The sequence below is a fragment of the Sphingomonas canadensis genome, assembly GCF_026013525.1.
GTDB lineage: Bacteria > Pseudomonadota > Alphaproteobacteria > Sphingomonadales > Sphingomonadaceae > Sphingomonas > Sphingomonas canadensis.
This window is the reverse complement of record NZ_JAPDRA010000002.1, coordinates 109,838-165,824: the sequence shown is the minus strand read 5'-3', so window position 1 is coordinate 165,824 and position 55,987 is coordinate 109,838. Positions and strand designations below refer to the sequence as shown.

The following is a 55,987-nucleotide window of genomic DNA, read 5'->3' as shown; positions in this document are numbered from 1 at the left end:
CAGGAACAACAGGATCAGCACGCCGAACGAGAGCATCGCCAGCACGCCCTGCGCCACCGAAACGCGGCGCGTGGCCGCCAGCAGCTCGGCCGACCCCGATCGCGCCGCGCCCCAGCCCAGCGCGAGCTGGACGAGCGCCAGCCCCGCGGCGAGCCACAGCGCGGCCAGGCCCGCTTCGGCGATCATTGCTTCAGGCTGTCCGTCTTGTACATCTTTCCGGCCATCTGCGGCGGCATATAGCGTTCGTCGTGCTTGGCCAGCAGGTTGTCGGCGGTGAAGCTGCCGTCGGGGTTGAACTTGCCTTCGGCCACCACGCCCGATCCTTCCTTGAACAGGTCCGGGGTCACGCCGCGGAAGCTTACCGGCACGGTCGCCTTGCCGTCGGTCACGGTGAAATGGACGGTCACGCCGTCGGCGGCGCGCTGGATCGATCCGCCCGCCACCATCCCGCCCAGCCGCACGGCGCGGCCCAGCGGCAGCTCCTGCCCCTTCACGTCCGCCGGGGCATAGAAGAACGCCGCCTGGTCCTGCAGCGCGGAAAGCGCGAGCAGCCCCGCCCCCACCACCGCGGCGACGCCGAGCAGCGCGAGTACGAGCCGCTGGTGTTTCGGCTTCACCATCATTGCCGCCGCCCCAGCGCCTCTGCCGCCGCCTCGGCCGCGCGCATCGCCAGCCAGCTCTGCACCGCCAGCCCCACGGCGCCGGCCAGCGTCACGGCATAGGCCGCGGTGATGAATGCCCAATGGTTCATCGCGCGGCCATCCGCTTCATCCTTGCTTCCACCTTCTGCTGGGCCAGCAGCGCGCGCATCCGCATCAGCACTACGCCCGCGAAGAACAGCGTGAAGCCGATGCCGGTAAAGCCCAGCGGCCACAGCATCGATCCGTCGATCTTCGATCCGGTCAGCCCGATGCTCTGCCCCTGGTGCAGCGTGTTCCACCACACCACCGAATAGCGGATTACGGGCAGCAGCACGCTGCCCGCCACGCCGAACAGCGCCGGCACGCGCCCGTCGCCGCCGCGATCGGCATCGGCGCGGGCCAGCGCGATATAGGCAAGATAGACGAAGAACAGCAGCAGCATGCTGGTCAGCCGCCCATCCCATTCCCACCAGGTTCCCCAGGTCGGCCGCCCCCAGATCGAACCGGTGATCAGGCAGATCGCCGCGAACACCGCCCCCGCCGGGGCACAGGCCCGCGCCGCTATCGCCGCCAGCGGATGCCGCCATACCAGATAGACCAGGCTGGAAAGCGCGATCCCGCTCCATCCCGCCATCCCCAGCCATGCCGCGGGAACATGGATGTAGAGGATGCGCACGCTCTCCTTCTGCAAATAGTCGGGCGGGGTCAGCGTCAGCCCGGCAAAGGCCCCGAACGCGGCCAGCACCACACCCGCCCAGAACAGGACCGGCGTCAGCGGCCGCGCGATCTTCAGGAAACGCGCAGGGTTGGCGAAGGCGTGGAGCGCAGGCACGGGCGGGGGGATAGCGGGGTTCGCGCGCGGAATCTACGTCCGGGATTGTCTCAATGGACGCCCCCGCGGCCCTTCCCGCGCCACTGCCCCGCGCGGACGCGGCAGGCCCTTCGCGATTTGCCGCCCGCCGCGGACGTGGAATAACCGCCACGGCGCCACGGGCGTCGATTCGGGGGAGAGACGGGGCCATGTCGCGACCAATCGGGCTGCTGATCGCCGCGGCCGGCGTTGCCGCCGGCTTCATCGTGCTGATCCAGCTCGGCTTCATATGGCATGGCGATGCCGCCCCGCCCGCGATCGCCGCCGCCTTCCCGTTCGCCGCCGCCCTGTTCGCGGTGCTGGCGCTATGGGGCGCCGCCGCGCTGTTCCGCAACGCCGGGCAGGCGGGAACGCGCCGCCGCGCCGCACGCGCGCTGCGCCGGGACGCCGATGGCTGGCGCCGCGAACGCGAGGCGCTGATCGCCCGCCTGGAGGCCGATCCGCAACTGAACGCCTATGCCGCCCGGATGCGCGCCGGCGAAAGCTGGAACGAAGACCAGATCGCCTATGATCGCGATCCCGATGCCGTCACGACCTGCAGCCATCTCGCCCCGATCGAACGGGCGATGCGCCGCCAGGGGATCGCGGTGAAGCTCCAGCAGCCCGGCATCCTGCACGCCCAATGCGTGGTGGACGAAGCGGCGCTCGATCAGCGCTTCGCGCTCGCGCGGCCGGGCTGGTACGGCCTGGTCCCTGCCTGGGACCGTTCCGCCGAAGACCCGCCCGCCGCCGTCTTTCGCTGCGACGAGCACCCGGCGACGATCTTCGTGGTGGAACGCGGCCAGGCGCAACCCGGCGTCCCGGCGTTCCCGGCCCAGGAGCGGGCTGGTGCCGCCTGAACAGGACGGACTCTAACCGAAATCAACGCCAGCGATCGCGCCGCGCAAGCGCCGGGGCCGTTCAGCCCCGGCCGATCAGCCGCTGGGCGATCCGGTCGGCGACCAGGCTGGCGGGGTCGCCGCTCGCTTCGCTCTCGTCCCAAACCTGGTTCAGCCGCGCGGGGATGGCTTCCACCTTGCGGTCCACCTCGGCGCGGTCCTCGACGCCCAGATACTCGAGCCCGACGTTGATGATGCCGCCCGCGTTGATCACGTAATCGGGGGCATAGAGGATGCCGCGCTCGTGCAGCCGGCGCCCGTCCTGGGCGGTGGCGAGCTGGTTGTTCGCGCCGCCGGCCACCACCTGGCAGCGCAGCCCCGCGATCGCGGATTCGGTCAGGATCGCGCCCAGCGCGTTGGGGCTGACGATGTCGGTTTCCAGCGACAGAATCTCCGCCGTATCCGCCGTATCCGCGCCCAGCTCCGCCGCCAGCGCGGCTGCGCGCGCGGTGTCCACATCGGCCAGCATCAGCCGGGCGCCGTCGGCCGCCAGCTTGCGTGCCACGCCGCCGCCCACGCTGCCCACGCCCTGGATCGCCACGCGCACACCCGCCATCGTATCGGCGCCCAGCCCGCGCTTCGCAGCCGCCTTGATACCCAGGTAGACGCCCGTCGCGGTGGTCGGCCCCGGATCGCCGCCCGGCTTGCCCGCCTCGGCCGGAAGGCCGGAGACATAGCGCGTGTCCGAAGCGATCGCCGCGATGTCCGCCGCGCTCATCCCAACGTCCTGCGCGGTGACATAGCGGCCGCCGAGCGTGTTGATCGCGCGGGCAAAGGCGCGGAGCATCTCCGGCGTCTTGGTGCGCGCGGCGTCGGCCAGGATCACGCCCTTGCCCCCGCCCAGCGCCAGCCCGGCCATCGCGTTCTTGTAGCTCATGCCCCGCGACAGGCGCAGCGCATCGGTGAAGGCGCCGCGCGAATCTGCATAGTGCCAGAAGCGCACGCCGCCCGCGGCCGGCCCCAGCGCGGTGGAATGCACCGCGACGACCGCGCTCAGCCCCGATTCGCGATCGGTAAACAGGTGAACGCCCTCATGGGCATCGAAATCGGGGAAGCCCCAGTCGGTGATCACGATCCATTCCTGCGGATGCGGCCGCGCCGCATGGTCAGCCAACGCTGATTCGGAAGATAATGGGGCGATCGACGGGACTTGAACCCGCGACCCCCGGTACCACAAACCGGTGCTCTAACCAACTGAGCTACGATCGCCGCGAAGGATGCGCGCTTAGCCGCAGGCGCAGCCGAGCGCAAGATAATGTCATGCCCTGCGAACGCTGTTTCGCGGGGCCGGGAAACAGGCCCTAGCCGCGCGACACGCGCACCGCTTCCTCGGGCGTGGTGACGCCTTCGCGCGCCAGCGCGCGGGCGGCCGACCCCAGGTTCGGCGCGTTCAGGAATGCGTGGCGGGCGATGATCGCCTCATCGCCGCCGTCATTGATCAGGCGGCGCAGCGCCGAATCGGCCACAATCCCTTCGAACACCCCGGTCATGCCGTCATAGCCGGTGCCGCCGCACGCATCGCAGCCGGCCGGCGCATAGACCACCACGCCCGGATCGAAGCCGAGCAGCGACGATACCGATCCCTGCGCCTGCACCGGCTGGCGGCATTCACGGCACAGCCGCTTCACCAGCCGTTGCGCGATCACCGCGCGCAGCGTGGAGGCCAGCAGGAAGGGCTCGATGCGCAGCTCGCGCATCAGCCGGATCGCGCCCACCGCGTTCGGCGCAGGCACGCCGGCAAGGACGAGCCGGCCGCTCTGCGCCGCCTGCAGGGCCGCCGCGGCGGTCTCGCGATCGGCGACGCGGCTTACCAGCACGGCATCCGGATCCTGCCGCAGCAGCGCGTGCAATCCCTCCGCCACGCGGCATCCGCGCGCGGGATCGGCGATCACCCGGCCGACGCCCGGCATCGGCGGCCCATCGAAATCCTCGACCGCCAGCAGGTTGCGCGCGCCATTGTCCAGCCGGTGCAACAGCGCGCGCAGCGTGGTGCGCTTGCCCGATTTGGGAGGCCCCGCCACCAGCACCAGCCCCTCCGGCCGCTCGAACAGCGGCTCCAGCGACTGGATCAGCGGCGCGCGCATGCCCAGCGCCTCGAGCGCGCCGTTGCCCTGCGCCAGGGCGCCCAGGTGAAGCACGATGCGATCGGCCTCGGGCGTGGCCAGCGTCGCCACGCTCACCTCGCGGCCCGCGACGCGCAACCCGCCAAGGTCCAGCCTGCGCAGCGCATCCGCGGCTTCGGCGCCGCCCGCCACCGGCATCGGCTCGGTCAGCCGCCCCGCCACGCGCATGCGCACGCGCGCCGCCTCCGCGCCCAGCTCCAGATGAACATGGGTCGCCTCGCGCGCGACCGCTTCCGCCAGGATCGTGCCGACCAGCCCGGACACGGCGCCGCCGCCCGGGCGCGCGCCTGCGGGGCGCGCCTCCGGTTCCAGCACCAGCGCTTGGGTTTCCAGCTCCATGCCGCAGCTTTGCCGTGATTACCTTTGGAGCGTTCCGCGTAGGGCGGTTTTGTGACGTGCCGCTTGCGCTTTTGTTACGTCGCGATGGCAGTTGCGGGCGGCACTGGAAACGGCTCCGGCGATTTGGCAAGAAGCCCGCGATGGCCGAGATTCCCGCCGCTACGCCCGCCGCCACGCCAGCCGACATGGGCGCGAACTTCGGTTCGGGGCACCCTTCGGAGCCGGTGGTGGCGCGCATCGCCGCCCACCCCGGGGTTCAGCGCGTGCCCAGCCCCAAGGTTTCGCTGTTCGTCGTCCGCGACTTCCTGACGCCGGAGGCCTGTGCCGCGCTGGTCGAGCGGATCGAGGCGGACCGGCGCCCGTCCACCATCTCCGATCACAATGGCGACTATGCCTTCCGCACCAGCGAGACGTGCGACCTGGACCCGGCCGACCCGCTTGTCGCCGGGGTGGAGGCGCGGATCGCGGACTTCCTGGGCCTCGATCCCGCGCACGGCGAGCCGCTCCAGGGCCAGCGCTATGAGATCGGGCAGGAGTTCAAGGCGCACACCGACTATTTCGAGCCCTCGGGCGCCGATTTCGCCAAATTCTGCACGATCGCGGGCCAGCGGACCTGGACGGCGATGGTCTATCTCAACGATGTCGAGGCCGGCGGCGCGACCCGGTTCAAGGCGCTCGACAAGATCATCCAGCCGGAAACCGGCAAGCTGGTCACCTGGAACAACCTGCGTCCCAACGGCACGCCGAACCCTTCGACGCTGCATCATGCGATGAAGGTCCGCGCCGGGCGGAAATATGTGATCACCAAATGGTATCGCGAGCGCCCCTGGGGCTGGTGAGCCGCCGGTAACCGTCCCCGCCCGCCAGTATTCGGAACGAAAACGATGGTCCCGCAACGGAAAAGGCCCGGGCCCGCCGTTGCGGAGCCCGGGCCTGATCCCCCTTTTGGCCTGGTCAAAAGGTCGCGCTAAGCCCGATCGAGAAGTTCCGGCCCAGCGCGTAGCTATTGATGTCACGCCGCACACCGTTCGGGAAGACCTGATATTCCTCATACTTCCGCCGCGTGATGTTCCGCGCCTCGAACTTGATCTCAAGATCGGTGCCCAGCACGCGAAATCCCTGACGCGCGACGATGTCGAAACGCCAGCCCGGCAGCTCGACAATGTTCGGCTCCGGAACGCCGGTGCCGCTCGGCGGCACGGGGCCGCGGGTGGTCACGCGCTCGCTGGCGTAGGTCGCCAGGAAGGTGAGCTGCGAGGTGGTTTCCTTGTCCTCGATGCCGAACTGGAAGTTGGCGATGTGGTTCGACTGGCCGACCAGCGGATCGCCGTCGACGAACAGGTTGTTCGCCGGGACATAGGTCGCCACCGCGCCCTGCAGCGGGCTCGGCACCAGCTCGGTGCCGACCTGCAGCTCCGACTTGGTGTAGGTATAGTTCGCCGCCAGCAGCAGGCGCCGCGTCTCGAAGCCCGAACCGAGGAAGTCGAGCGGGAAATACTTCTGCACATCGACCTCGCCGCCCCACAGGATCGCGCCGGGGGCATAGGAGAAGCCGACCTGCGGCGAGTTGGCGCCGCCGGGGAAGAAGGCCACCGTCTCGATCGGGTTCTTGATCTTCTTGTAGAAGCCCGCCGCGGTCACCCGCTGGTCGCGCCCGAAGAACCATTCGAGCCGCGCCTCATAGTTGTAGAGCTGCGAGTCGTTGAGCAGCGGGTTGCCGAAGAACTGACGGCCCGTGTCGTAATCGGTGTAGAGCTGGGGCGCGAGCTCGCGGAACTGCGGGCGCGCGATCGTCTTCGACGCATGCAGGCGAAGCTGCCAGTTCTCGCGGAAACCCCAGGTCAGCGTCGCCGCCGGCAGCCAGTAGCCGTTGGCGAGGCGCGTGTTGAGCAGGCCGCTGGTGTCGACGCTCTCCACCGCATCCTCGTAACGCACGCCCACGGTGGCGCGCAGATCGGCGATCGGCTCGATCTCCACCTGGCCATAGCCGGCGTTGATCGTCAGCGCGCCCTCATATTCCGCCGCGCCCGAGGCCGCGGTGGTGTTGTGCAGCTCGATGCAGCTCGTTCCGGTGAAACCCGGGATCCAGCGCGAGCAGCCGTTGAGGATGGTATCGTCCGACAGCAGGTAATCGGGCCGGAGCTGGCCGAGCACCAGCGGCAGCGAGCTGCCGTTCGGGCCGTAATATTGGAACTGGTAACGGCTCGAGAAGCGGTCGGTGTCGCTGTAATAATAGCCCGCCGAGACCGAGAAGGGGAAATCGGTGGGGATGCGGTAGGCGAGGTCCAACTGGCCGCCCCACAGCGTCTCGTCCAGATCGCTGAACGCCACCGTCGCCGGGGTCAGCGTGCCCAGCGTGTTGACGTAGTCGTTCACCGGGGTCGAGAAGATCGATTCGATGAACTGGTAGCGGAAATAGCGCTCATACGGCGACTTGCGCTTGGTGTTGGCATAGGAGCCGCGCGCATCGACCGAGAGATCGCCGAAGCGGAATTCGCCCGCGATCTGCGAGTTGATGAGCTGGCGCTCGAACCAGTTGGTCGACTGGTCGATGAACGGCTGGTTGCCGTTGATCACGTCGAAGTTGTTGCCTTCGCCGCCCGCACCCAGGCTGGTCTGCTTGATCGTGTCGTGGATGTAGACGTTGGTCAGGCGGATCTTGTGCTCGCCGAACTCCGCGCCCAGGCCCAGCAGGCCGTTCACCAGCACGCGGTTGTCGGTGGTTACGGTGCGGAAATCCTTGGTCAGGCCGCCGTCGTTGTCGCCGGCGAACTGCTGGATCGCATCGCGCGTGCGCCACGAGTTGCTGAAGCCGCCTGCCGCGATCGCGCCCAGGCGCACGGTGCCGACGTCGATCGATCCGCCCGCGCTCAGGTCCCACGAAAGATTGGGCGGGATGTGGTAGTTGGTCTGGACCAGCGTCGTCTCGGCGTTGGTCAGGCCGGTGATCTGGTTCGACGTCAGGATCGCGGTGCGGTTGCGCCCCGCGTCCAGGATCACCGACGGAACGTCGCGCTCGCCCGAGTCATAGCCGAAGAAATCGGCTTCGCCGCCGTCATAGACATAGCCCAGCTCGCTGGTGGTGGACGTGTCGAAACCCACCGACGCGCCGGCGGTGATGAACGCCTCACGCGGCACGGCGCGGGTCGTGAGGTTGATCACGCCGCCGCCGAACTCGGCCGGATAGTTCACCGAATAGCTCTTCTGCACCAGCGCCGATGCGACGACGTTGGTCGGGAAGATGTCGAGCGGCACGACGCGCTTCAGCGGCTCCGGGCTGGGCAGCGGCGATCCGTTGAGCATCGACGAGGAATAGCGGTCGCCAAGGCCGCGGACATAGACGAAGCCGTTGCCGACGACGCTGAGGCCGGTCACGCGGGTCAGCGCGCCCGCGATGTCACCTTCGCCGGTACGTGCGATCTCCTCGGTGGAAAGCACCGATACGACCTGCGGCGTGGCGCGCACCACATTGGGGATGTTGCGGCCGACGACGACGATCTCGTCGGTTCCCTGCATGTCCATGCCGGGCGCGGAGATATCGACACCCTCGTCGGCGGGTGCTTCCTGCGGCGCCTCTTCCGTGGCGGGGGCATCCTCCGTGGCGGGAGCGGTCGCGTCCTGGACCTGCTGGGCGAGCGCTGCGGGCGCCACCAACTGCGTGGTTGCGAGGAGAAGGCTCCCCAAGGCGAGCGGCTTTTTCATCGGCGTATCCCGGCTGTGGTCATTTGGAAACGAGGCGCGGAGCGGCGCCATGGCCGCCCCGCGCCCCGCGATGCGCGTCAGCTCAGAGCGGCAGCGCGGTGCAGTTGCCGCTCGCCGAGCCGAAGTTCGCCCGGTTGGAGTTGCAGGTCCACTTCTGGAACCAGGTCGCGTTCGGATCGCCCGCCGTCGGCGAGATCGCGCCGAGATAGGCGGCGTTGACGAAGAACGCGGCCAGGCCGGACGCGGGCTGCGGGTTGAAGTTCGCAGCGTTCACCGCGGTGATGCCCGCGGCGCCCGTGCCGGGCAGGAAGCCGCTGGTCAGCGCGTTCGCCGCGGTGCCGTTGATCTCCACATTGTTGCCCGGGATTTCGGTAAAGGCCTGCTGCTCCGCCGCGGTGACGCTGACGCCGTTCACCGTGGTGGTGGCATATTTGGTCGCGCCGCAGGCGAAGTACATCGACTGGAGCTTCGGCGGGCCGAAGTCGGCCAGCGCGCCCAGGCTCTCGGCGGCGCTCGGCGAGGTGCTCGAGGGCGTCGAGTCCGCCGGGCGAATCGTCGTCTTGTCGGCACCCACGACCGCGCTGGCCGCGGTGACCATGCAGGCGTTCGGCGTCACGACGATGCCGTTCACCAGGCGGACATCGGCCGCACCGCGGATGCGAAGCGCCGGCTGGTTGGCGTTCGAGTTGGTGTGGACGAACGTGAAATTGGCGATCTGGCCCCAGGTGCGCGGCAGCGCGTCGTCGTTGTTGTTGGAGTCGATCTCCATCATGTAGTTGTCCGACTGGGTGTTCGTCGGCTTCTGCACCGCCAGCAGGAACTGCACCTGGCCGCGCCAACCCACATCGAAGTCGAAGCTGTCGTCATCGGCGCCGGTGATCGCCACATACTTCATGTTCGCGCGACCGCCGAAGATCTCGATGCCGTCGTCCGAGCTGTTGTGCGAATGGACGTGATCGATCGTGGTGCCATAGCCCACGCCGCCCAGCGTCAGGCTCTGCAGCTCGACGTCGGGCGCCAGCGTGGTGCCCGAGAAGCGGAACTGGACGTAGCGCAGCGTGCCGCTGTTGTCGGCCGGCGCGTTGCCGCCGTACAGCGCGGTGCCGGTGCCTTCGACCACGTTCTCGCAGTTCGCGGCGCCGCCGGTGGTGCCGCCCAGGTTGCAGTTCGAGACAGGCGCGCGGCCGGCCAGGATCAGGCCGCCCCACTGGCCCTGCGACTCCTCGGTCGCGGTGCCGGCCAGGTTCTGCTGCGAGGTGAAGATGATCGGCAGCGTCTCGGTGCCCTCGGCCAGGATGCGCGAACCACGGTTGATGACCATGAAGTCATTGTCGGCGTTCGAGGCGTTGGCATAGAGGATCACGCCGGGCTGCACGGTCAGGATCGCGCTCGACCCGCCCGGAGCGGTGCCGGCGCCGCCCATGTCGATGCCCACGTCGACGCGGCTGTTGATCTCATAGGCGACGCCCGGGAGCTTCGCGAGCGTGGTCGTGCCGGTGATCAGCGACGGCAGGCGGCAGCCGCGGAACGAGCCGACGACGCCCACGTCGGTGGTGCCCGACGGGCAGGACGCGGCCGGAGTACCCGGGGTCGGCGTCGGGGTCGGGGTCGGCGTCGGGGTCGGCGCGGGAGCCGGCGCGGGAACGACGATCACGCCCTCACCGGGCGAACCGACGCTCACGGCGCCATCGCAGGCGCTCAGCGCTACGCCGGCGCAGCTTGTCATGAGGATGAGGCCAAGACGGCGGTGCATGCTTGCCATAAAATCTCCGTTCCGGCGGAAGGCCGGGTTGAGCGGGTGCGGGTCGTGCGGGATCGACTCGGTTCCCCCTGCCGATCGCAAGGGCCGCGCTACGGACGGAGCATGACTCGGGCGTGCGAGTTCGAAGACTCTAGCGGGTCAGTAAAATGACGGGATTATGACGATGCTGCGGGGCAACATGCGCCGGATGCGGCCCGGCGGGCGGCGCCGCCGCGCCATCGCCACAAGCAAAAGGCCCGCCGGTCTGGGGGGACCGGCGGGCCTTTCTATATGGTGGGCGCGGCAAGGATTGAACTTGCGACCCCTGCGGTGTGAACACAGTGCTCTACCACTGAGCTACGCGCCCATTGCCCATTCGGGCGAAGCGGGAAGCGGGCCTTTAGGCGGCGCGCAGCCGCCTGTCCAGCCCCCCGTTCGCCATATCAGTTGACCGCGTCCTTCAGGCCCTTGCCCGCCTTGAACTTGGGCTGCGAGGTGGCCGGGATCGGCATCGGCTCGCGCGTGCGCGGGTTGCGGCCCATCGAGGCCTTGCGCTTGCTGACCGAGAAGGTGCCGAAACCGACGAGACGCACCTCGTCGCCTTTCTTCAGGGCGGTCTGGATCGCTTCGAACACAGCCTCGACGGCGCGGGTGGCGTCGCCCTTTCCGAGCCCAGAGGTCTCCGCGACCTGGCTGATAAGCTCCTGCTTGTTCATCTTCCGGGGATCCCCTTTTTGGCGGCGGCGCCGTGACTCCATGCTCGCGGCGGATACGCCAGCAAGCACGGCGGCGCCGCCGCCGTCAACGCAATTCCGCCTTGTTTCCGCCCGGAACGGCGAAAAGCCCAACCGTTTCAGTGGCGATGCGCAGGCCCGGAGATGCCCGGCATGCCGGCCGGCGGCTGCGCCGCCAGCTCGTCCGCATCGGTCCAGTCGATGGCGCTCAGCGGCTCGGTCAGCGCCAGGCGCAGCACCTCGTCGACATGCTTCACCGGGATGATCTCCAGCCCGGCACGGATGTTGGCCGGAATCTCCGCCAGGTCCTTCTCGTTCTCGGTCGGGATCAGCACGGTCTTGATGCCGCCGCGCAGCGCCGCGAGCAGCTTTTCCTTCAGCCCGCCGATCGGCAGCACGCGGCCGCGCAGCGTCACCTCGCCGGTCATCGCCACGTCGCGGCGGACCGCGATGCCGGTCAGGGTCGACACCAGCGACGTCACCAGGCCGATGCCCGCGCTCGGCCCGTCCTTGGGCACCGCGCCTTCGGGCAGGTGGACGTGGACGTCCTTGCGCCCGAACACGCTGGGCTTGATCCCATAGGCCGGACTGCGCGCCTTGACGAAGCTGAAGGCGGTCTCGACCGATTCCTTCATCACGTCGCCCAGCTTGCCGGTGGTCTTGATCGCGCCCTTGCCGGGCACGGTCACGCTCTCGATGGTCAGCAGCTCGCCGCCCACCTCGGTCCAGGCCAGGCCGGTGACGGCGCCGATCTGATGCTCTTCCTCCGACAGGCCGTGGCGGTATTTCTGCACGCCGGCGAACTCGGAGAGGTTGCCGGGCGTGATTGTCACGCTCTCCGCCTTGCCCTCCAGGATCTTGCGCAGCGCCTTGCGGGCCAGCTTGGCGATCTCGCGCTCCAGCGTGCGGACGCCCGCCTCGCGCGTATATTGCTGGATCAGCGCGCGCAGGCCCTCCTGCGTCAGCGTGAACTCGCCGTCCTTCAGGCCATGCGCCTCGATCTGCTTGGCGATCAGGTGGCGCTCGGCGATCTCGACCTTCTCGTCCTCGGTATAGCCCTCCAGCCGGATGATCTCCATCCGGTCGAGCAGCGGCTGCGGCAGGTTCAGCGTGTTCGCGGTGGTGACGAACATCACGTCCGAAAGATCGATGTCGATCTCCAGATAATGGTCGTTGAACTTGCTGTTCTGCTCCGGGTCCAGCACCTCGAGCAGCGCGCTCGCGGGATCGCCGCGGAAATCCTGGCCCAGCTTGTCGATCTCGTCGAGCAGGAACAGCGGGTTGCTGGTCCCCGCCTTGCGGAGATTGGTGACGATCTTGCCCGGCAGCGAGCCGATATAGGTGCGGCGGTGGCCGCGGATCTCGGCCTCGTCGCGCACGCCGCCCAGCGACTGGCGGATGAACTCGCGCCCCGTCGCCTTGGCGATCGACTTGCCCAGGCTGGTCTTGCCCACGCCCGGCGGGCCGACCAGGCACAGGATCGGCCCCTTCAGCTTGTTGGTGCGCGCCTGGACCGCGAGATATTCGACGATCCGGTCCTTGACCTTCTCAAGCCCATAGTGATCGGCGTCGAGGACATTCTCCGCCTCCACCAGATCCTTCTTCAGCTTCGACTTCTTGCCCCAGGGCAGGCCCAGCAGCACGTCCATGTAATTGCGCACCACCGTGGCCTCGGCGCTCATCGGCGCCATGGTCTTCAGCTTCTTCAGCTCGGCCTGCGCCTTGGTGCGCGCTTCCTTGGAAAGCTTCAGCGTGGCGATCTTCTGGGTCAGCTCGGCGATCTCGTCGCCCTCGCCTTCCTCGCCCTCGTTGCCCAGCTCGCGCTGGATCGCCTTGAGCTGCTCGTTCAGGTAATATTCGCGCTGGGTCTTCTCCATCTGCCGCTTCACGCGGCTGCGGATCTTCTTCTCGACCTGGAGCACGCCCAGCTCGCCTTCCATGAAGGCGAACACCATCTCCAGCCGCTTCTGCGGGTCCTGCTCGACGAGCAGCGCCTGCTTGTCGGCAACCTTCACGGCGATGTTGGAGGCGACCGAATCGGCCAGGCGGCTGGGATCGTCGAGCTCGGCGAGCTGCACCGCGGTCTCCGCCGGCAGCTTGCGGTTGAGCTTGGCGTAATTCTCGAACTGCTCGATCACGGAGCGCATCAGCGCCTTCAGCTCGGCGCTGGCGTTCTCGCCGGTCACCTCGCTCGCGGGAACGGGGCTGACCTTGCCGGTCAGGAAGCCGCCGGCCTCCTCTATCGCATCGAGCTGGCCACGCTCCTTGCCCGCCACCAGCACGCGCACCGTGCCGTCGGGCAGCTTCAGGAGCTGGAGCACCTCGGCCGAGACGCCGGTATCGTAGAGGTCCTCGCGCTGGGGATCGTCCTCGCTGGGATCGAGCTGGGCGACGAGGAAGATCTCCTTGTCGTCGGCCATCGCGGCCTCGAGCGCGGCGACCGACTTGTCGCGGCCGACGAACAGCGGCACGATCATGTGCGGGAACACGACGATGTCGCGAAGCGGAAGAACGGGATAGGATTGCTTCATGGGTACTCCGGCGGCCCGATTCCGGGCCTCACTTGACCACTATATGGGTAGTGCCGCCGCGGCATCAATCATGGAAGGAAGGAAAGCTTGACCGCACGGCCGCTCGCCCCGCTGCTGCTCGCCGTCGCGGCGCTGCCGCTTGCCGCCGCCGCGCCCGATCCGGGGCCGCTGCCGCTGACCGAGGTGACCATGCGATCCGGCGGCGTGCTGGTGCCCGAGCGCGCGGCGCTGCGGCTGGACCATGTCGATCTGGCGGTGGAGATACTGCCCGGCGAAGAGGCGCTGAAGGGCGTCGCGACGCTGACCATCACCACCTCCGCGCCGCAGACGCGGCTGCTGATCGACCTGGACCGCAACCTGCCGGTGAGCGCGGTTAGCATCGACGGGAAGGCGCTGGCCCCCGGCGCATGGACGAACCCGGACGGCCAGCTCGTCATCACGCTGCCCCGCCCCGCGGCGGCGGGCGCGAAGCTGGTCGCGCGCATCGCCTATGGCGGGCGCCCGCATGTGGCGGTGAACCCGCCCTGGGACGACGGGCTGGTATGGGCGCGCACCGCCGACGGCAAGCCATGGGTGGCCACCACCGCGCAGGGCTATGGCTGCGACCTGTTCTGGCCCTGCCTGGATTTCCCGCAGGGCGAGCCGGGCGGCGCGACGATCCACGTCACCGTGCCCGCCGGCCTTTCCGCGCCCTCCAACGGCGTGCTGACCGGGGTGGACCGTCTGCCCGACGGCCGCTCCACCTGGCATTGGAAGAGCGGGCCGATCAATCCGTACAATATCACGCTGGCCGCCGGCCCCTACAGCGAGCTGAGCGCGCGCTATCGCAGCCGCTTCGGCAATTTCATCCCGCTCAGCTTCTGGCACATCGGCCGCGACGCGCAGGCGCGCGAGCTGTTCGCCGAATTCCGGCCGACGCTGGATTTCTTCGAGAAGTTCGTCGGCCCCTATCCTTGGGGCAAGGAGAAGCTGGCGATCGTCGAGACGCCGCACCTGGGCATGGAGCACCAGACGCTCAACGCCTATGGCAACAACTACGCGAACGACGGCAACGGCTTCGACTGGCTGTTCCAGCACGAGCTGGCGCACGAATGGTTCGGCAACCAGATGACGGTGGCCAACTGGGACGATTTCTGGCTGCACGAGGGCTATGCCCAGTACATGCAGCCGCTGTACGGCCGCACCATCGGCGGCGAGGCACAGTACAAGCGGATGATGGCCGAGTTCCGCGCGATGATCGTCAACAACGCCCCGCTCGTTTCCGGCCGCGTCCGGATCGAGGAAGAGGTCTATGAAGAGGCGCTGGGCGGCCCGGCCGGCGACATCTATTACAAGGGCGCGTGGATGCTCCACACGCTGCGCAACACGATCGGCGACAAGGCCTTCTGGGAGGTGACGCGCCGCATCGTCTATGGCCGCCCCGATCCCAGGCCCGGCAATTTCAAGCCGCGCTTCGCCTCCACCGCCGAGTTCGTCGCCATCGTGAACCAGGTCACCGGGCGCGACTATGGCTGGTTCTTCGACGTCTATCTGCGCCAGGCCGCGCTGCCGCGGCTGGAGGCGGTGCATACGGGCGACGTGCTGAAGCTGGCGTGGAAGGCGCCGGGCGGAAAGCCCTTCCCGCTGCCGGTGGAGGTCGCGGTGCGCGGCAGCATCATCAAGGTGGGGATGCAGGGCGGCACGGGCGTGGTGAAGGTGCCGGCCGGGGTGATCCCGGTGGTGGACCCGGAGGCGAAGCTGCTCAAGCGATGATCCGGCGCCGCGGGCTGGCGCCCCGGCAGGCCGAAGGGGGGAAACGGCATGAACGACACGACGGATTCGAGCCTGTGGAACCCCGATCTGGCCCCTACCGGGCCGGATCAGCGGACCTGGATCTGGTATCATTACGCCGCGCTGTGGATCGGCATGATCATAGCCGTTTCGGGCTGGATGCTCGCGGCGGGGCTGGTCGAACAGGGCATGTCGGCCGGGCAGGCAACGTTCACGGTGCTGCTGGGCAACGTCATCGTGCTGATCCCGATGCTGCTGATCGGCCATGCGGGCGCGCGATACGGCATCCCCTATGCCGTGCTGGTGCGCGCATCCTTCGGCACCACGGGCGCACGGCTGCCCGCGCTGGCCCGCGCGCTGGTGGCGTGCGGATGGTATGGCATCCAGACCTGGATCGGCGGATCGGCGCTGCTGACGCTGCTGGGCGTGCTGCTGGGGCAGGACCTGCGCGGCACGCCGATGCCGCTGCTGGGCATCAGCTTCCCCCAGTTCGCCGCCTTCATCGCCTTCTGGGGCATCCAGCTCTTCTTCGTGCGCAAGGGGCTGCTGACGATCCGGCGGCTGGAGACCTGGACCGCGCCGGCCAAGATCCTGATCTGCGCGGCGCTGGTGTGGTGGGCGGTGAGCGCGGCGGGAGGTTTCGGCCCGATCTTCCACACGCCCTCTGCCTTCGGCCCCGGCGGGGCGAAGGAGGGGCAGTTCTGGAGCGTGTTCTGGCCCGCGCTCACCGCGATGGTGGGCTATTGGGCCACGCTGGCGCTGAACATCCCCGATTTCACCCGCTTCGCGCGCAGCCAGCGCGATCAGGCGCTGGGCCAGGCGATCGGCCTCCCGCCGATGATGGGGTTGATCGCGCTGGCCAGCGTGATCACCACCAGCGCGACCGTGGTGATCTATGGCACGGCGATCTGGGACCCGGTGGCGCTGGCGGGCACGCTGGCGGGGCCGTTCGTGCTGCTGGGGCTGATCGTGATCACGGTGGACACCGTTTCGTGCAACATCGCCGCGAACCTGGTCTCCTCCGCCTACGACTTCTCGTCGCTGTGGCCGGCGCGGATCAGCTACCGGACCGGGGGGATGATCACCGCGGCGCTGGGCATCCTGATCATGCCGTGGAAACTGCTGGAATCGACCGGCGGCTACATCTTCGTCTGGCTGATCGGATACAGCGCGCTGCTCGGCCCGATCGCCGGGATATTGATCGCCGATTACTGGATCGTGCGGCGCACCCGGATCGACGTGGAAGCGCTCTATCGGGCCGACGGCGCCTATGCCTATCGCGGCGGATGGAACCCGGCGGCACTGGTCGCCTTTGCGGCGGGCGTGCTGCCGAACCTGCCCGGCTTCCTGGCGACGGTGGCGCCGGACGCTTTCGGCTGGATCGGCGGCTTCTGGACGGCGGCCTATCCCTATGCCTGGTTCATCGGGCTGGCGATCGCGCTGCTGGTCTACACGGGGCTGATGAAGCTTCGCCGCTGATCCGCGCCGTCACGCCAGCAGCCACACCGCCAGCATCCCCGCCAGCGAGGCAAGCACCGCCGCGAACAGCGGGGCGGAGGCGCGCACGCCCTGCCTGCCCCCGGCGATGGTCAGCGCCATCAGCCCCTTGATCGCGGTGTTCACCAGGATCGGGATCGAAAGCACCACCCCTGCCGTCCAGCCGTCGATCGTGCCCGGCGGGAATCCCGCCAGCGTCAGCACCGCGGCGTCCACGTCCACCATGCCGGTGATGCCCAGCAGCGCCGCAACGCCATGGCTGCCCCAGCGTTCCAGCGCCCAGCGGCCGACCACCGCCAGCACCGCCACCAGCCCCGCCAGCAGCAGCGCCGGCCCGAAATCGAGCGGGTTGCCCAGCTTGACCTCGCCCGTCTCGCCGCCCTCCCCCTTGCGGCGCAGCGCCAGCGCGGCGAGCGCCAGCGCCACCACCAGCGCCGGCATCATCGTCAGCGCCAGCGACAGGCTGGCATAGGGCGCGAGCATGAAGGTGAGCACCTGCACGCGCACCAGCATCACCGTGGAGGCGAGCGCGATCCCGGCGACCAGCGCATGTTCCGCCCCGCTCTTCTCGCGCAGCCGCCGCGCATAGGTGGCGGTGACCGCGGTGGAGGAGACCAGCGCCCCGGTGAGCGCGGTCACCAGCAGCCCCCGCTCCGGGCCGAAGCGGCGCGCGGCGACGTAACCGGCGAAGGACAGGCCCAGCACGATCACCACCACCAGCCAGATCCGGTGCGGGTTCCATGCGTCATAGGGGCCGAAATCGGTGTCGGGCAGCAGCGGCAGCACCACCAGCGCCACCAGCGCGAAGCGGACCGCGGACTCGATCTCCTTTTCCGACAGCCCCTTGAGCAGGCCGTGGAGCCGCGTGCGCGCCGCCAGCACGGCGATCACAACCGCCGCCGCCGCCAGCGCCTGCACCGCCATTCCGCGCGCGGAGAGATAGCCCAGGCCGAAGGTGATCAGCCCGACGACGGTGGTGGTGGCCGACAGGCTCTCGTCGCGCCGCAGCGCCGCGGCATAGCCCGCCACCAGCGCCGCGCCCGTGCCCGCCGCGATCATCGCCGCGACCAGATCGGGCAGCATCGCCGCGATGCCGCCGCCCAGCCCGATCAGGCCGAAGGTGCGGAAACCGGCGACGCGGCCGCCGTCGGGCTCGCCGCGCTGATGCCAACCGCGCTCCAGCCCCACCAGCAGTCCCACCGCCAGCGCCGCGGCCAGCGCGCGCATCGGCTCATCGATCCAGGCAAGCATCGCGAATTGCTACGCGATCCGGCGCGGATGCGAAAGCGAGGAGCTGTGCGAAGCGGGGCGGCCTCAGCCGTCGAGCGCGGGGCGCGGCGGGCGCGGCTCGCGCGGCCTGCGCATCAGCCAGGCGAGCCACAGCGCAAACAGCGCCTGCCAGGGCAGATGCACCGCCTCATACCACAGGATCGCGCGGCCGGGATCGTCCAGGCGGCGCAGCGCGTCGGTCCATTGCAGCCCGCGCGCCATCGCCTCCGCCCCCAGCGCGCCCAGCGCGGCGATGCCGATCAGGATCGCGACCAGGTGGCGCCTGCCCGGCGTGGTGAGCTGCACCAGCCGCAGGAGACCCAGGCTCAGCGCCGCACCGGTCGTCCCGCCGATCGCACCCGCGATCCGGTCTCGCTGCGGGTCGAGGCCCGGATTGGCGAGATCGAAGCTGCTCGATGCGTAATACCAGGCGGCATAGTTGGCCGCGACGTGCGCCAGGGGCAGCAGGACCAGGAAATAGCCGATCCGCCGCGTGCGCCCCGGCCGGTTGAGCGTGCCCAGCACGAACGGCAGGCCGAACACCGGCGTCAGGTACAGGCTGGGGCCGATCAGCGGATAGGTCGCGATATCCGGCCTCCCCGCCATCGCGACCAGCAGCAGCACCGCATAGAGCAAGGTGCCCGCGAGCAGCCAGCGCAGGCTGAGCCCGAATTCGATCCCGCCATAGGGCGAATACCATCTCTCACGCGGATCGTGGACCGTCCCGGCTGGATCTGTCGGTTCGTGGCTCACGGATAGGCAGCATAATTGCCCCAGGCGCGATTCGCAGCCGCCAAATACGCGGAAGCGAAACGTCCGCGTGCCACAAGGAAGCACCCCGCGACTTGTTGACCGCTGGGTCATCAATGGTTAGTGACCAGCTGTTCAGCAAGGAGTTCCCGTGAACGCCGAACCCAGATGGCGCCGCCGCAAGGCGGACCGGCCCGGCGAGATCGTCGCGGCGGCGATCGCGGTGTTCACCGAACGCGGCTTCGCGGCGGCACGGATTGACGAGATCGCCGCGCGCGCCGGGCTCTCGAAGGGCGCGATCTACCGCTATTTCGACACCAAGGAGGCGCTGTTCCGCGCGGTCGTCACCGATGCCGTGCGCCCCAATGTGCGCAAGGTGCTGGACACCGCCGCCGCATGGCAGGGGGGCGTGCCCGATCTGGTGCGCATGCTGCTGCCCACCGTCGCCGGGCTGGCGATGAAGCTGCCGGTCGGCGCGGTGCTGAAGATGGTGATCGGCGAATCGCGCAACTTCCCGGAACTGGCGCGCGTGTGGCACGACGAGGTGGTCCAGCCCGCGCTGTCGCTGCTCATGCGGCTGATCGCCGAGGGGCAGGCGCGCGGCGAGCTGCGCCCCGGCGATCCGCGCACCCACGCCTTTTCGCTGATGGCGCCGATGCTGCTGGGCGTGATCTGGCGCGAGACCTTCACCCCGCTGGGCGCCGGCGATGTGGACTTGCCGGCGGTGGCGCGCCAGCATGTCGAAACCGTGCTTGCCGGAATGGAGACGCGCCGATGAAGCCGCAACGCGCCGTGGTGTTCGTGCTGGCCGCGCTGGCGCTGGGCTTTCTGGCGTGGCGGCTGCTGAGCCCGCAGTTCCAGCCCGCCCAGTCGCTGTCCGGCTATATCGAGGGCGAGTCGCTGTACCTCGCCTCCCCCGTTTCGGGATCGGTGGCGCGTGTGTCGGTGCGGCGCGGCGACCGGGTGGCGGCGGGTGCGCCGCTGTTCGCCGTCGAGCCCGAGCAGCAGGCGGCGCAGGACGATCAGGCCGCGGCCGAATATCGCGCCGCGCTGGCCCAGGCCGACGACGTCCGCAAGGGCCAGCGCCCCGCCGAGCTGGGCGTGTACCGCGCCGAGCTGAACGCCGCCGAGGCGCAGGAGCGCGAGACCCGCGCCACGCTGGCACGGGTGCAGCCGCTGGTGACCCGCGGCTTCTATCCGCGCGCGCGGCTGGACGACGCGAAGGCCGCGCATGACGCCGCCGCCGCGCAGGTCACCGCCGCCCGCCAGCGGCTGGAAGCCGCGACGCTGGGCGCGCGCGAGGATCAGGTGCGCGCCGCCGACGCCCGCGTCGCCCAGGCCCAGGCGGCGCTGCGCCAGACCAGCGCGCGCACCGCCACTATGTCGCCAAACGCCCCCGCCGCCGGCCGGATCGAGGATGTGTTCTACCAGACCGGCGAATATGCCGCCGCCAACCAGCCGATCGTCGCGCTGATCCCCGACAACCGGGTGTTCGTGCGTTTCTTCGTGCCTGAGGCGCAGGTGGCGAAATACCGGCCCGGCGCCCGCGTCCGCTTCGCGTGCGACGGTTGCCCGGCGGGGCTGACGGCGGTGATCGCCTATGTCAGCCCACGGCCGGAATTCACCCCGCCGGTGATCTACAGCCGCGAATCGCGCGACCGGCTGGTGTTCCTGGTCGAGGCGCGGCCGGAGGGCGACGTGACGCGGCTGAACCCGGGGTTGCCGGTCGACGTGGTCCCGCTGTGAGCGCCGCGGCGATCGACGTCCAGGGGCTGAACAAGAGCTTCGGCGGGCGTCGCGTGGTGAAGGACGTCGCCATCCGCGTCGGCGAAGGGCGGATCACCGGCTTCCTCGGTCCCAACGGTTCGGGCAAGACCACCACGCTGCGCATGCTGTGCGGCCTGCTGACGCCCGACAGCGGCGGCGGCACCGCGCTCGGCCTCGACATCATCGCCGACGCCGCCGAGATCAAGCGCCAGACCGGCTATATGACCCAGCGCTTCTCGCTCTACGAGGATCTGACGGTGGCGGAGAACCTGATGTTCGCGGCGCGCGTCCACGAGCTGGACCGGCGCAGCGAGCGGGTGGACGCCGCGCTGGAACAGCTCGGGCTGGCGGAGCGGCGCGCGCAACTGTCGGGCACGCTTTCTGGCGGATGGAAACAGCGGCTGGCGCTGGCCGCCGCGACGCTGCACGAGCCGCGCCTGCTGCTGCTCGACGAGCCGACCGCGGGCGTCGATCCGCTGGCGCGGCGCACCTTCTGGGACGAGATCCACGCGCTGGCCGGGCGCGGGCTGACCGTGCTGGTCTCCACCCATTATATGGACGAGGCCGAGCGCTGCCACGACATCGCCTATATCGCCTATGGCGAGCTGATCGCGCGCGGCACCGCGGATGAGGTGATCGCGCAGTCTCAGCTCCACACCTGGCGTGGCGAAGGCCCCGGCATCGACCGGCTGGCGCGCGAGATCGCGGGCAAGCCGGGCGTGGAGATGGTCGCGCCCTTCGGCCTGGCGCTCCACATCAGCGGCACCGATCCCGCCGCGCTGGAGGCCGCGATCGCCCCCTACCGTCAGCCGCCGCTGCGCTGGTCCCCTGCCGAGCCGACGCTGGAGGACGTGTTCATCCACCTGATGGCGCACGCCCGGGACAATTTCCAATGAGCGCCCCGCGCCGCCGCAGCAGCTTTTCGTGGCTCCGCATCTGGGCGGTGCTGGTCAAGGAGTTCACCCAGCTCCGCCGCGACAAGCTGACCTATGCGATGCTGCTGGCGGTGCCGCTCGTCCAGCTCCTGCTGTTCGGCTATGCGATCAACAACGATCCGAAGAACCTGCCCACCGCCGTTCTGGTGCAGGAGAATTCGGCGATGTCGCGATCGGTGCTGAGCGCGATCGCGCGCACCGGATATTTCCGCATCGAGCATCAGGCGCGCACCCCCGCCGAGCTGGACCGGCTGGTGCGCGACGGCGAGGTGCAGTTCGCCATCACCATCCCCGGCGATTTCGGCCGCCGCGTGGTGCGCGGCGACGGGGCGCAGGTGCTGATCGAGGCCGACGCCGCCGATCCCAGCGCCACCGGCAGCGCGCTCGCCGCGCTCGCCCAGTTGCCGCAGGAGGCGCTGAAGCGCGAGCTGACCGGCGCGCTGGCCCGCTCGCCCGGATCGGCGCCGCCGTTCGAGCTGGTGGTCCACCGCCGCTTCAACCCGGAGAACATCACCGCCTACAACATCGTCCCCGGGCTGCTGGGCGTGATCCTGTCGCTCACGCTGGTGATGATGACCGCGCTGGGCGTAACCCGCGAGCATGAGCGCGGCACGATGGAAAGCCTGCTCGCCACCCCCGCCCAGCCGATCGAGGTGATGATCGGCAAGCTGGCGCCCTATGTCGCGGTGGGCGCCGTTCAGGCGATGGTGATCCTGGGGCTGGGGCGGCTGTTGTTCGGGGTGCCGATGGCGGGCGGCTGGGCCGGGCTGGCGCTGGGACTGCTGCTGTTCATCATCGGCAGCCTGGCGCTGGGCTTCCTGATCTCCACGGTCGCGCGGACGCAGCTTCAGGCGATGCAGATGTCGTTTTTCTACATGCTGCCCTCGATCCTGCTTTCGGGCTTCATGTTCCCCTTCCGTGGCATGCCCGAATGGGCACAGGCGATCGGCACGGTGATCCCGGTGACGCATTTCCTGCGCGTGGTGCGCGGCGCGCTGCTGAAGGGGCAGACGTTGGCGGAGATGGCGCCGAGCATCCTGGCGCTGGCGGTGTTCGTATGCACCGTCACCGCATTGGCGCTGGCCCGATACCGCACGACGCTGGACTGAGGGGCGTGCGCCTCAGGGAACGGCCGCGGCGGGACTGCGCGCGAAGGCCCCAGGCGAACAGCCCATGCGGCGGCGGAACGCGGTGCTGAAGGCGCTGGCGGATTCATAGCCGATCTCCTCCGCGATCCGGTCCAGCGTCTTGCCGCCCAGGCTCAGCGCATGCCGCGCCAGCGCCATCCGCCACCGCGCGAGATATTCGATCGGCGCGCAGCCCATCGCCGTTCCGAAGCGGGCCGCGAACGCCGATCGCGACATGCCCGCCACGCGCGCCAGCCCGGCCACCGTCCAGGACGCGCGCACCTCGGCATGGATCGCGCCCAGCGCGCGGGCGAGCGCGGGATCGCGCATCCCCGCCAGCAGGCCGGCCACCGCGCCGCCCCCGGCCACCGGCTGCTCGCGCAATGCCTCAACCAGCAGCACCTCCAGCAGGCGGCCCAGGATCATGTCGCCCCCGGGCCGGTCCGCATCGCATTCGTCCAGGATCAGCGCCGCGATGCGCGAGAGCCGCCCCGTGTCCCGCTCGCCGGCGCGGACATGGATCATCGCGGGCAGCAGCGCGAGCAGCAGCGGCGCATTGACCCGGTCGATCTCGAAGCTGCCGCCCAGCATGCGGAAATCGGGGTCGCCCGCCGGATCGCCATGCCGCACCGGCAGGCCCGCAGGCACGCCGGGAACGCAGGCGGCGCCGGGGCTGCTCGCCATCTCGAACGCCGGGGTGGAGGGGAGCAGCACGAAATCGCCCGCCGCCAGCCGCACCGGCGCCTGCCCCGCCAGCGTGAGCCAGCAGCCCCCCTCGATCACCAGCGCAAAGCCGGGCACGTCCTGCGCGGCATAGCGCACGCCCCATGTGCCGCGCCCGGTGATCGCCTTTGAAAGCGCGGTGTGCGGGCGGAGCAGGGCAATCAGGTCGCTGAGCGGGTCCATCTGGACGATCCATAATCAATTCTAGAGCTATGATTATAGATCATCCAAACGGTCTGTCTATGCAGGCTTTCGACAATGGAGGCTCGCATGACTAAGACCGTTCTGATTACCGGCACTTCCTCAGGCTATGGCAAGGCGATCGCCGGGCTGTTCCTCGATCGCGGATGGAATGTGATCGCGACGATGCGGCGGCCCGATCCGGCCGTCTTCGCGCCGAGCCCGCGGCTGAAGCTGCTGCAACTCGACGTGACCGGCGCGGACAGCATCGCCGCGGCCATCGCCGGGGGCGCAGCGCATTTCGGCGCGATCGACGTGCTGGTGAACAACGCGGGCATCGGGCTGGCCTCCGCGTACGAGGCGACGCCCGACGCCACGGTGCGCGAACTGTTCGAGACCAACAGCTTCGGCACCTTCGCCATGTGCCGCGCGATCATCCCGCTGATGCGGCGCCAGGGCGGGGGGACGATCGTGAACCTCACCTCCAGCGCGGCGATCGCGCCGATGCCGCTGGTGGCCGCCTATACCGCGAGCAAATGGGCGGTGGAGGGGTTCACCGAGGCGCTGGCCTATGAGCTGCACCCCTTCGGGATCGCGGCGCGGATCGTGGAGCCCGGCTATGCGCCCACCACCGCCTTCACCGCCAACGGCGGGCCGCGGATGCAGGGGCTGATACCCGCCGACTACGCCGCGTTCGCCCAGGGCTGTTTCGCGCGGATGGCCGATTATCCCACCGCCTATTGCACCGAGGCGGAAGTCGCCGAGGCCGTGCATGCCGCCGCGACGGAGAACGGGCGCAGGCTGCGCTTCCCGGCGGGCGCCGACACGAAGATGCTGGCGGCGCTACGCTGGTCCACATCAGAGGCGCATTATGCCGATCGGATGCGCGCGATGTTCGAGCCGCAGCCCGAACCGGCCTGACGCGCCGCGCCGGCCGCAACGAAAAGGGGCGCCGCAATCGCGGCGCCCCTTCGCAATCCAGTCCGTCCGTGGATCAGGCCGTCCGCGGATCAGGCCGCGTCGCCGGTCTTTTCCTTCTTGGAGTAGACGCGCACAGGCTCCTTGGTGCCGCCGACGACGTCCTTGTCGACCATCACCTCGTCCACGCCGTCCATGCTGGGCAGATCGAACATCGTGTCGAGCAGGATGCCTTCCAGGATCGAGCGGAGGCCGCGGGCGCCGGTCTTGCGCTCGATCGCCTTCTTCGCGACCGCGGTGAGCGCGTCGTCGGTAAAGCCTAGCCGCACCGATTCCATGTCGAACAGCTTCTGATACTGTTTCACCAGCGCGTTCTTCGGCTCGGTCAGTATCTTCACCAGCGCGTCGGTATCCAGATCCTCCAGCGTCGCGATCACCGGCAGGCGGCCGACGAACTCGGGGATCAGGCCGAACTTGAGCAGATCCTCGGGCTCGACCTGCTTCAGCGTCTCGCCGGTGCGGCGCTCGTCGGGCGCGGCGACATGCGCGCCGAAGCCGATCGACTTGCCCTGCAGGCGATCGCCGATGATCTTCTCCAGCCCGCTGAACGCGCCGCCGCAGATGAACAGGATGTTGGTCGTATCCACCTGCAGGAATTCCTGCTGCGGATGCTTGCGCCCGCCCTGCGGGGGCACCGAAGCCGTGGTGCCCTCCATCAGCTTGAGCAGCGCCTGCTGCACGCCCTCGCCGGAAACGTCGCGGGTGATCGACGGGTTCTCGGCCTTGCGGCTTATCTTGTCGATCTCGTCGATGTAGACGATGCCGCGCTGCGCCCGCTCGACATTATAGTCGCTGGCCTGGAGCAGCTTCAGGATGATGTTCTCGACATCTTCGCCGACATAGCCCGCCTCGGTCAGCGTCGTCGCGTCGGCCATGGTGAAGGGCACGTCGAGGATACGCGCCAGCGTCTGCGCCAGCAGCGTCTTTCCGCAACCGGTGGGGCCGACGAGCAGGATGTTCGACTTCGAAAGCTCGACATCCGCGCCCTTGGCGCCGTGGTTCAGCCGCTTGTAGTGGTTGTGAACCGCGACCGACAGCACGCGCTTGGCGCGCTTCTGCCCGATGACGTAATCGTCCAGGACGTCGCAGATCTCCTGCGGGCTCGGCACGCCGCCGTCCTTTTTCGAGACGAGCGACGACTTGGTCTCTTCGCGGATGATGTCGTTGCAGAGCTCGACGCACTCATCGCAGATGAACACGGTCGGGCCTGCGATGAGCTTGCGCACCTCATGCTGCGACTTGCCGCAGAACGAGCAGTAGAGCGTGCTCTTCGAGTCACCGCCGCTTAGCTTCGTCATTCAATCCATCCTTGGCGCCTTGAGGGGCGCGTTACACCACCCGCCATCCTACACGCGGGGGTTTATCCGGCAATCCAGAATCTGGGCGTATAACCCAGCTTCCTTAAGCAGCTCCTGACGACGCATCCTCGGCCGGAACGGGGCGCTTTTCGAACACCTCGTCGACCACGCCGAACTTCTTGGCCTCGGGCGCCTCGAAGAAGCTGTCGCGATCCATCACCCGCTCGATCTCCTCGATCGGCTGGCCGGTGTACTTTGAATAGAGCGCATTCATCCGCGCGCGGATGCGCAGGATCTCGCGCGCCTGGATCTCGATGTCGCTGGCCATGCCCTGCGCGCCGCCCGAGGGCTGGTGCAGCATGATCCGCGCGTTGGTGAGCGCCACGCGCATCCCCGGCTCGCCCGACGCCAGCAAGAAGCTGCCCATCGACGCCGCCTGGCCGATGCAGACGGTGCCGACCTTGGGCCGGATATACTGCATGGTATCGTGGATCGCCATGCCGGCGGTCACCACGCCGCCCGGCGAATTGATGTACATCCAGATATCCTTCTTCGGGTTCTCGGACTCGAGGAAGAGGAGCTGGGCGGTGATCAGCGAGGCCATGTGATCCTCGATCGGCCCGGTCACGAACACGATGCGCTCACGCAGCAGGCGCGAATAGATGTCGAAGCTGCGCTCGCCGCGGCTCGACTGTTCGATGACGATGGGAACCAGGCCGTCGGTGATGCGGCTGTCGCTCAGGGGATGCATTTCAGGATATCTCGTATTTCTGTTTTGCCCGGGCCTTACATCGGCGCTCGGGTTGCCGCGCGCAAGGGGGGATCACGGTGAACGGCGGCGCTCAGTCCGCCAGCGGCCCCGGCACCGCCAGATAGGCCAGCCGCCGCACCTCGCGCCGCCCGCGCACCACCGTGTCCAGGATCAGCCCGGTGAAATAGTTGAGGAAGGCCAGGATCATCAGCCCCGTCGCCAGGATGGCCGTGGGGAAGCGCGGCACCAGCCCGGTCTTGAGATAGGTCGGCACCAGCGGCAGCGCGATCGCGAGCGACAGCAGCGCGAACACCGCCGCGATCGTGCCGAAGAACAGCCGCGGCTTCTCGATGCGATAGAGCGTCAGGATCGTACCCAGGATGCGCAAGCCGTCGCGATAGGTCGAAAGCTTCGAATGCGAACCTTCCAGCCGGGCGAAATAGGTCGTCTCCGCCTCGCCCACCGGCATCTTCAGCTCCAGCGCGTGGACGCTGATCTCGGTCTCGATCTCGAACCCGGCGGACAGCACCGGAAAGCTCTTCACGAACCGGCGGGAAAAGACGCGGTAGCCCGAGAAGATGTCGGTGAAGCTGCGCCCGAACAGGCTGGTGAGAATGCCCGTCATCATCCGGTTGCCGAGCACATGGCCGCGGCGATAGGCCTGCGCCTCCTCATGCACGCGGGTGCCGACGACCATGTCGAGCCCCTCTTCCAACAGCCGCCCGACCAGCGCCGGGGCGGCGGCGGCGTCATAGGTCGCGTCGCCGTCGGCCATCACATAGACGTCCGCCTCGATATCCGCGAACATGCGGCGGACCACGTTGCCCTTGCCCTGCGTCCGCTCGCTGCGCACCACGGCGCCCGCCGCGCGCGCTACCTCGATCGTGCGGTCGCCGCTGTTGTTGTCATAGACATAGACGGTGGCGCCGGGCAGCGCGGCGCGGAAACCCGCAACGGTCTGCGCGATGGCGGCTTCTTCGTTGTAGCAAGGGAGCAGGACGGCGATGCGGGGCGTCATGCGCCCGCTCATAGGGCGGATCGCAGGAGGATTCGACGATTTTCGGCGGGCGGCGGCGATCCCGGTTGCCTGCGCGCCGCGCCGGGCCTATCTGGCGGCAAGGGTCAGCAGTCCACCCAGGCGTCACCGCCCCGCAAGGGGAGCTAAACCTGCCACTCGCACTTCGGGCCAAACGTCCCTTCCCGTGCCGCGTCGCAAGCCGGTGACCCCCGACATCCGCCCAGGATCAGGCACATGGAGGATGACGTGTCCAGAGAAGTGATCGCCTATTCGGTTTCCGACATATCCGCGCTGGCCAAGTCGCTGCGCGCCCAGATGGCCGCGCGCGAAGCCCCGCCGGGCCATGTCGAGATGCTCAACATCCTGGCCCGCGCGGCCGGGCACCGCAATTTCCAGCACCTGCGCGCGCAGGCCAACGCCCGCGACGCGCTGGAACGCCCCGCCCCGCCCGCGGCCGTGCCCTTGGACCATGTGCTGGTGCAGCGCGCCGCGCGCTATTTCGACGCAGACGGAAAGCTGGCGCAATGGCCCGCACGAACGGGGCTGCAGCACCTGTGCGTCTGGGCGCTATGGGCTCAGGTCCCGCCGGGCGAGGTGTTCAGCGAGCGGCAGATCAGCCTATTGCTCAACACGCTCCACAATTTCGGCGATGCGGCGATCCTGCGCCGCGTGCTGAGCGAGAACGGGCTGATGACCCGCACGCGCGACGGCCGCATCTATTGCCGCCGCGAACAGGCGCCCCCGCCCGAGGCCGCGGCGCTGATCCGCTACCTGGAGTTGCGCCGCCGGAGCGCCGCGCAGCCCCGCTGAGGCCCCGGCCGGGGGAACGCCAGCCCGCACCCGCGCGGACATATCCCGCAAAGGCGCGCAGCCGGAAACGAGACCGGCGTCCGGCCGCCCCGCCGAAACGGGGAAGCCGGGCGCCGGTCCACCGCCCTGAACGGGCTATCAGTCCTCGGACTTCTTCTTGGCCGGGGCCTTCTTCTTCGGCTTCTCGGCGGCAGCCTCCTCGGCGGGGGCGGCTTCCTCTGCCTTCGCCTTCTTGGCGGCCGGCTTCTTGGCGGGCTTCTCCTCGGCGGGAGCTTCCTCGGCCTTCGCCTTGGCGGCCTTCTTCGGCTTGGCCGGGGCGTGATCATGGCCGTGATCGCAATCCGGGCCATGGACGTGCGGGATGGCGCCGTCCTCGCTCTCGATCGCGGCTTCCAGCTCCTCGCGCGTCACTTCGCGCTCGGTCACCTCGGCCTTGCCGAACAGGAATTCGACGACCTTGTCCTCGAACAGTGGCGCGCGGAGCTGCGCGGCGGCCATCGGCTGCTCGCGCAGCATCTGGATGAAGCGCTCGCGGTCGGCCGGCGAATATTGCTGCGCGGCCTGGCCGATGAGCTGGTTCATCTCCTGCGGGGAAACCTCGACGCCGTTGGCGGTGCCGATTTCCGACAGCAGCAGGCCCAGGCGCACGCGGCGCTCCGCGATGGCGACATAGTCGCCGCGCTCGGACTCGAGCTCGGCCATCGCGGCGGCGGGATCTTCCTCATGGCCCGCCTCATGGGTGAGCTGCGCCCAGATCTGCTCGAACTCGGCGTCCACCATCGAGGGCGGGACCGGGAAATCATGGCCGGCGGCCAGATGATCGAGCAGCTTGCGCTTCATATGGGTGCGGGTGAGGCCCGCGCTCTGCTGTTCGAGCTGGCCCTTCAGCAGGCCCTTGAGCTGCTCCAGGCTCTGGAGGCCCAGGCCGGTGGCCAGCGTATCGTCGATCGGGGTCGGGATGGCGGTCTGCACCACCGTCACCTTCACCGCGAAGCTCGCCGCCTTGCCGGCCAGGTTCTCGACGGGATAATCGGCGGGGAAGGTCACCTCGATGGTGCGCTCGTCGCCCGCCTTGGCGCCGGAGAGCTGCTCCTCGAAACCCGGGATCAGGCGGCCCGAGCCCAGCTCGACCACCATGCCCTCGCCGGTGCCGCCCTCGAAGGCGACGCCGTCGACCGATCCGGCGAAGTCCATCACCACCTGGTCGCCCTCGGCGGCGGCGTGATCCTTGGGCGCATCCTCCCACCGGCGCGACTGGCGCGCGAGCTGGGCGAGCTGCTCCTCCACCGCCTCGTCAGAGACCGGGACCACCAGACGCTCGAGCTTGATGCCCTCGATCGACGGCGCGGGCACATCGGGCAGCACCTCCAGCTCGACGGTGATCTCGGCGTCCTTGCCGTTCTCATATCCGTCGGCCAGGCTGACCGCCGGCTGCATCGCCGGGCGCAGCTTGTGCTTGGTGATCAGCGCCTGGACGCCGTCGCGGATCGAGTTGTTGAGCGCGTCCTGCGCCAGCGCCTCGCCGTGCATCTTGCGGATCAGGTTGGTGGGCACCTTGCCGGGGCGGAAGCCCGGCATGCGCACCTGCGGGGCAACCCGCGCAACCTCGGCATCGACCATCGCGTCGATGTCCTTGGCGGTGATCGTCAGCGTGTAGGCGCGCTTCAGGCCCTCGTTCAACGTCTCGACAGTCTGCATTCTTTCAGGCTTCCAACTATTCGAATGGGAATCACGTGCCCGGTTGCGCGGGTCACGAGCGACGGGCTGGTGCGGGCGAAGGGACTCGAACCCCCACATCTTGCGATACTGGAACCTAAATCCAGCGCGTCTACCAGTTCCGCCACGCCCGCATGGGCACCGCCGGTCGGCGGGCTCTATAGCAACCGGGTGGCGCGGGGCAAGGCAAGAAGCGAATGCCCACACCCGCGCCGGATTTCCCGCGCCTCGATCGGGGCAAACGCTCCCCGAAAGCCGCCCGTGCGGGGCCTACTTCGCGGCCACCGGCAGCAGGACGGCGCTATCCATGATCGCGCGGGCATCCGCGATGCCGTTGTCGAAGTAATAGATCGACGGCGCGATGAAGGTGATCATGTAGAGCTGCCCGCGTAGCACAGCAGCACGCGCCTCCCCCTTTCGCACCAGATCGTTGTTCTGGACACTGTAGGTGAAGGTGAAACGCACCCCGGGCTGCCCCACGAACTGCGCGGGCTCAACCGAATCGACACTGAAGAGCGACGTCTTCAACGCAATGCGGTTCGAAGCCTCGAACAGCGCCACCACGTCCGGCGCGAGCATTTTCGAGTTGAACTTCGGCAGCGGGCTATTTTTCTTGTCCACCTCCCGGAAGATCGGTTCGCCGCTGGTGACGCCCGAGTAGAAAGCCAGCTCGTTCAGCGCCAAACCGTCCTTCGTCCACAGCTCGGACTTTTTCGACGGCCGCAGCGACCACCTGTTCCACACCCCGCTGGGCGCCGTGACGGTCAGGCCGGTCTTCGCCACAGCGATCGGCTTGCCCTGGGCAATGGCCTTCCACCCGGCGGTCGCGCTCTGTGGCGCCAGCAACAGCGCGGCCGCAGCCGCGAAAGACAGAATTCGACGTATCATTTCATCCCCCAGCAAGCATCCGGATCATCGGCGCGTCGACCGCGTCCGGCTTGAGTCTAAGATATTCCTTCAGTTGCTCCCTGCCCTCGTCCGCAGAATCCAGCCGCAGCAGCGACAGGCCCAGGCCACGGCGCACCTCGGGGTTCGCCGGCGCCTGCGCCATCGCCTCGCGATAGAAACCCGCGGCCTTCTCGAAATCGCCAGCGGCGCCGCGCGCGCGATAGGTTTCGCCGCGGGCGTACAGAAGATCGGCGGTCCAGGTGCCGCCGGCAAGGCTGGCAAGCAGGAATTCGGTGGCCCCCAGATCGTTCAGCTTGATCTGGTCATCAATCAGGCTGGGCCACAGGGTGGCGAGCATGGCATGATAGCGGTCCACCCCGTTAACCGGCTCGCCGTTCGCCTTCACCTTTTCGGACAAGGCGAAGAGCGCGGTCATGCGATCCGCCGTGGGCGGATGCGTCGCGAAGATGCCGCCGTTCTTATCCTTGCGGCTCTTTGCCTGGCGTGCGGCCGCGGTGGCATCCGCCTCGTCGCGTATCTGCCCCCACACCAGCGCGCTTTCGCGGGTATCGTAGCCCGCGTTCGCAAGCATATAGACCGCCCCGGAATCGGCAGCGGACTCCTGATCCCGCGAAAAGCTGAAGACGGTCGAGAGCTGTCCCATCGCCACCAGCGAACCGATCAATCCGAACATCGACAGAAACGTGGCCGATCCCGCCCTGGCCCGGAGCTCGCGCCACAGCAGCAGGAAATGGCGGTCGCGATAATGGACATATTCATGCGCCAGCACGGCCGCCAACTGCGCTTCGTTGCGAACGCGCAGGAACAGGCCCGACCAGACCTGGATCATGCCGTTCGGCGCGCTCGTCGCGTTAAAATATGGAGTGCGGACGACATATAGCCTGATCGGCGCGCATTCGGCCTGGCCGATCGTTCTGCACAGCACGTCGCGCACATAGGCGTTGATCGCCGGATCGCGGATCACGAAGTTCGAGGTGCGCAACTGGCGCTCTTCCTCGTCCGCCATCATCCATAGACCGCGTTCGTCCTTGTCCTTTGGGACATAGGCGGCCTGGGTCACAGGCGGCGAGGCCTCCTGCCCTGGCGCGGCCGAGGACTGCGGCACCATCGAACCCGCCAGCAACGAGGACACCGCCAGCATGGCGGTCCCGCGGCGAAACATCTAGTTGCGCTTTGCCGTGGCCGGCGCCTCTACGGGGCGCCCGGGCAGCCCATCGAGAAGCTGGCCGACCCGCTTCTGAGCACCCTCGGGCGTGCGCACGTCACCGCCCATCTGGGGATCGGCGTTCAGCCAGATGACATCGCCGGTCTTCAAATCGATCAAGCCGGCATAGCCGACGTGAATTCCCGGTATCACGGCGACCCCGAACATCGCCCCGAAAATCTGCGCGGCCTTGCGCCCGCTGGACCCATAGGCATCATGCGTGAACAGGAAGAGCCCATAGTCCGCGCCCGTCGCGTCGGCCAGCGCCGACACGCCCTCGCCGAGCGTCCAATCCAGCCCTTCCTTCTTGGATTGCAGCCGGTTTCCGACAAACAGCCGGTGAATCATGATCGCGTCAGCAACCGCGCCGAACAAGGCGCGATATTGCGCCAGACGAACGCCGTCCTCGCCCTCCGGCTCGCCAACGAACGAAACCGTCGCGCCCTGCACGCCATGGGCACGTTCGATCTCCGCGGCGATCAAGGTGCGCGCGGTCGCGGTCCAGTCCGCATTCGGCTCGTCCAGACCGCCAGCGGTAAGCGTCCCGACGCGGACGTCGGGGCGGAACACAACGATCTTTACTTCGCGATCCTTGGGATAGGCGAAACCCGGACGAACCGCGTGCCGTTCCTGAGCCGCGGCTACTGTTGGCATCACAAGAAAGATCGCAGCCAATGCCGCGAGGCAACGAAGAATCACAGTAAGCCCCCCATTCGCACCAGCGGCGCGCCACGAAACACTTATCGCCACGCAATTGGCCGACAAGTGAAAACTCAAAATTCTCCGCCGGAACGGATTATTTCATGCCCGGGCTGGCCTCCCCTCCCGGTCGCGCGCCCCTGATTTCCTCCAAATCCGGCGCCGAATCGGCACCTCCCCGCCGGCAATTAGATACCGGGTACCCGCACAGCCGCAATCGGCCTCATTTGGGGATAAGCCGCGCAGCGGCGGCACCATGTACTTGCGCCGCGGCGCCCACGGTGAAATTAGGGACCGCATGCGAAGCCTGATCCTTGCCGCCGCCCTCCTGGCCCCGCTCGCCGCGCCCGCCGCGACCGCCTGCTCCGTGCAGCCGGGGTATCGCACGCCGACCAATTTCGAGCTGGTCGAATCCGCGGACCTGGTCGTGCTGGCCCGCGTCGAGCAGCTCAAGAAGAACGATCCGCAGTATCTGAGCCACATCGCGCTCAAGCCGGTGCGCACCTACAAGGGCCAGGCGCCCGGCGATGCGATCCGCGTGCGCGGCACCGCCACCGCCGCGCCGAACGTGACCCCGCTGGACAAGGCGCACCCCTCGGTTTCCTGGGGATCGTGCCAGCGCACCGCCTTCTCGCGCGGCACGCTGGTGGTGGCGGCGTTCAAGGCGACGCCGGAGGGCTTCGTACCCCTGCCCGCCCCCTTCGCCCGCACGATGGAGGATGTGGAGAGCCGCGACGGACTGTGGGCGCGCGCCGCCGAGATCTATGGCCCGCTTTCGGCCCAGCCTGCGGAACAGCGCCGCGCGGCGGTTGAGGCAGAGGTCGCCCGGCTGGAGGCCGACCTGGAAGAGCGGACCGCTTCACGCGCGATCGCCACGGACCTGCGCGCCTATCTGACCGCCACCGCCCCGCGCTGAGGCGGACGCACGCCGGAACCCGCGGAACCCCCGGTGGCGGCGCCGCGCCTTGGGAGCATCGCGCCTCAAACCCGAATCGGCCTGATCGACCGTTCGGCCTGAGCTTGCCGAAGGCCGAACGGGTCAGATCATCCGCGCCCCGCTTTAGCCCAGCGCCTTCTTCAACAGCTCGTTGACCACCGCCGGGTTGGCCTTGCCGCCCATCGCCTTCATCGTCTGGCCGACGAAGAAGCCGAACAGCTTGTCCTTGCCCGAACGGTATTCGATCACCTTGTCCTCGTTCGCGGCCATCACCTCGGCGATCACGGCCTCGATCGCGCCCGTGTCGCTGGTCTGCTTCAGCCCGCGCTCCTCGACGATCCAGCCGGGCGCCTCGCCGGTTTCCAGCATGATCTCGAACACCTGCTTGGCCAGGCTGCCGGAAATGGTGCCGTCCGCCACCAGCGCGAGCAACTCGGCGCCGCGCTCTGGGCTTACCGGGCTTTCGTCGATGCCACGGCCCAGCTTGTTGAGCGCGCCATAGAGGTCGCCGATCAGCCAGTTGGATGCGGCGCGCGCCACCTCCTGCTCGCCCTTCTTCTGGATGCGCGCGCTTTCGGCCAGCAGCGCCTCGAACCAGCGCGCGGTCTCCGCCTCGGCGGTCAGCACCGCGGCGTTATAGGCGGGCAGGCCCAGATCGCTCTCATAGCGGCGGCGCTTGGCGTCGGGCAGCTCGGGCAGGCTCGCCTCGCACTCCGCCAGAAAGGCGTCGTCCAGCTCCAGCGGCAGCAGGTCCGGATCGGGGAAATAGCGATAATCGTGCGCATCCTCCTTGGAACGCATCGATCGCGTCTCGCCGCGATCGGGATCGAACAGGCGGGTTTCCTGGACGATGCGGCCGCCGCTCTCCAGCACCTCGACCTGGCGGCGCGCCTCGGTCTCGATCGCCTGCATCACGAAGCGGACCGAGTTGACGTTCTTGGTCTCGGTGCGCGTACCCAATTCCTCGCCGGGCTTGCGCACGCTGACGTTCACGTCGGCGCGCATCGATCCCTGGTCCATGTTGCCGTCGCACGATCCGACATAGCGCAGGATCGAGCGCAGCTTGCTGAGATAGGCCCCGGCCTCCTGCGGCGATCGCATGTCGGGCCGCGACACGATCTCCATCAGCGCCACGCCCGCGCGATTGAGATCGACATAGCTGCGCGTCGGATGCTGATCGTGCATCAGCTTGCCGGCGTCCTGCTCCACATGGATGCGTTCGATGCCGATGGTCTTCACCTCGGCATCGGGGTCCTTCTCGTCCAGGCTGATCTCGATCGCGCCCTCGCCCACCAGCGGGTGATAGAGCTGGCTGATCTGATAGCCCTGCGGCAGATCGGCGTAGAAATAGTTCTTGCGATCGAAGCGCGACCATTTGTTGATCACCGCGCCCAGCGCCATACCGGTGCGCACCGCCTGGCGGATGCATTCCTTGTTGGGCACGGGCAGCATGCCGGGCATCGCGGCGTCGACCAGCGACACCTGCGTGTTCGGCTCCGCGCCGAAGGCGGTGGCGGCGCCGGAAAAGAGCTTGGCGTTGGAAGTGACCTGGGCATGGACCTCAAGGCCGATCACGACCTCCCATTCGCCGGTGTCGCCCTGGATTCGATAAGTGGAAGCAGCCGATTCAGTCATGCCGGGCCGACTAGCACGGCGGGGGCATTAGGGAAATCACAGTGATGTTGCCGCACGCGGCCTTAATCGCGGGCATGATCAACCGCGATCGTGGGGGACGTGCGATCCGAACGCTTCGAGGCACTGGACATGCTCCGCGGGATCGCGGCGCTGGCGATCGTGACGCGCCACTTTCCCTGGCTGGGCGATGCCCCGGTGGCGTTGCCGCGTTCCTATCTGGCGGTGGACCTGTTCTTCGTGCTGAGCGGATTCGTGATCGCGCACGGATATGGCCGGGCGCTGGCCGGGGGGATGGGCGTGCGCGCGTTCATGCTCCAGCGGCTGGCACGGCTGGGGCCGCTGTACCTGCTGGCGACGCTGGCGGGCGCGGCGGTGTGGCTCGCCGCGATGGCCGCGGGCGATCCGGCCGCGCCTGCGCCGGGCCATTGGATCGCGGCGCTGATCCCCAACCTGCTGATGCTGCCCGCCCCGCCGATGAGCGCGGCGCTGGCGGACGTGCCCTATCCCTTCGTCGGCCCCGCTTGGTCACTGTTCTGGGAGCTGGCGGTGAACCTGGCGTTCGCCGTGCTGGCGCTGCGGCTGAGCAGGCGCGTGATCGCCCGGGTACTGGCAGCGGGGCTGGCGCTTCTGGCCGTGGCGGCGGCCAGCCATGGATCGCTCGACACCGGTCCTTATTGGTCCAGCTTCTCCGGCGGCGCGGCGCGGGTGGTGTGGAGCTTCTTCGCGGGCGTGGCGCTGTACCGGTGGCGGCCACGCCTCAGGCCCGGATTCCGTGTGCCGGGGTGGCTGACGACCTGCGCGATGCTGCTGCTGTTCTCGGTACCGATGACGATGCCGGGCGGCGCGGCCTATGATTTCGCCTGCGCGGCGATCGGGTTTCCGTTGCTGGTGCTGCTGGCGGCGGACGCGCACGATCCGGCGGTGCCGCGCGCGGCCGGGCGATGGCTGGGATATTGTTCCTATGGCGTCTATGTGCTGCACGGGCCGGTGCTGCTGATGCTGGAACGCGCGCTAAGCGCGGCCGGCGGCCCGCCCCTGGCTTCGCTGGGCTATGCCGGAGCCCTGTTGTTCGCCGCGCTGGCGCTCGCCGCGGCATGGGCCGCGACGCGCTGGATCGACACGCCCGCAAGGGCCTGGCTGAAGGCGAGGCTCGCGCGCCCCGCCCCGCTTACCACCAGGCGTCCGGCCGTGCCGTGAAGCCCGCGCGCTGCTCGATCGCAAGGCCCGCGTTGAGCACGCCCTGTTCGTCGAGCGGCCTGCCGATGATCTGGAGCCCCAGCGGGAGCCCGTCCTTGTCCAGCCCGCCCGGCACGCTCATCGCCGGGAGCCCGGCCAGGCTGGCGGGCACGGTGAAGACGTCGTTCAGGTACATGGCGATCGGATCGGCCTGCTTCTCGCCCAGCGCGAACGCGGCCGAGGGCGCGGTGGGCGTCAGCAGCAGATCGCACTGCGACCAGGCATTGTCGAAATCGCGCGCGATCAGGGCGCGGACGCGCTGCGCCTTGGTGAAATAGGCGTCGTAGAAGCCTGCCGACAGCACATAGGTGCCGATCAGGATGCGGCGCTGCACCTCGGCGCCGAATCCGGCGGCGCGGGTGGCGGCATACATCTCCTGAAGGTTGGCGCCCTCGGCCAGCTCGCGCAGGCCGTATCGCACGCCGTCATAGCGCGCGAGGTTGGACGAGGCCTCCGCGGGCGCGATGATGTAATAGGTCGGCAGCGCGTATTTGGTGTGGGGCAGCGACACCTCCACCACCTCGGCGCCAGCGTCCTTCACCCAGTCTATGCCCTGCTGCCACAGCGCCGCGATCTCGGACGGCATGCCGTCCACCAGATATTCGGCGGGCACGCCCACCCGCTTGCCGCGCAGGTCGGCGGAGAGATTCTCCTCCCACTTGGGCACCGGCAGGTTCAGCGAGGTCGAATCCTTCGCGTCGTGGCCCGCCATCGCCTCCAGCAGGATCGCGCAATCGCGCACGTCGCGCGCCATCGGCCCGGCCTGATCGAGCGACGAGGCGAAGGCAACGATGCCCCAGCGCGAGCAGCGGCCGTAGGTGGGCTTGATCCCGCTGATGCCGGTGAAGGCCGCGGGCTGGCGGATCGATCCGCCGGTATCGGTGCCGGTGGCGCCAGGGCACAGCCGCGCCGAAACCGCCGAGGAGCTGCCGCCCGAGCTGCCGCCGGGGGCCAGCGGCGCATTGTCGCCGCCGCCGCGCCGCCACGGCGAGATGACGTTGCCGAAATAGCTGGTCTCGTTCGACGATCCCATCGCGAACTGATCCAGGTTCAGCTTGCCCAGCATCCCCGCGCCGGCATCGAACAGTCGCTGCGACACGGTGGATTCATAGACGGGCTTGAACCCCTCCAGCATGTGGCTGGCCGCGGTGGTCTGCACGCCCTTGGTGGCGAACAGGTCCTTCATGCCGATGGGCACGCCGGCCAGCGGCTTCAGCGCATCGCCTCGGGCCACCGCCTCGTCGGCCGCGCGGGCGGCGGCCAGCGCGTGATCGGGCGTCTCGACGATGAAGGCGTTCAGCGCCTTGGCGCGGCTGACCTTCACGATGAAGGCGTCGGCCACCTCGCGCGCGGAGAAATCCCCCTTGCGGACGCCATCGCGGATCGCGGCGACGCCGAGTTCGGTAACGTCGGTCACAGCTTGCCTCCGTTCGCGCTGAGCCCGTCGAAGCGCTGCCCGGAGCGAGCGGAACTGTACGGGGCGGCCATCATTCGACCACCTTCGGCACGGTGAAGAAGCCGTGCTCGCCCTGCGGCGCGTTGGTGAGGACCGCGTCGCGGATGCCGCCATCGGTGACGACGTCCTCGCGCAATTGCATCCGGTTGGGGATCACCGCGGTCATCGGCTCGACCGACGCTGTGTCGACCTCGCCGAGCTGCTCGATCCAGCCCAGGATGTTGTTGAGCTCCGGCACGAGGCGCTCGGCAGCGGCATCGTCGATGGCGATGCGCGCGAGGCTCGCGACCTTCTTCACGGTGTCTTTGTCTACGGACATGGGGGCGCGACTAGCAGCCACGCCCCCCTATCATCAAGCGCCGCCTATTCGAACGGTTCGCCAACCGGCACGCCACCGACGAAAAGCTGGCGCCGGGGCACCGTGCGCACCTCGACCTTGCCGTCCTTGAAGCCCGCGGCGGCGGTTGCCGGCTGGCCGGGCTGCGGCTGCCAGTTGGCGCGTTCCCACGCCTTGCCGTCGAAGCGATACCGGGTGCCGCCCTGACAGCCGGAATTGGCGATCACCGGCATGGCCACCGACAGCTTCGGCTGACTCTTGTCCGGCGCCGGGGCCGGCGTGGGCTCCGGTTCCGGCACGGCGTAGCAGGAATCGCTCAGCACGATCGCCTCGGCCGGGGATACCATCAGCACGGTACATTTGCTGTCGCGCACGCAGTCAAAGGCATCGGCCAGCGTGTCGCGCAGCCCGTCAGGCAGCTTGGCGCCGGCGGGAAGCATACGCGCGTTGACCGTCACCTTCCCGGCATTCTCAACCTGCTGCCGGGCCATATCCAGGCCCCAGCGATTGTCTGACTTCGCCGCTTCCACCGCCTTCGCCTTGATCGCGGCATTGGGCGATGCCTTCAGCTTCTCCAGCGCGTCGCGGCCGGGCTGGCCGAAATCGAATGCCAGCGCCGCCCAGTCGAACTTGTCCGGCGCCACCTTGCCCGATTCGAGCCGGGCGAGCTGATCCTGCACCGAGATCGCGTTGAAGCTGACCAGCGGCGTCGCCAGCACCAGCGACACCAGCAGCACCACGAACGCCAGCCCCAGGTTCGCGGGCCGCGCGCTTTCCTGCCATTCCAGCCGCCCGCGGACCAGCGACACCCAATAGGCGATGCCATAGAGCGCCGCGATCCCGACGAAGGTGGCGGCCCACAGCCGGTCCGGCGTGAAACCATATTGGCTGATGCGCAGCCCCGTGCCCAGCGCCGCCAGCGCGACCAGCGGCAGGATCACCACCGCCAGCGCCAGCGATCCCCAGCGCAGCACCGCGATCCGCGATTCCTGCTCGTCCGAATTGCCGATCACCGCATTGGCCAGGATCAGCGCACCGATCACGCAGCTCAGCAGCACCGGGGTGGCATGATCGGTGGCGCCCCACAGCGCGCTGAGCCCGGTGAAGGGCAACGCACCCAGGAACACCGCCAGCCCGATCGCCAGCACCGGCGCCAGCACCGCCAGCACCGTCGCGACGACGCGCTGGAGCAGCCGCACCACCGCATCATGATCGCGCAGCACGCCGAGCCCGGTGCCGAACGCCAGGCCGGTCAGCGCGCGGATGAACCAGTCCTTCTCCAGCAGCTCGCGCAGGAAGGTCAGCTCGATCAGGTTGAACAGCGCGGCGAGCAGCCACATCAGCAGGAACACCACACCGACGAACACCCAGCAGGCTACCCACAGCACCACATTGGTCCAGGCATGATCGTGGACCGCGGGATAGGGGAAGGACGGCGCCCCCTCTCCATGCGCGGCCTGGAACAGCGGGGCGGCGATGGCGATCGCCAGGAACAGCGCGAACAGGCGCCAGCCGTCGCTGCCTTCCCACAGGTGCGGCGGGCCGTTCCACCAGGTGACCGCCGCGGCGACCGCGCCGGTGGCGACCGCGAAGACCAGCGGAAGTATCCAGCTTCGCCGCTCGACGGTGAAGCCGATCATGCCCGCGGTGACGACCAGCGCGACGAGTTGGATGAGCTGCCAATGGGTCCTGGCCGGATCGAAGTCCTGCCGGAGGATCAGATGCACGCCGACGCCCGTCGCCAGCCCGAGCAGCGCCAGCGCCACGGGGCGCCAGTTCCAGTCGAGGCCGCCGTCTTCGGCATCGCCGTCGTCATGCGCCTCCCAATCCGCTTCCTGTGCCGTTTCCATGCTCCTGCTCTCCACCTGCGCCGGTTGATCCTTGTCCCGTTGCGGGACAATCTCCGGCTTGTGTTGCAACTGTGCCATCGCCTCGCGGTTCGTGCGGGCCATCGCGGCTTCGATTGCCACCAGCGATTCGTCGCGCGGCGCGGAGTCGCGCGGGCGAAGGAAGCCGCCCTGCCACGCCAGCGGCACGCCCGCCTGGGCAAGCGCCGCGGAAACCAGCGCATCGGGGAGTTGCGCTTCGGGGTCGGCCGCGGCCGGATCGGCGAAATCCCGCCATTCGGGATGGCCCTGCGCGGCGCGCGCGATCGCATCGGCGGCGGCACCGCCCTGCCACCCGATCACGCCGATCAGCTCGCGCAGATTCATCGGCCTCTCCCCCGCGCGAATATCCTCCGCGGGAACCCGTCGCGTCAATCGCGGTTGCATGGTTCGCAACCATCGCCCACGGGGATCGCGGTTGCCCCGGCGCCGCTAATGCTGCATTGCACAATGGAGATTGGGTCGTGGCCCGGAAGTTCCTTTATGCCGTCGTCATATTGATCGTGCTCGCCGGGGCCGCCCTCATGACCTACCGGTTCTGGGGCAAGGAGCTTCTGCGCCTTGCCATGGTGCCGCGCGTGGCCGTTGAGCAGCTCGCGCCGCCGCCGTCCTATGCGGGGGCCGAGATGTGGATCGCGCGGCCGGACAAGCCGGGCAATCCGGCGCTGTGGGTGCCCGCCGGGCAGAGCACGGCCGCCGATCCGCCCGCCGCGCTGTTCTTCATCCACCCGACCTCATACCTGGAGGCGACGCACTGGAACGCGCCGCTGGACAATGCCGAGGCGAATGCCCGCGCCGAGCTGTTCCTGCGCGGCCAGGCAAGCGCGTTCAACGGCATCGCCGCGATCTGGGCGCCGCGCTATCGCCAGGTGGCGTTCGGCGCCTTCCTGACCAGCCAGGCCGAGGCAAGCCGCGCGCTGGACTTCGCCTATCGCGACGTGGCCGCCGCCTTCGCCGCCTTCCTGGAACAGGCGGGCGACCGGCCGATCATCCTGGCCGGGCACAGCCAGGGCGCGCTGATGCTCACCCGGCTGCTGGCCGATCAGGTGGCGGGCAAGCCGGTCGCGAAGCGGATCGTGGCCGCCTATGCCGTCGGCTGGCCGATCTCGCTGACCGCCGATCTGCCCGCGCTGGGGCTGCCCGCGTGCGAGCGCGAGGACCAGGCCGGCTGCATCCTTTCGTGGCAGAGTTTCGCCGAGCCCGCCGACCATGCGATGGTGACCGACATCTTCGACGCTACCACCGGGCTGACCGGCAAGCCGCGCGCGGCGACGGCGATGGTCTGCACCAACCCGCTCACCGGCCGTGCGGGCGGCAGCGCCCCGGCAGAGGCGAACCTGGGCACGCTGATCCCGTCGAAGGACCTGAAGTCGGCCGAGCTGACCGCCGGGCTCGTCCCCGCGGCGTGCGACGGGCGCGGCTTCCTGAATATCGGCGCCAGCCCGCCGAACATGGGGCCGTACATGCTGCCCGGGAACAACTATCACGTGTTCGACTACAGCCTGTTCTGGGGCAACGTCCGCGCCGATGCCGCGCGGCGGATGGCCGCGTTCGGGCGGAAATGATCACCACCGCCCCCGCCGAATTCCGCGCCGCGCTGCCCGATGGCGGGCGGCTGATGGGGCTGGACGTGGGCACCAAGACGATCGGCACCGCGCTGTGCGACGCCGGGTGGAGTTTCGCCAGCCCCGCGCTGCTGGTGCGGCGGACCAAGTTCAGCAAGGACAAGGCGGCGCTGGCGGCGCTGGCGGAGCAGCAGCAGGTGGTGGGTCTGGTGATCGGCCTGCCGCTCAACCTGGACGGAAGCGACAGCCCGCGCACCCAATCCACCCGCGCCTTCGCCCGCAACATGGAGGATATGGGGCTGCCGATCCTGCTGTGGGACGAGCGCTGGTCCACCGCCGCGGTGGAGCGCACGCTGATCGAGCAGGACGCCAGCCGCGCGCGCCGCGCCGAGCTGATCGACAAGATGGCGGCCGCCTATATCCTGCAAGGCGCGATCGACGGGCTGGTCGCGGCGGGCTGAAACCGGCGCGGGTACTGGACAAGGCCCCGCCAGCGATCAAGTATCGGCAAATATTCGTCCGGATCGCTTCGGCGGATCGGCCTGGAGGGGGAAATATCATGCGGAACGCAACCCGGCTTTTGCTTGGCGCAAGCCTGATCCTGGGCACCTGCCTGCCCGCCGTGGCGCAGACCGCATCGGGCGCCCCGCCTGTGGCGGCGCCGGCGCCCAGCCCCTCCCCTGCCCCGGCGTGCGACGCAACCGCGATCGATTCGCCGCCGGGCAAGGCATGGTGGGCGGAAAACCGCTGGCGCTATGCCGACGATGCCGCCGCCACCGCCGCCTATCAGGCGCTGGTGAAGGGCCAGTCGCCCTGGCCTTCCTGGTACGTGCCCACTGTGCCCAACCCGCCGATCACGGTGCTGCCCACGGGCACGCGCTTCCAGATGGCGATCGCGCCGGGGCAGCAGCCCGATTCGCCGGGCGGCTGGGGCACGTTCGACTATATCGCCGATGTGGAGGACGTTCGTGCCCATCTGGCGGTCACCACCGGGTTCAAGGCGGCGGTGGACCGCGTGGTGACCTATGAGGTCGTGCGCCTGCTGCCCGTGACGATCGGCCCGGTGGGGCCTCAGGTGGACGCCGGCACCTGTAGCTACCTTCCCGGCCGCTGGTCGCAGTTCAACATGCTGCCCCCCTGGAACGAGCGGATGGGCTATCTGAAGGTGATCGAGGTGCGGCCGATAAATTGAGGCGTTCCGGCCGCTTGCCACCCCCCGCCGCGGCGGCTAACCAGCGCCTTTAATGCCTCCGTCCGATCATCGCCCCGCCGCCCAGATACCGGGCGGCGCCGTTTTCCCGCACCGGCACCTGACTGGCATCGCGGGATTGGAGCCCCACCAGATCCTGTTCCTGCTCGACGAGGCGGAGCATTGGGTCGATTTCAACCGCGGGCGCGGCAAGAGCGACCGGCGGCTGGAGGGCATAACCCAGATCAACGCCTTCTTCGAAAACAGCACGCGCACGCTGCTGAGCTTCGAGATCGCGGGGAAGAAACTGGGCGCCGATGTGGTGAACATGCATGCGGGCCAGAGCAGCGTGAAGAAGGGCGAGACGCTGATCGACACCGCCGTGACGCTGAACGCGATGCGCGGCGACGTGATCGTGATCCGCCACAGCAGCTCGGGCGCGGTGCAGCTCATCGCCGACAAGGTGGGCTGCCCGGTGCTGAACGCGGGCGACGGCTGGCACGAGCACCCTACCCAGGCGCTGCTCGACGCGCTGACGATCCGGCGGCGGCGCGGCGCCATCGCGGGCCAGCGCGTCGTGATCTGCGGCGACATCCTGCACAGCCGGGTGGCGCGATCGAACATGCTCTCGCTCACCGCGCTGGCCGCCGAGGTGCGCGTCTGCGCCCCCGCCACGCTGATGCCGGTGGGGATCGAGCGGATGGGCGTGACGCCCTTCAAGGATTTCGACGCGGCGCTGGAGGGCGCGGACGTGGTGATGATGCTGCGGCTGCAGAACGAGCGGATGAGCGGCGCCTTCATCCCCTCCACCCGCGAATATCATATGCGCTACGGCCTGACCCCCGAGCGGCTGGAGCGCGCGAAGCCCGACGCGCTGGTGATGCACCCCGGCCCGATGAACCGCGGCGTGGAGATCACGTCCAGCGTCGCCGATCATCCCGAACGCTCCGCGATCACCGAGCAGGTGGAGATGGGAGTCGCGGTGCGCATGGCCTGCCTCGACGTGCTGACGCGGCGCGCGCGCGGCGTGGAGGGCTGGGCATGAAGCGCTATTTCCTCAACAGCCGGATCGGGCCGGAGGGGCTTCAGGCGCCGCTCGCGACACAGGGCGACGTCATCGCCCAGATCGGCACCGGCGAAATCGCGGGCGACGGCGAGGTGATCGATTGCGCGCAGATCGTGCGCGGCGGCGGGTGGCTGATGCCCGCGATCATCGATCTGGGCGTGTTCGCGGTCGATCGCCGGGCGTGCCACGCGGGGGGCATCGCGCGCGTGGGGCTGATGCCCGATCAGTCCCCCGTGCTCGACGATCCCGGCATCGTCCGCCGCGCCGCGCTGATGGGCAAGCCGGAGCTGTGGGTGCATCCGCTGGCGGCGGCGACCCAGGGGCTGAAGGGCGACGACCTGGCAGAGATGGCGATCAACCAGGCCGCGGGCGCGCGGGCGGTGGCCACCGGGCGCGGCTGGATCGCCGATTCGGGCGTGATGCGGAAGGTGCTGGCCTATGCGCGCGATTGCGGGCTGGCGGTGATCGCGCATGCCGAGGACGGCGGGCTGGCCGCGGGCGCGGTGGCGACCGAGGGCGAGACGGCGATGCGCCTGGGCCTGCCCTCCGCCCCTGCCGCCGCAGAGGCGCTGGCGATCGCGCGCGACCTGATCCTGGTCGAGGAGACGGGCGCGCGGCTGCACTTTCGACAGGTCACCACCGCGCAGGGGCTGGAGCTGGTGCGCCGCGCCAAGGATCGCGGCCTGCCGGTCACCTGCGGCATCACCCCAGCCCATCTGCTGCTGTCTGACATCGACGTATCCGATTTCCGCACCTATGCACGCCTCTCCCCGCCGCTGCGCAGCGACGCGGACCGGCGCGCGTGCCTGGCGGCGCTTGCGGACGGCACCATCGACGTGCTGTTTTCCGGCCATGATCCGCGCGGGCCGGAAGAGAAGCGCCTGCCCTTCGCCGATGCGGAGCCCGGCATGTCCGGCGCAGAGACGCTGTTCGCGCTGGGCATGGGCTTCGTCCATGACGGCACGATCGGGCTGGCGCGGCTGTTCGAGCTGCTGGCGGAGAACCCGGCGCGCATCCTGGGGCTGGACGCCGGGCGCATCGCGCCCGGACTCGCCGCCGACCTGATCCTGGTCGATCCCGGCAAGCCCTGGCGCATCGACGCCGAGGCGATGGTGGCCCGCGCCGGGAACACGCCCTTCGACGGGTTGCCGGTGCAGGGCAAGGTGGCGGCGATCTGGAAGGGCGGCAAGCGCGTCGGCTGAGGCCGGGCGGTCACATGCCGCGATAGGGCTCGCAGGCGATGCCGTCGCCATCACGGTCAAGCGGCGGGCGATAGCCCGGCTCGCTGGCATGGATCGGCGCGGTGCCGGCCGCGCGCGCGTCGTCGCACCGCCGCCAGTAATCCCCTGGCTGCGGATCGCGTGCGCGCCACCATCCCGCGCGGATGCCTACCTCCCGGACGATCTGGTGGATCCGGGCGCGTTCCGTCTCGCCCAGCGCGACGCTGCCCGCGCCAATCGCGGTGCCGCCGATCGCGGCGATGCCCAGATAGGTTAGCGCGTCCTTGACCACGCCGATCCGGCGCTTGCGCCGGTAGCGGGCTCCCAGGCGGATAGGAACCGCCCGGAAGCTCCGGAAGCCGTTAGCGCGATGCGAGCTGTGTCGCACCGCCCTTTGCCCAGCTCGCAAGCTGGTCGCCCGCGCCGGTGCGGACGAAGCAGATGCTGCCCTTGGCACGAACCTGGCGGCACAGCGCATCGGCATCGGCACGTGCGAAGCCGCCGACCGAGACGCGATAGAAATTACCCGCCTTGGTGGTCACGCGCGCGCTCTGCGGCTGGTACCGGCCCACGGCCGGCACGCGCGAGGTGAGCCGGTTCCACGATTCGCGGGCCACGCCGACGCTCGAATAGGCGCCGAGCTGGACATAATAGCTGCCGCGCGCGGCGACGGCGGGCGCGCGGCGCTTGGCCGGGGCCGCGGCGACCGACTGGCGCGGCGCCTCGCGATAATAGGCCGGGATCGCCTGCACGATCTCCTCGCGCGGGCCGAACACGACCTGCGGGCCGGTTCCGGCGACCTGCGCCATCACCGGGGAGCTTTCCACCACGGTATCGCTCTCGGCCGCCGGGCCTGCGTCGTACCCGCTTTCGGCGACGAGCTGATCGGCGTTGGCGGGCACGCCGGGCATATAACTGTCCACCGCATCGGCGGCGGGCGCCTCGGCCACGGGCGCGGCGGGGACATCGGCTGCGGCCAGGCCGGTGCCGGGGGCCGGGGCCACCAGCGCAAGGCGCTGCGGCAGGCCGGCATCCTCGATTGCGCGCACGCCGAGCAGCGAGGCGACCTGATCATAGGCGTTGGTCGGCCGCGCGAAGGCGACCCATTCGAGCATCCGCGCGTTGAGCTGGTCCGGCGGCACATCGACCGCGGCGACCGACTTGGATTCCTCCCAGCGGCCCGCCAGCGCCAGCGCGAGCGCCAGATTCTGCCGGGTCTTGGCGGTGGCGTCGGCGGCGCGCGCGGCGGGCTCCAGTATCTCGATCGCCTTCACCGGATCGCCGGCGAGCGCGAAGGCCAGCCCGCGGTCGCCCGCCGGGATGGTGTTGGCATGCACCTCAAGCGTGTTGCGCGCGCCCGACCAGTCGCCCGCGGCGATCTCCGTCAGCGCCAGGTTCAGCGCGGCGCGGCCGTCGCTGGGATTGAGCGTCAGCGCGTCGCTGAACGCCTGCCGCGCCGAGACGAAGCGGCCGGAAAGCAGATAGGCCTGCCCCAGCAGCACGCGATATTCGGCGATCTGCGGCGAATAGCCGACCGCGGCCTCCGCGAACTGCACGGCGCGGGCGGCGTCGCGCTTGGCCAGCGCCTTGCGCGCCTTGCCGGCGTCGGAGGCGGCGGCCTTGGCATTGTCGGCCGAGGCGGCGACCGCGATCATCCCGGGCGCGCTTATGATGCCGGCGCCGGTGAGGCCGAAGGCCGAGAGGCCGATCCACATCAGGCTGCGGGTCTTCATGGTCATTCCCTTCCGTCCCGTGCGGCGACCTGGCGGGCCAGGCCGTCGACGTCGGTGAGCGTTTCGAGGAAGGCGTCGAGCGCCTCGGTGACGAGTTGCTGCGCCGATTGGTGACGGACCGCCGAGGCGAGGCGCAGGCGCAGGTGGCGATCGGGATCGAGACGAAGCGTGAAGGCGGCCTTGGCGCGCGCATCGCGCGGCTCGGGCGCGGCACGCTCGATGGCGACGGCGGCTGGCGCTTCCGGCTGCGGCGCCTGGCGCGGCGCGGCCAGCCGCGCGTCGAGCTGGGCGCGCTGCTGCAGCACCGGCGGCCTGGCAGCAACCGGCGCAGGGGCCGGCGCCGGCTCGGGCGTCACGGAAACCGGCTGCGCGACGGCGGCGGCATGGCCTTCGCCCATGTCGTTCCAGCCCAGATCGTCATGCGCCATCTGGGCGGGCGAGAGTGCCACGAAACCCTGGGGGCGCATCGCCGGGCGGGCATGGCCCTTGCGCGCCAGCAGGCCGGACGAAAGCGAAGCCGCAGGCTTGCCGTGCATCGCCACCTCCCTCAACTGCTCACCACGCGGCGGCCGAAGCCACCCGTGGGCCGCGCCACGCCGAAGCCGCCCATCGGCACTGCCGGGGCGCTGAACACGGTGCGGCGGAAGTTCTTTTCGAGCCGGTCGTTGATATAGGCCCAGAGCGCGCCGACCTCCTGCGCCGACTTGCCCTGGGGATCGACCTCCATCACCGTGCGGCCGTCGATCATCGACGAGGCGAAATCGGTGCGGTGGTGGATGGTGACCGGCGCCACCGTGCCGTGCTGCGACAGCGCGACCGCGGCTTCGGAGGTGATCCGCGCCTTGGGCGTGGCGGCGTTGACGACGAAGATCAGCGGCTTGCCCGCGCGTTCGCACAGATCCACCGTAGCGCCCACGGCGCGCAGGTCGTGCGGGCTGGGGCGCGTCGGGATCACGATCAGTTCGGCGACCTGGATCACGCTCTGGATCGCCATGGTGATCGCCGGCGGCGTATCGATCACGGCCAGGCGGAAACCCTGCTGGCGCAGCACCTCAAGATCGGCGGCGAGCCGCGCAACCGTGGTCTGGGCGAAGGCCGGAAGCTCGGTGTCGCGCTCGTTCCACCAATCGGACAGCGACCCCTGGGGATCGATGTCGATCAGCACGACCGGGCCTGCGCCCGAACGCTGCGCCTGCACCGCCAGGTGCCCGCTGAGCGTGGTCTTGCCGGACCCGCCTTTCTGCGATGCCATCGCCAGGACGCGCATGTACCCCTCGGAACTCCCGCTTCTGAACCCCGGGAATGCCATGCCGTCGGATAAAGAAAGGTTAATGCGTGCCGTGCAGGGACGGCCCCCTATCCGGCGCGGGGTAAGGATTTCTTTCCCAATCGATGGTTAATTGGCATTTATCCATTGTTGCGGGGGCGCGGAGTCGGGTCGCATGAAGTCTGTTTGGATCACGGCCGGGGCGTTGGCCGCGGCGATGGCGATGACGCCTGCATGCGCGCAGGCGCAGACGCAGGACAATCCCGTCGAGCAGGGCGTGAAGGCCTGGCAGTCGGGCGACTACAAGGGCGCCGTCGACCGCTGGCGCGGCCCCGCGGTGGCCGGAGACGCCGACGCGCAGTTCAACCTGGGCCAGGCCTATAAGCTGGGCCGCGGCGTGACCGCCGACCTGAACCAGGCCGAGGACTGGTATCGCCGCGCGGCCGTGCAGGGCCATGTGCAGGCGCAGGACAATTACGGCCTCACCCTGTTCCAGAACGGCAAGCGCACCCAGGCGGTGGAGTGGCTCAAGCGCTCCTCGTCCCGCGGCGAGCCGCGCGCGCAGTTCGTGCTGGGCACCATGTATTTCAACGGCGACGGCATCGACCGCGATTGGGTGCGCGCCTATGCGCTGATCGTGCGATCGTCGCAGTCCGGGCTGCCGCAGGCATCCGCCGCGCTGGCGCAGATGGACCGCTATATCTCCCTCCAGGACCGGCAGCAGGGCCTGACGCTCGCCCGCCGTTACGAGGAGGAGCAGGGCCGGCCGCAGCCGCCGGTCCAGTTCGCCGACAACACGCCGCCCAAGCCGCAGCCGAAGCCGCAGACAAAGCCCGACGCCAAGCCGCGCCCGGCGCAGGTGGCGATCGCGGACAAGCCGGTGGTGAAGCCCGCGCCGCCGAAGCCTGCGCCGCCCAAGCCCGCGGTGGTGCGCGACGGCGGGTGGAAGGTTCAGGTCGGCGCGTTCGGCGATCCGGGCAACGCCCGCAAACTGTGGGGCCAGCTCGCCGGCCGCTTCCCGGGCCGCCAGGTCTATTACGTCAAGGCGGGCAATCTTACCCGGGTGCTGGTCGGCCCCTATGCCTCGCGCGCGGAGGCCAGCGGCGCCTGCGCTTCGGTGAAGCCCTGCGTGCCTGTCGGCCCCTGAAGGGGCCTCAACGCACCCAATCGGCGGTAGCGATCCCCTGCGCCCACAGCAGCGCGGAGAGATCGCTATGCTCCAGCCGCGCGCCTGCCGCCGCGGCCACCACCGGCTTCGCGCGATAGGCGACGCCCAGCCCGGCGCGGCGGATCATCGGCAGATCGTTGGCGCCGTCCCCCACCGCGAGCGATTGCGCGAAATCCAGCCCGCGCTCGGCCACCGCGCCCTCCAGCGTGCGCTCCTTGGTGCCGCTGTCGACGATCGGCTTTTCCACCGTGCCGGCCAGCTTGCCGTCCGCGATCACGAGCCGGTTGGCGATCACGCGCTCGAACCCCAGCCGCTCGCCCACCGGCCCGGCGAAACGGGTGAAGCCGCCCGAAACCAGGATGGTCAGCGCGCCCCTGCCCCGCATCGTCTTCACCAGCGTCTCCGCGCCGGGCGACAGGCGCACGCGCTCGGCCAGGCAGCGCTCGATCGCGCTTTCCTCAAGGTCGCGGAGCAGCGCCACCCGGGCGTCGAGCGCCTCGGCGAAGTCCAGCTCGCCGCGCATCGCGCGTTCGGTCACTTCGGCAATCTGCGCCTTGATCCCGGCATAATCGGCCAGTTCGTCGATGCATTCGACGGTGATCATGGTGGAATCCATGTCGGCGACCAGCAGCCGCTTCTCGCGCCCCGCCTCAGGCTGGACGACCACGTCGGCGCCCGCGAACACACCCTCCAGCGCCGCGCGCGCCGCCGCCGGATCGCCCGCGAAGGGCAGGTCCGCCGCGCGCCCCGGCTCCAGCCAGCGCGGGGCATCCGCCGCCGCGCCCGCCGCCGCCAGCCGGTCCGCGGCTTCGGAAAGGTCTCCTGCGCGGACACTCTCTGCTATCAGCGTGGCGATGAACATCGACGAACCCTTAGTGACCGAAACCCCGCCCCGGACCGCGCCGGGCCGCCCTTCGCCGGGCCGGGGGCGGACGGAGGACGGGAGATGACCGAATCCCTTCCGAAGGTGGCGCTCATCGCAGGGCCGACGGCAAGCGGCAAGTCCGCGCTGGCGCTGGCGCTGGCGGAGCGGCGCGAGGGCGTGGTGATCAACGCGGATTCGGCGCAGGTCTACGCCGATCTGCGCGTGCTGACCGCGCGTCCGAGCGAGGCCGAGGAGGCGCGCGTGCCGCACCGGCTGTTCGGCCATGTCGACGGCGCGGACGCCTATTCGGCGGCGCGCTGGGCGGCGGAGGCGCGCGCGGAGATCGCCGCGGCGCACGATGCCGGGCGGCTTCCGGTGCTCGCCGGCGGCACCGGCATGTACCTGCGCACGCTGATCGACGGCATCGCCCCGATCCCGGAGATCGACCCGGCGGTGCGCGAGGCGGTGCGCGCGATGCCCGTTGCAGAGGCGCATGCCGCGCTGGCCATGGAGGATCCCGAGGCCGCCGGACGGCTGCGGCCCAGCGACACCACCCGCGTCGCCCGCGCGCTGGAGGTGGTGCGCGCCACCGGCCGCCCGATCGCCGCATGGCAGGCCGAGCGCGTGGGCGGTATCGGCGGCGGGATCGATCTGATGCCGCTGGTCCTGCTGCCCGACCGCGCCTGGCTGGCGGCGCGGATGGACGCACGGTTCGAGGCGATGCTGGAAGCGGGCGCGATCGAGGAGGTGCGCGCGCTGGCCGCCCGCACCGATGTTCCCGCTTCGGCGCCCGTCCGCCGCGCGATCGGCTTTCCGGAGATATCGCAATGGCTTGCCGGGGAAATCGCGCGCGAGGAAGCGATCGCGCGGGCGCAGGCCGCCACCCGCCAATATGCCAAGCGCCAGTATACCTGGTTCCGCCGCCAGCCCCCGGGGCATTGGGAGCGAACGGCGGAGACAGAAACATACGCAATCCTTGATGCTTTTGAAAGAAAATTCTTCTTATAGGCCTTGACCTGTAGTTTTCGTGCGACTAGCAGCCCGCTTCCGGCGGTGCTATTGCGCCCGCCCAGAAGGAGTAGAGCCGTGAGCGAGAAGAGCGGAGCAGACATCCTGATCGAGGTGCTGACCGACCTCGGTGTGGAGGTGGTGTTCGGCTATCCGGGCGGCGCGGTGCTCCCGATCTATGACGCGCTGTTCAAGCAGGACGCGATCAAGCACATCCTGGTCCGCCACGAGCAGGCCGCGACGCATGCCGCGGAGGGCTATGCCCGATCGACCGGCAAGCCGGGCGTCGTGCTCGTCACCTCCGGCCCGGGGGCGACCAACGCGGTCACCGGCATCACCGACGCGCTGATGGATTCGATCCCGATGGTCGTCATCACCGGCCAGGTTCCCACGGGCCTGATCGGCACCGACGCCTTTCAGGAAGCGGACACGGTGGGCATCACGCGCCACTGTTCGAAGCACAATTATCTGGTGAAGAACCCCGCCCAGCTCGCCAGCGTGGTGCGTGAGGCGTTCCACATCGCCACCGCCGGCCGCCCCGGCCCGGTCGTGATCGACATCCCCAAGGACGTCCAGGTCGCCACCGCGCAGGAACGCAGCAACGCGCCGATCCGGCACAAGGCCTATGCCCCCCAGGTGAAGGCCGATCCCGCGCGGATCGAGGAAGCGGTGGACATGCTCGCCGCGGCCGAGCGCCCGATCTTCTACACCGGCGGCGGCATCATCAATTCGGGTCCGGAGGCGTCGCGCCTGCTGCGCGAGCTGGCTGCCCTCACCGGCGCGCCGGTCACCTCCACGCTGATGGGCCTGGGCGCCTTCCCGGCATCGTCGCCGCAATGGGTGGGCATGCTGGGCATGCACGGCACCTATGAGGCGAACCTGGCGATGAACCAGGCCGACCTGATCATCGCGCTGGGCGCGCGCTTCGACGATCGCGTAACGGGGCGGCTCGACGCCTTCAGCCCCAACAGCCGCAAGGTGCATGTCGATATCGATCGTTCGTCGATCAACAAGAACGTGCGCGTGGACCTGCCGATCATCGCCGACGTCGGCTCCGCGCTGGCGGACATGATCGAGGCATGGAAGCGCCGCAAGCATCCCACGCCGGACCTGGCCGAATGGTGGAACCGGATCGAGGGCTGGCGTGCGGTGCGCTGCCTCGATTTCGAGGATCGCAAGGACGTGATCATGCCCCAGCGCGCCATCCGCGCGCTGTGGGAGGCGACGAAGGACAAGGCGCCGGTCATCACCACCGAAGTGGGCCAGCACCAGATGTGGGCCGCCCAGCACTTCGATTTCGACGATCCGAACAAGTGGCTGACCAGCGGCGGGCTGGGCACGATGGGCTATGGCCTGCCGGCCGCGATCGGCGCGCAGCTCGGCAATCCGGACGCGCTCGTGATCGACATCGCGGGCGAGGCCAGCATCCAGATGAACATCCAGGAGCTGGGCACCGCCACGCAGTATCGCCTGCCGGTCAAGATCTTCATCCTCAACAACGAATATATGGGGATGGTGCGCCAGTGGCAGCAGCTCACCTATCAGAGCCGCTATTCGGAGAGCTATTCCGACGCGCTGCCCGATTTCGTGAAGCTGGCCGAGGCCTATGGCTGGAAGGGCATATTGATCGAGACGCCGGACCAGCTCGACGCGGGCATCGCGGAGATGATCGCGCATGACGGGCCGGTGATGGTCGATTGCCGCGTGGCGAAGCTGGCCAATTGTTTCCCGATGATCCCGTCGGGCGCCGCCCATACCGAAATGATCCTCCAGTCCGCCCAGGTCTCGGGCGAGATGGACGACGAAGCCAAGGCGCTGGTCTGATGGGCAAGATTATGCGCGGACTAGAGCCGCAATTCGATGCCAGTTTGATCGAGCATGCCAAGACTCTCGAAGCCGCCTTGGCAGACGGTCGATTGACGCCTGTCCAGTATCGGAAGCTCAAGGCAAAGAACGACAAAATGCTGCAATATCGCGGCCTCAGGTAGTCAAATGCATATCAAGCAGGAACTCAACGAGCGGCACACGCTCGCCGTCGTCGTCGATAACGAGCCGGGCATCCTGGCGCGGATCGCCGGCCTGTTCACCGCGCGCGGCTATAATATCGAAAGCCTGACGGTGAGCGAGATCACCGAGGACAAGGCGGTATCGCGGATCACCATCGTCACCAGCGCGTCGCCGCATGTGATGGAGCAGATCATCGCCCAGCTCGACCGGCTGGTGCCGGTCCACAAGGTGACCGACCTGACCGTGCTCGGCCCGCATGTCGAGCGCGAGCTGGCGCTGGTGAAGGTGGCCGGCACGGGCGATCACCGGATCGAGGCGCTGCGCCTTGCCGAGGTCTATCGCGCGCATGTGCTGGACGCCACGATCTCCAGCTTCGTGTTCGAGGTGACGGGCGGGCGCGACAAGATCGACAAGTTCGTCGAGCTGATGGGCGAGCTGGGGCTGGTCGAGGTCGCGCGCACCGGCGTGGTGGCCATATCGCGGGGACGCGAGGCGGCCTGAAGAAATGCTTTCGTGCGCCTGCGCATGCAGGGCCCTAGGGGGGCAGCCACCCTGGGCTCCTGCTCGCGCAGGGGCACGCTGAACGACAAGGGAGCGAAGAATGCGTGTCTATTACGATCGCGACGCCGATCTGAACCTCATCACGGGCAAGAAGATCGCCATCCTGGGCTATGGCAGCCAGGGGCATGCCCATGCGCAGAACCTGCGCGACAGCGGCGTTAAGGAAGTCGCGATCGCGCTGCGCCCGGGCTCGGCCTCCGCGAAGAAGGCCGAGGACGCCGGCTTCAAGGTGCTGAGCAACAAGGATGCGGCCGGATGGGCCGACATCCTGATGATCCTGGCGCCCGACGAGCATCAGGCCGCGATCTGGGAGAACGACCTGAAGGGCAATATGAAGCCGGGCGCCGCGCTCGCCTTCGCGCATGGCCTGAACGTCCACTTCGGGCTGATCGAGCCGCCCGCCGACATCGACGTGATCATGATCGCGCCCAAAGGCCCCGGCCACACCGTGCGCAGCGAATATAAGCGCGGCGGCGGCGTGCCCTGCCTGATCGCGATCCACCAGGACGCGACCGGCAACGCGCATGACGTGGCGCTGGCCTATGCCAGCGGCGTCGGCGGCGGCCGTTCGGGCATCATCGAGACCAATTTCAAGGAAGAGTGCGAAACCGACCTGTTCGGCGAGCAGGCGGTGCTGTGCGGCGGCATCACCCACCTGATCCAGGCAGGCTTCGAGACGCTGGTCGAGGCGGGCTATGCCCCCGAGATGGCCTATTTCGAGTGCCTGCACGAGACCAAGCTGATCGTCGACCTGCTGTATGAAGGCGGCATCGCCAACATGCGCTATTCGATCTCGAACACCGCCGAGTATGGCGACATCAAGACCGGCCCGCGCATCATCACCGCGGAGACCAAGGCCGAGATGAAGCGCGTGCTGGCGGACATCCAGTCGGGCCGCTTCGTCAAGGATTTCGTCCTCGACAACCGCGCCGGCCAGCCCGAGCTGAAGGCCAGCCGCAAGGCGGCCGCCGCGCATCCGATCGAGCAGGTGGGCAGCGAGCTGCGCGCGATGATGCCGTGGATCGGCGCCAACAAGCTGGTGGACAAGGACAAGAACTGATCGGCCTGCCCCGCCGCGCGCTTCAGGGAAACCGGCTGCGCGCGGCGGCGAAGGCTTCGTCGAGGCCGGTCAGCCGGTCCGACAGCTTCACCTCATGGTTGGCCGATCGGGTGCCGTCGACCAGATCGGCGGAATAGCCGGTCATCTCGTGCGGCGGTGCCGACGCGCGCGCCCGCACAAACTGGAACGCCGCGACGCCCTGTTGCCGCGTGGCCTTGGCGATGACGTCGCAATCATATTGGAAGCCGAAGCGCCCGTTCGCGCCGTCCACCACCGCGCTGGACGATGTCCATTCGGCATAGGGCTTGCCGTCCGCCCCGCGCGCCCAGCCGCGCACCACCACGCCCTCCAGCGACTGTTCGATATGCTCGACGGTGTATTTCGCGCCGTCCGCCGCGTCGAAGCGGCCGATCCACGTGCCCTCGACGAACGCCGGCCCATGGACCTTCGCCTTCAGCCAGGTCCAGTCGCGCAACAGCCTCTCCATCAGCCGCGCCGCGCTGGTATAGACCGCCGCCGCCGCCAGCAGCGTGGCCAGGAATTGCAGCGGAAGCGCGAAATCGATGCCCAGGAACGGCAGCGACGCGCCCTCGATCAACGGCAGGACCAGCTTCAGCGCCGCGAACATCAGCGCGACGGTGATGGTGAGCACGAGCGCTCCGATGCGGCGTCCTGCGGTCATGCGCCGGAGAATGCCATGGATTCTCCGGCCGCCAAGAAGAAAGCCGCCGCGCGCGTAGTGCCCGGGGGTCAGACGCGGAAACGATGCGTTTCCCCGCCCGGGGTTTGACCCGCCCCGCCCGGCGCGCGACGCTGAACGCTCCATCACA

Annotated in this window: 53 protein-coding genes and 3 tRNA genes (1 of these 56 only partly in view); 23 read left to right on the top strand and 33 right to left on the bottom strand. The window is 69.0% G+C overall.

Annotation, left to right across the window (positions count from 1 at the left end; all coding sequences use genetic code 11):
• The 4 genes in view from OM513_RS05790 to ccmC are tightly spaced (at most 2 nt apart) and all read right to left on the bottom strand, a layout consistent with a single transcriptional unit that may run on beyond the window.
• A protein-coding gene (locus tag OM513_RS05790; protein ID WP_264943204.1) for a heme lyase CcmF/NrfE family subunit crosses the window boundary here: on the bottom strand, window positions 1–186 show its 5' end (the start). It extends 1,740 nt beyond the left edge of the window; 186 of the gene's 1,926 nt are visible here — the first part of the coding sequence; its start codon is at window positions 184–186; its stop codon lies beyond the left edge, outside the window.
• Window positions 183–617: a cytochrome c maturation protein CcmE gene (ccmE, locus tag OM513_RS05785; RefSeq protein ID WP_264943533.1), complete on the bottom strand. Its 435-nt coding sequence runs from the start codon at window positions 615–617 to the stop codon at window positions 183–185. Before ccmE ends, OM513_RS05790 begins: the two co-directional genes overlap by 4 nt.
• A 2-nt stretch (window positions 618–619) precedes the next feature.
• Complete coding sequence (gene ccmD / locus OM513_RS05780; RefSeq protein WP_264943203.1) at window positions 620–751, bottom strand: heme exporter protein CcmD; 132 nt, start codon at window positions 749–751, stop codon at window positions 620–622.
• A complete protein-coding gene (gene ccmC, locus OM513_RS05775; RefSeq protein WP_264943202.1) occupies window positions 748–1,473 on the bottom strand; it encodes a heme ABC transporter permease CcmC in 726 nt (241 codons plus the stop codon). Before ccmC ends, ccmD begins: the two co-directional genes overlap by 4 nt.
• A 188-nt stretch (window positions 1,474–1,661) precedes the next feature.
• Here ccmC and OM513_RS05770 point away from each other — a divergent pair, with 188 nt between their 5' ends.
• Window positions 1,662–2,351, top strand: a complete 690-nt coding sequence (locus OM513_RS05770; protein WP_264943201.1) for a hypothetical protein — start codon at window positions 1,662–1,664, stop codon at window positions 2,349–2,351.
• A gap of 61 nt (window positions 2,352–2,412) precedes the next feature.
• On the opposite strand, the gene OM513_RS05765 is transcribed toward OM513_RS05770, so the two are convergent.
• The 3 genes from OM513_RS05765 to OM513_RS05755 all read right to left on the bottom strand — a co-directional run bounded on the left by OM513_RS05765 (window position 2,413) and on the right by OM513_RS05755 (window position 4,852).
• Window positions 2,413–3,462 carry a Glu/Leu/Phe/Val dehydrogenase family protein gene (locus OM513_RS05765; protein WP_264943532.1) on the bottom strand — a complete coding sequence of 350 codons (1,050 nt, stop codon included), beginning with the start codon at window positions 3,460–3,462 and terminating at the stop codon, window positions 2,413–2,415.
• Window positions 3,463–3,522: 60 nt separating this feature from the next.
• Window positions 3,523–3,599: transfer RNA gene (locus tag OM513_RS05760), tRNA-His, on the bottom strand.
• 92 nt (window positions 3,600–3,691) lie between these two features.
• Window positions 3,692–4,852, bottom strand: coding sequence for a GspE/PulE family protein (locus OM513_RS05755; RefSeq protein ID WP_264943200.1), 1,161 nt, complete (start codon window positions 4,850–4,852; stop codon window positions 3,692–3,694).
• A gap of 140 nt (window positions 4,853–4,992) precedes the next feature.
• Here OM513_RS05755 and OM513_RS05750 point away from each other — a divergent pair, with 140 nt between their 5' ends.
• Window positions 4,993–5,691, top strand: a complete 699-nt coding sequence (locus OM513_RS05750; RefSeq protein WP_380916281.1) for a prolyl hydroxylase family protein — start codon at window positions 4,993–4,995, stop codon at window positions 5,689–5,691.
• A 115-nt stretch (window positions 5,692–5,806) separates the two neighbouring features.
• On the opposite strand, the gene OM513_RS05745 is transcribed toward OM513_RS05750, so the two are convergent.
• The 5 genes from OM513_RS05745 to lon all read right to left on the bottom strand — a co-directional run bounded on the left by OM513_RS05745 (window position 5,807) and on the right by lon (window position 13,560).
• Complete coding sequence (locus OM513_RS05745) at window positions 5,807–8,536, bottom strand: TonB-dependent receptor domain-containing protein (protein WP_319951602.1); 2,730 nt, start codon at window positions 8,534–8,536, stop codon at window positions 5,807–5,809.
• Between the two features lie 100 nt (window positions 8,537–8,636).
• Window positions 8,637–10,316, bottom strand: a complete 1,680-nt coding sequence (locus tag OM513_RS05740) for a hypothetical protein (protein WP_264943198.1) — start codon at window positions 10,314–10,316, stop codon at window positions 8,637–8,639.
• A gap of 271 nt (window positions 10,317–10,587) precedes the next feature.
• Window positions 10,588–10,662, bottom strand: a tRNA-Val gene (locus tag OM513_RS05735).
• Between the two features lie 76 nt (window positions 10,663–10,738).
• Window positions 10,739–11,011, bottom strand: coding sequence for an HU family DNA-binding protein (locus tag OM513_RS05730; RefSeq protein WP_264943197.1), 273 nt, complete (start codon window positions 11,009–11,011; stop codon window positions 10,739–10,741).
• A gap of 137 nt (window positions 11,012–11,148) precedes the next feature.
• Window positions 11,149–13,560 (bottom strand): endopeptidase La, encoded by a 2,412-nt coding sequence (lon, locus tag OM513_RS05725; protein ID WP_264943196.1) that lies wholly within the window; start codon window positions 13,558–13,560, stop codon window positions 11,149–11,151.
• 189 nt (window positions 13,561–13,749) lie between these two features.
• On the opposite strand from lon, the gene OM513_RS05720 reads away from it, so the two are divergent.
• Window positions 13,750–15,312: a M1 family metallopeptidase gene (locus OM513_RS05720; RefSeq protein WP_264943530.1), complete on the top strand. Its 1,563-nt coding sequence runs from the start codon at window positions 13,750–13,752 to the stop codon at window positions 15,310–15,312.
• 48 nt (window positions 15,313–15,360) lie between these two features.
• Window positions 15,361–16,809, top strand: coding sequence for an NCS1 family nucleobase:cation symporter-1 (locus OM513_RS05715; protein ID WP_264943195.1), 1,449 nt, complete (start codon window positions 15,361–15,363; stop codon window positions 16,807–16,809).
• A gap of 9 nt (window positions 16,810–16,818) precedes the next feature.
• Here the strand turns inward: OM513_RS05715 and OM513_RS05710 are convergent, their stop codons facing one another.
• Together OM513_RS05710 and OM513_RS05705 are read right to left on the bottom strand one after the other, a co-directional pair.
• On the bottom strand, window positions 16,819–18,078 hold the full coding sequence (locus OM513_RS05710; protein WP_264943194.1) for an MgtC/SapB family protein: 1,260 nt from the start codon (window positions 18,076–18,078) through the stop codon (window positions 16,819–16,821).
• Between the two features lie 63 nt (window positions 18,079–18,141).
• A complete protein-coding gene (locus tag OM513_RS05705) occupies window positions 18,142–18,849 on the bottom strand; it encodes a hypothetical protein (RefSeq protein ID WP_264943193.1) in 708 nt (235 codons plus the stop codon).
• Window positions 18,850–18,997: 148 nt separating this feature from the next.
• Here OM513_RS05705 and OM513_RS05700 point away from each other — a divergent pair, with 148 nt between their 5' ends.
• From OM513_RS05700 to OM513_RS05685, 4 genes are read left to right on the top strand one after another with little or no spacing between them, the layout of a single operon-like run.
• A complete protein-coding gene (locus tag OM513_RS05700) occupies window positions 18,998–19,624 on the top strand; it encodes a TetR/AcrR family transcriptional regulator (RefSeq protein ID WP_264943192.1) in 627 nt (208 codons plus the stop codon).
• On the top strand, window positions 19,621–20,592 hold the full coding sequence (locus tag OM513_RS05695) for an HlyD family secretion protein (protein WP_264943191.1): 972 nt from the start codon (window positions 19,621–19,623) through the stop codon (window positions 20,590–20,592). Before OM513_RS05700 ends, OM513_RS05695 begins: the two co-directional genes overlap by 4 nt.
• Window positions 20,589–21,509, top strand: coding sequence for an ABC transporter ATP-binding protein (locus OM513_RS05690; RefSeq protein ID WP_264943190.1), 921 nt, complete (start codon window positions 20,589–20,591; stop codon window positions 21,507–21,509). Before OM513_RS05695 ends, OM513_RS05690 begins: the two co-directional genes overlap by 4 nt.
• The gene (locus OM513_RS05685) at window positions 21,506–22,657 is read left to right on the top strand and encodes an ABC transporter permease (RefSeq protein ID WP_264943189.1); all 1,152 of its coding nucleotides are present in this window, start codon (window positions 21,506–21,508) and stop codon (window positions 22,655–22,657) included. Before OM513_RS05690 ends, OM513_RS05685 begins: the two co-directional genes overlap by 4 nt.
• A gap of 12 nt (window positions 22,658–22,669) precedes the next feature.
• Here the strand turns inward: OM513_RS05685 and OM513_RS05680 are convergent, their stop codons facing one another.
• Window positions 22,670–23,581 carry an AraC family transcriptional regulator gene (locus OM513_RS05680; RefSeq protein WP_264943188.1) on the bottom strand — a complete coding sequence of 304 codons (912 nt, stop codon included), beginning with the start codon at window positions 23,579–23,581 and terminating at the stop codon, window positions 22,670–22,672.
• Window positions 23,582–23,668: 87 nt separating this feature from the next.
• Between OM513_RS05680 and OM513_RS05675 the strand changes: the two genes are divergently transcribed.
• Window positions 23,669–24,499 (top strand): SDR family NAD(P)-dependent oxidoreductase, encoded by an 831-nt coding sequence (locus tag OM513_RS05675; protein ID WP_264943187.1) that lies wholly within the window; start codon window positions 23,669–23,671, stop codon window positions 24,497–24,499.
• A gap of 89 nt (window positions 24,500–24,588) precedes the next feature.
• Here OM513_RS05675 and clpX read toward each other — a convergent pair whose 3' ends face one another.
• The 3 genes from clpX to OM513_RS05660 form a co-directional block, all read right to left on the bottom strand.
• Window positions 24,589–25,854, bottom strand: a complete 1,266-nt coding sequence (clpX, locus tag OM513_RS05670) for an ATP-dependent Clp protease ATP-binding subunit ClpX (RefSeq protein WP_264943186.1) — start codon at window positions 25,852–25,854, stop codon at window positions 24,589–24,591.
• A 103-nt stretch (window positions 25,855–25,957) separates the two neighbouring features.
• Complete coding sequence (locus tag OM513_RS05665) at window positions 25,958–26,605, bottom strand: ATP-dependent Clp protease proteolytic subunit (protein ID WP_264943185.1); 648 nt, start codon at window positions 26,603–26,605, stop codon at window positions 25,958–25,960.
• 91 nt (window positions 26,606–26,696) lie between these two features.
• Window positions 26,697–27,623, bottom strand: a complete 927-nt coding sequence (locus tag OM513_RS05660; RefSeq protein ID WP_264943184.1) for a glycosyltransferase family 2 protein — start codon at window positions 27,621–27,623, stop codon at window positions 26,697–26,699.
• Window positions 27,624–27,869: 246 nt separating this feature from the next.
• On the opposite strand from OM513_RS05660, the gene OM513_RS05655 reads away from it, so the two are divergent.
• Complete coding sequence (locus OM513_RS05655) at window positions 27,870–28,433, top strand: DUF2087 domain-containing protein (protein WP_264943183.1); 564 nt, start codon at window positions 27,870–27,872, stop codon at window positions 28,431–28,433.
• 138 nt (window positions 28,434–28,571) lie between these two features.
• Here OM513_RS05655 and tig read toward each other — a convergent pair whose 3' ends face one another.
• The 5 genes from tig to OM513_RS05630 form a co-directional block, all read right to left on the bottom strand.
• Window positions 28,572–30,131 carry a trigger factor gene (tig, locus tag OM513_RS05650; RefSeq protein WP_264943182.1) on the bottom strand — a complete coding sequence of 520 codons (1,560 nt, stop codon included), beginning with the start codon at window positions 30,129–30,131 and terminating at the stop codon, window positions 28,572–28,574.
• 67 nt (window positions 30,132–30,198) lie between these two features.
• Window positions 30,199–30,283: transfer RNA gene (locus OM513_RS05645), tRNA-Leu, on the bottom strand.
• 136 nt (window positions 30,284–30,419) lie between these two features.
• Window positions 30,420–31,052 carry a hypothetical protein gene (locus OM513_RS05640; RefSeq protein WP_264943181.1) on the bottom strand — a complete coding sequence of 211 codons (633 nt, stop codon included), beginning with the start codon at window positions 31,050–31,052 and terminating at the stop codon, window positions 30,420–30,422.
• Window positions 31,039–32,220, bottom strand: coding sequence for a M48 family metallopeptidase (locus OM513_RS05635; protein WP_264943180.1), 1,182 nt, complete (start codon window positions 32,218–32,220; stop codon window positions 31,039–31,041). Before OM513_RS05635 ends, OM513_RS05640 begins: the two co-directional genes overlap by 14 nt.
• Window positions 32,221–32,937, bottom strand: a complete 717-nt coding sequence (locus OM513_RS05630; protein ID WP_264943179.1) for a hypothetical protein — start codon at window positions 32,935–32,937, stop codon at window positions 32,221–32,223.
• 322 nt (window positions 32,938–33,259) lie between these two features.
• Here OM513_RS05630 and OM513_RS05625 point away from each other — a divergent pair, with 322 nt between their 5' ends.
• Entirely contained in the window at window positions 33,260–33,877 is a 618-nt protein-coding gene (locus tag OM513_RS05625) for a DUF1192 domain-containing protein (protein ID WP_264943178.1), read from the top strand.
• Window positions 33,878–34,021: 144 nt separating this feature from the next.
• Here the strand turns inward: OM513_RS05625 and gatB are convergent, their stop codons facing one another.
• The gene (gene gatB, locus OM513_RS05620; protein WP_264943177.1) at window positions 34,022–35,533 is read right to left on the bottom strand and encodes an Asp-tRNA(Asn)/Glu-tRNA(Gln) amidotransferase subunit GatB; all 1,512 of its coding nucleotides are present in this window, start codon (window positions 35,531–35,533) and stop codon (window positions 34,022–34,024) included.
• Window positions 35,534–35,632: 99 nt separating this feature from the next.
• Between gatB and OM513_RS05615 the strand changes: the two genes are divergently transcribed.
• Complete coding sequence (locus OM513_RS05615; RefSeq protein WP_264943176.1) at window positions 35,633–36,730, top strand: acyltransferase family protein; 1,098 nt, start codon at window positions 35,633–35,635, stop codon at window positions 36,728–36,730.
• Here the strand turns inward: OM513_RS05615 and gatA are convergent.
• The 3 genes from gatA to OM513_RS05600 form a co-directional block, all read right to left on the bottom strand.
• The gene (gatA, locus tag OM513_RS05610; protein WP_264943175.1) at window positions 36,702–38,186 is read right to left on the bottom strand and encodes an Asp-tRNA(Asn)/Glu-tRNA(Gln) amidotransferase subunit GatA; all 1,485 of its coding nucleotides are present in this window, start codon (window positions 38,184–38,186) and stop codon (window positions 36,702–36,704) included. The genes OM513_RS05615 and gatA overlap by 29 nt on opposite strands.
• Window positions 38,187–38,256: 70 nt before the next feature.
• Window positions 38,257–38,544, bottom strand: coding sequence for an Asp-tRNA(Asn)/Glu-tRNA(Gln) amidotransferase subunit GatC (gatC, locus tag OM513_RS05605; RefSeq protein ID WP_264943174.1), 288 nt, complete (start codon window positions 38,542–38,544; stop codon window positions 38,257–38,259).
• A gap of 44 nt (window positions 38,545–38,588) precedes the next feature.
• Window positions 38,589–40,775, bottom strand: coding sequence for a DUF4153 domain-containing protein (locus OM513_RS05600; RefSeq protein ID WP_264943173.1), 2,187 nt, complete (start codon window positions 40,773–40,775; stop codon window positions 38,589–38,591).
• 137 nt (window positions 40,776–40,912) lie between these two features.
• Between OM513_RS05600 and OM513_RS05595 the strand changes: the two genes are divergently transcribed.
• The 5 genes from OM513_RS05595 (at window position 40,913) to OM513_RS05575 (ending at window position 45,470) form a co-directional block, all read left to right on the top strand.
• Window positions 40,913–42,013 (top strand): DUF3089 domain-containing protein, encoded by a 1,101-nt coding sequence (locus OM513_RS05595; RefSeq protein ID WP_264943172.1) that lies wholly within the window; start codon window positions 40,913–40,915, stop codon window positions 42,011–42,013.
• Complete coding sequence (gene ruvX / locus OM513_RS05590) at window positions 42,010–42,474, top strand: Holliday junction resolvase RuvX (RefSeq protein WP_264943171.1); 465 nt, start codon at window positions 42,010–42,012, stop codon at window positions 42,472–42,474. Before OM513_RS05595 ends, ruvX begins: the two co-directional genes overlap by 4 nt.
• A gap of 98 nt (window positions 42,475–42,572) precedes the next feature.
• On the top strand, window positions 42,573–43,205 hold the full coding sequence (locus OM513_RS05585) for a hypothetical protein (RefSeq protein WP_264943170.1): 633 nt from the start codon (window positions 42,573–42,575) through the stop codon (window positions 43,203–43,205).
• 52 nt (window positions 43,206–43,257) lie between these two features.
• Complete coding sequence (locus OM513_RS05580) at window positions 43,258–44,247, top strand: aspartate carbamoyltransferase catalytic subunit (protein WP_264943169.1); 990 nt, start codon at window positions 43,258–43,260, stop codon at window positions 44,245–44,247.
• Window positions 44,244–45,470 (top strand): dihydroorotase, encoded by a 1,227-nt coding sequence (locus OM513_RS05575; RefSeq protein ID WP_264943168.1) that lies wholly within the window; start codon window positions 44,244–44,246, stop codon window positions 45,468–45,470. Before OM513_RS05580 ends, OM513_RS05575 begins: the two co-directional genes overlap by 4 nt.
• A gap of 10 nt (window positions 45,471–45,480) precedes the next feature.
• On the opposite strand, the gene OM513_RS05570 is transcribed toward OM513_RS05575, so the two are convergent.
• The 4 genes from OM513_RS05570 to OM513_RS05555 all read right to left on the bottom strand — a co-directional run bounded on the left by OM513_RS05570 (window position 45,481) and on the right by OM513_RS05555 (window position 48,488).
• Window positions 45,481–45,780 carry an excalibur calcium-binding domain-containing protein gene (locus tag OM513_RS05570; RefSeq protein ID WP_264943167.1) on the bottom strand — a complete coding sequence of 100 codons (300 nt, stop codon included), beginning with the start codon at window positions 45,778–45,780 and terminating at the stop codon, window positions 45,481–45,483.
• Between the two features lie 70 nt (window positions 45,781–45,850).
• The gene (locus tag OM513_RS05565; RefSeq protein WP_264943166.1) at window positions 45,851–47,221 is read right to left on the bottom strand and encodes an SPOR domain-containing protein; all 1,371 of its coding nucleotides are present in this window, start codon (window positions 47,219–47,221) and stop codon (window positions 45,851–45,853) included.
• 2 nt (window positions 47,222–47,223) lie between these two features.
• Window positions 47,224–47,757 (bottom strand): hypothetical protein, encoded by a 534-nt coding sequence (locus OM513_RS05560; protein WP_264943165.1) that lies wholly within the window; start codon window positions 47,755–47,757, stop codon window positions 47,224–47,226.
• An 11-nt stretch (window positions 47,758–47,768) separates the two neighbouring features.
• A complete protein-coding gene (locus OM513_RS05555) occupies window positions 47,769–48,488 on the bottom strand; it encodes a ParA family protein (protein WP_264943164.1) in 720 nt (239 codons plus the stop codon).
• A gap of 175 nt (window positions 48,489–48,663) precedes the next feature.
• On the opposite strand from OM513_RS05555, the gene OM513_RS05550 reads away from it, so the two are divergent.
• The gene (locus OM513_RS05550; RefSeq protein ID WP_264943163.1) at window positions 48,664–49,635 is read left to right on the top strand and encodes an SPOR domain-containing protein; all 972 of its coding nucleotides are present in this window, start codon (window positions 48,664–48,666) and stop codon (window positions 49,633–49,635) included.
• Between the two features lie 7 nt (window positions 49,636–49,642).
• Here the strand turns inward: OM513_RS05550 and serB are convergent, their stop codons facing one another.
• The gene (serB, locus tag OM513_RS05545; protein WP_264943162.1) at window positions 49,643–50,518 is read right to left on the bottom strand and encodes a phosphoserine phosphatase SerB; all 876 of its coding nucleotides are present in this window, start codon (window positions 50,516–50,518) and stop codon (window positions 49,643–49,645) included.
• A gap of 84 nt (window positions 50,519–50,602) precedes the next feature.
• Between serB and miaA the strand changes: the two genes are divergently transcribed.
• From miaA to ilvC, 5 genes are all read left to right on the top strand, one after another.
• On the top strand, window positions 50,603–51,529 hold the full coding sequence (miaA, locus tag OM513_RS05540; protein WP_264943161.1) for a tRNA (adenosine(37)-N6)-dimethylallyltransferase MiaA: 927 nt from the start codon (window positions 50,603–50,605) through the stop codon (window positions 51,527–51,529).
• 78 nt (window positions 51,530–51,607) lie between these two features.
• Window positions 51,608–53,353, top strand: coding sequence for an acetolactate synthase 3 large subunit (locus tag OM513_RS05535; RefSeq protein ID WP_264943160.1), 1,746 nt, complete (start codon window positions 51,608–51,610; stop codon window positions 53,351–53,353).
• Entirely contained in the window at window positions 53,353–53,517 is a 165-nt protein-coding gene (locus OM513_RS05530) for a hypothetical protein (RefSeq protein ID WP_264943159.1), read from the top strand. Before OM513_RS05535 ends, OM513_RS05530 begins: the two co-directional genes overlap by 1 nt.
• 4 nt (window positions 53,518–53,521) lie before the next feature.
• On the top strand, window positions 53,522–54,037 hold the full coding sequence (gene ilvN / locus OM513_RS05525) for an acetolactate synthase small subunit (protein WP_264943158.1): 516 nt from the start codon (window positions 53,522–53,524) through the stop codon (window positions 54,035–54,037).
• 100 nt (window positions 54,038–54,137) lie between these two features.
• Window positions 54,138–55,157: a ketol-acid reductoisomerase gene (gene ilvC, locus OM513_RS05520; RefSeq protein WP_264943157.1), complete on the top strand. Its 1,020-nt coding sequence runs from the start codon at window positions 54,138–54,140 to the stop codon at window positions 55,155–55,157.
• Between the two features lie 22 nt (window positions 55,158–55,179).
• Here the strand turns inward: ilvC and OM513_RS05515 are convergent, their stop codons facing one another.
• Window positions 55,180–55,839, bottom strand: a complete 660-nt coding sequence (locus tag OM513_RS05515; RefSeq protein ID WP_264943156.1) for a hypothetical protein — start codon at window positions 55,837–55,839, stop codon at window positions 55,180–55,182.
• Window positions 55,840–55,987: the final 148 nt, after the last annotated feature.

What these genes read in the sequence shown, in the direction of transcription:
- ccmD (WP_264943203.1), bottom strand. Translation starts at nt 751, where the DNA reads ATGAACCATTGGGCATTCATCACCGCGGCCTATGCCGTGACGCTGGCC.
- OM513_RS05770 (WP_264943201.1), top strand. Translation starts at nt 1,662, where the DNA reads ATGTCGCGACCAATCGGGCTGCTGATCGCCGCGGCCGGCGTTGCCGCC.
- OM513_RS05755 (WP_264943200.1), bottom strand. Translation starts at nt 4,852, where the DNA reads ATGGAGCTGGAAACCCAAGCGCTGGTGCTGGAACCGGAGGCGCGCCCC.
- OM513_RS05750 (WP_380916281.1), top strand. Translation starts at nt 4,993, where the DNA reads ATGGCCGAGATTCCCGCCGCTACGCCCGCCGCCACGCCAGCCGACATG.
- OM513_RS05740 (WP_264943198.1), bottom strand. Translation starts at nt 10,316, where the DNA reads ATGGCAAGCATGCACCGCCGTCTTGGCCTCATCCTCATGACAAGCTGC.
- OM513_RS05730 (WP_264943197.1), bottom strand. Translation starts at nt 11,011, where the DNA reads ATGAACAAGCAGGAGCTTATCAGCCAGGTCGCGGAGACCTCTGGGCTC.
- lon (WP_264943196.1), bottom strand. Translation starts at nt 13,560, where the DNA reads ATGAAGCAATCCTATCCCGTTCTTCCGCTTCGCGACATCGTCGTGTTC.
- OM513_RS05720 (WP_264943530.1), top strand. Translation starts at nt 13,750, where the DNA reads ATGCGATCCGGCGGCGTGCTGGTGCCCGAGCGCGCGGCGCTGCGGCTG.
- OM513_RS05715 (WP_264943195.1), top strand. Translation starts at nt 15,361, where the DNA reads ATGAACGACACGACGGATTCGAGCCTGTGGAACCCCGATCTGGCCCCT.
- OM513_RS05710 (WP_264943194.1), bottom strand. Translation starts at nt 18,078, where the DNA reads ATGCTTGCCTGGATCGATGAGCCGATGCGCGCGCTGGCCGCGGCGCTG.
- OM513_RS05695 (WP_264943191.1), top strand. Translation starts at nt 19,621, where the DNA reads ATGAAGCCGCAACGCGCCGTGGTGTTCGTGCTGGCCGCGCTGGCGCTG.
- OM513_RS05685 (WP_264943189.1), top strand. Translation starts at nt 21,506, where the DNA reads ATGAGCGCCCCGCGCCGCCGCAGCAGCTTTTCGTGGCTCCGCATCTGG.
- OM513_RS05680 (WP_264943188.1), bottom strand. Translation starts at nt 23,581, where the DNA reads ATGGACCCGCTCAGCGACCTGATTGCCCTGCTCCGCCCGCACACCGCG.
- OM513_RS05675 (WP_264943187.1), top strand. Translation starts at nt 23,669, where the DNA reads ATGACTAAGACCGTTCTGATTACCGGCACTTCCTCAGGCTATGGCAAG.
- clpX (WP_264943186.1), bottom strand. Translation starts at nt 25,854, where the DNA reads ATGACGAAGCTAAGCGGCGGTGACTCGAAGAGCACGCTCTACTGCTCG.
- OM513_RS05665 (WP_264943185.1), bottom strand. Translation starts at nt 26,605, where the DNA reads ATGCATCCCCTGAGCGACAGCCGCATCACCGACGGCCTGGTTCCCATC.
- OM513_RS05660 (WP_264943184.1), bottom strand. Translation starts at nt 27,623, where the DNA reads ATGACGCCCCGCATCGCCGTCCTGCTCCCTTGCTACAACGAAGAAGCC.
- tig (WP_264943182.1), bottom strand. Translation starts at nt 30,131, where the DNA reads ATGCAGACTGTCGAGACGTTGAACGAGGGCCTGAAGCGCGCCTACACG.
- OM513_RS05635 (WP_264943180.1), bottom strand. Translation starts at nt 32,220, where the DNA reads ATGTTTCGCCGCGGGACCGCCATGCTGGCGGTGTCCTCGTTGCTGGCG.
- OM513_RS05625 (WP_264943178.1), top strand. Translation starts at nt 33,260, where the DNA reads ATGCGAAGCCTGATCCTTGCCGCCGCCCTCCTGGCCCCGCTCGCCGCG.
- gatB (WP_264943177.1), bottom strand. Translation starts at nt 35,533, where the DNA reads ATGACTGAATCGGCTGCTTCCACTTATCGAATCCAGGGCGACACCGGC.
- gatC (WP_264943174.1), bottom strand. Translation starts at nt 38,544, where the DNA reads ATGTCCGTAGACAAAGACACCGTGAAGAAGGTCGCGAGCCTCGCGCGC.
- OM513_RS05600 (WP_264943173.1), bottom strand. Translation starts at nt 40,775, where the DNA reads ATGAATCTGCGCGAGCTGATCGGCGTGATCGGGTGGCAGGGCGGTGCC.
- ruvX (WP_264943171.1), top strand. Translation starts at nt 42,010, where the DNA reads ATGATCACCACCGCCCCCGCCGAATTCCGCGCCGCGCTGCCCGATGGC.
- OM513_RS05585 (WP_264943170.1), top strand. Translation starts at nt 42,573, where the DNA reads ATGCGGAACGCAACCCGGCTTTTGCTTGGCGCAAGCCTGATCCTGGGC.
- OM513_RS05580 (WP_264943169.1), top strand. Translation starts at nt 43,258, where the DNA reads ATGCCTCCGTCCGATCATCGCCCCGCCGCCCAGATACCGGGCGGCGCC.
- OM513_RS05575 (WP_264943168.1), top strand. Translation starts at nt 44,244, where the DNA reads ATGAAGCGCTATTTCCTCAACAGCCGGATCGGGCCGGAGGGGCTTCAG.
- OM513_RS05565 (WP_264943166.1), bottom strand. Translation starts at nt 47,221, where the DNA reads ATGAAGACCCGCAGCCTGATGTGGATCGGCCTCTCGGCCTTCGGCCTC.
- OM513_RS05560 (WP_264943165.1), bottom strand. Translation starts at nt 47,757, where the DNA reads ATGCACGGCAAGCCTGCGGCTTCGCTTTCGTCCGGCCTGCTGGCGCGC.
- OM513_RS05555 (WP_264943164.1), bottom strand. Translation starts at nt 48,488, where the DNA reads ATGCGCGTCCTGGCGATGGCATCGCAGAAAGGCGGGTCCGGCAAGACC.
- OM513_RS05550 (WP_264943163.1), top strand. Translation starts at nt 48,664, where the DNA reads ATGAAGTCTGTTTGGATCACGGCCGGGGCGTTGGCCGCGGCGATGGCG.
- serB (WP_264943162.1), bottom strand. Translation starts at nt 50,518, where the DNA reads ATGTTCATCGCCACGCTGATAGCAGAGAGTGTCCGCGCAGGAGACCTT.
- miaA (WP_264943161.1), top strand. Translation starts at nt 50,603, where the DNA reads ATGACCGAATCCCTTCCGAAGGTGGCGCTCATCGCAGGGCCGACGGCA.
- OM513_RS05530 (WP_264943159.1), top strand. Translation starts at nt 53,353, where the DNA reads ATGGGCAAGATTATGCGCGGACTAGAGCCGCAATTCGATGCCAGTTTG.
- ilvN (WP_264943158.1), top strand. Translation starts at nt 53,522, where the DNA reads ATGCATATCAAGCAGGAACTCAACGAGCGGCACACGCTCGCCGTCGTC.
- ilvC (WP_264943157.1), top strand. Translation starts at nt 54,138, where the DNA reads ATGCGTGTCTATTACGATCGCGACGCCGATCTGAACCTCATCACGGGC.
- OM513_RS05515 (WP_264943156.1), bottom strand. Translation starts at nt 55,839, where the DNA reads ATGACCGCAGGACGCCGCATCGGAGCGCTCGTGCTCACCATCACCGTC.